This window comes from Solidesulfovibrio alcoholivorans DSM 5433 (assembly GCF_000702665.1).
Classification (GTDB): domain Bacteria; phylum Desulfobacterota; class Desulfovibrionia; order Desulfovibrionales; family Desulfovibrionaceae; genus Solidesulfovibrio; species Solidesulfovibrio alcoholivorans.
The window spans coordinates 1-56,516 of record NZ_JNJA01000006.1; the positions used below are offsets into that span (position 1 = coordinate 1).

At 63.1% G+C, this 56,516-nt stretch carries 53 protein-coding genes and 1 pseudogene (1 of these 54 running past the window's edge); 25 read left to right on the plus strand and 29 right to left on the minus strand.

What is annotated here, in order from left to right; genetic code table 11:
* The 10 genes from Q368_RS0112170 to Q368_RS0112205 all read right to left on the minus strand — a co-directional run.
* A partial coding sequence (locus tag Q368_RS0112170) for an ERCC4 domain-containing protein (RefSeq protein ID WP_029459346.1) occupies positions 1–347 on the minus strand: 347 nt, incomplete at its 3' end.
* Positions 348–844: 497 nt separating this feature from the next.
* The gene (locus Q368_RS0112175; RefSeq protein WP_052360138.1) at positions 845–3,649 is read right to left on the minus strand and encodes a hypothetical protein; all 2,805 of its coding nucleotides are present in this window, start codon (positions 3,647–3,649) and stop codon (positions 845–847) included.
* Complete coding sequence (locus Q368_RS25635; RefSeq protein ID WP_156955695.1) at positions 3,646–3,900, minus strand: hypothetical protein; 255 nt, start codon at positions 3,898–3,900, stop codon at positions 3,646–3,648. Before Q368_RS25635 ends, Q368_RS0112175 begins: the two co-directional genes overlap by 4 nt.
* Before the next feature lie 428 nt (positions 3,901–4,328).
* Entirely contained in the window at positions 4,329–4,589 is a 261-nt protein-coding gene (locus Q368_RS0112180) for a hypothetical protein (protein WP_029459348.1), read from the minus strand.
* A gap of 133 nt (positions 4,590–4,722) precedes the next feature.
* Complete coding sequence (locus tag Q368_RS25640; protein ID WP_156955696.1) at positions 4,723–5,508, minus strand: hypothetical protein; 786 nt, start codon at positions 5,506–5,508, stop codon at positions 4,723–4,725.
* A gap of 105 nt (positions 5,509–5,613) precedes the next feature.
* Entirely contained in the window at positions 5,614–5,754 is a 141-nt protein-coding gene (locus Q368_RS26615) for a hypothetical protein (protein WP_169740595.1), read from the minus strand.
* A gap of 19 nt (positions 5,755–5,773) precedes the next feature.
* Positions 5,774–6,019 carry a helix-turn-helix domain-containing protein gene (locus Q368_RS0112190; protein ID WP_084158755.1) on the minus strand — a complete coding sequence of 82 codons (246 nt, stop codon included), beginning with the start codon at positions 6,017–6,019 and terminating at the stop codon, positions 5,774–5,776.
* Positions 6,020–6,022: 3 nt separating this feature from the next.
* On the minus strand, positions 6,023–6,304 hold the full coding sequence (locus Q368_RS0112195; RefSeq protein ID WP_043785840.1) for a BrnA antitoxin family protein: 282 nt from the start codon (positions 6,302–6,304) through the stop codon (positions 6,023–6,025).
* Positions 6,267–6,557 (minus strand): BrnT family toxin, encoded by a 291-nt coding sequence (locus Q368_RS0112200; RefSeq protein ID WP_029459351.1) that lies wholly within the window; start codon positions 6,555–6,557, stop codon positions 6,267–6,269. The genes Q368_RS0112195 and Q368_RS0112200 overlap by 38 nt, the downstream gene beginning before the upstream one ends.
* Positions 6,558–6,862: 305 nt before the next feature.
* Entirely contained in the window at positions 6,863–8,188 is a 1,326-nt protein-coding gene (locus Q368_RS0112205) for a tyrosine-type recombinase/integrase (protein WP_029459352.1), read from the minus strand.
* A gap of 673 nt (positions 8,189–8,861) precedes the next feature.
* On the opposite strand from Q368_RS0112205, the gene Q368_RS0112210 reads away from it, so the two are divergent.
* From Q368_RS0112210 to Q368_RS0112225, 4 genes are all read left to right on the plus strand, one after another.
* A complete protein-coding gene (locus tag Q368_RS0112210) occupies positions 8,862–10,106 on the plus strand; it encodes an MFS transporter (protein ID WP_084158756.1) in 1,245 nt (414 codons plus the stop codon).
* Positions 10,107–10,236: 130 nt separating this feature from the next.
* Complete coding sequence (locus tag Q368_RS0112215; RefSeq protein WP_052360140.1) at positions 10,237–10,905, plus strand: MotA/TolQ/ExbB proton channel family protein; 669 nt, start codon at positions 10,237–10,239, stop codon at positions 10,903–10,905.
* Entirely contained in the window at positions 10,892–11,344 is a 453-nt protein-coding gene (locus Q368_RS0112220) for an ExbD/TolR family protein (protein ID WP_043785843.1), read from the plus strand. The genes Q368_RS0112215 and Q368_RS0112220 overlap by 14 nt, the downstream gene beginning before the upstream one ends.
* A complete protein-coding gene (locus tag Q368_RS0112225; RefSeq protein ID WP_029459356.1) occupies positions 11,341–12,192 on the plus strand; it encodes an energy transducer TonB in 852 nt (283 codons plus the stop codon). Before Q368_RS0112220 ends, Q368_RS0112225 begins: the two co-directional genes overlap by 4 nt.
* A gap of 107 nt (positions 12,193–12,299) precedes the next feature.
* Here the strand turns inward: Q368_RS0112225 and Q368_RS0112230 are convergent, their stop codons facing one another.
* The 10 genes and pseudogenes from Q368_RS0112230 to Q368_RS27405 all read right to left on the minus strand — a co-directional run.
* Complete coding sequence (locus Q368_RS0112230; RefSeq protein WP_029459357.1) at positions 12,300–12,608, minus strand: hypothetical protein; 309 nt, start codon at positions 12,606–12,608, stop codon at positions 12,300–12,302.
* Positions 12,609–12,862: 254 nt separating this feature from the next.
* Positions 12,863–13,291 carry a helix-turn-helix domain-containing protein gene (locus tag Q368_RS23120; protein WP_029459358.1) on the minus strand — a complete coding sequence of 143 codons (429 nt, stop codon included), beginning with the start codon at positions 13,289–13,291 and terminating at the stop codon, positions 12,863–12,865.
* Positions 13,292–13,363: 72 nt separating this feature from the next.
* Positions 13,364–15,103, minus strand: coding sequence for an ABC transporter ATP-binding protein (locus Q368_RS0112240; RefSeq protein WP_043785846.1), 1,740 nt, complete (start codon positions 15,101–15,103; stop codon positions 13,364–13,366).
* On the minus strand, positions 15,087–16,850 hold the full coding sequence (locus Q368_RS0112245; protein WP_043785848.1) for an ABC transporter ATP-binding protein: 1,764 nt from the start codon (positions 16,848–16,850) through the stop codon (positions 15,087–15,089). Before Q368_RS0112245 ends, Q368_RS0112240 begins: the two co-directional genes overlap by 17 nt.
* 32 nt (positions 16,851–16,882) lie before the next feature.
* On the minus strand, positions 16,883–18,229 hold the full coding sequence (locus Q368_RS0112250) for a hypothetical protein (protein ID WP_029459360.1): 1,347 nt from the start codon (positions 18,227–18,229) through the stop codon (positions 16,883–16,885).
* Between the two features lie 14 nt (positions 18,230–18,243).
* On the minus strand, positions 18,244–19,011 hold the full coding sequence (locus tag Q368_RS0112255; RefSeq protein WP_052360141.1) for an outer membrane lipoprotein-sorting protein: 768 nt from the start codon (positions 19,009–19,011) through the stop codon (positions 18,244–18,246).
* Positions 19,012–19,096: 85 nt separating this feature from the next.
* On the minus strand, positions 19,097–20,020 hold the full coding sequence (locus tag Q368_RS23865; RefSeq protein ID WP_052360142.1) for a helix-turn-helix transcriptional regulator: 924 nt from the start codon (positions 20,018–20,020) through the stop codon (positions 19,097–19,099).
* Positions 20,021–20,169: 149 nt separating this feature from the next.
* The gene (locus tag Q368_RS0112265) at positions 20,170–22,503 is read right to left on the minus strand and encodes an efflux RND transporter permease subunit (protein ID WP_162179640.1); all 2,334 of its coding nucleotides are present in this window, start codon (positions 22,501–22,503) and stop codon (positions 20,170–20,172) included.
* Positions 22,504–22,768: 265 nt separating this feature from the next.
* Entirely contained in the window at positions 22,769–24,784 is a 2,016-nt protein-coding gene (locus Q368_RS0112270; protein WP_029459364.1) for a TonB-dependent receptor, read from the minus strand.
* Between the two features lie 95 nt (positions 24,785–24,879).
* Positions 24,880–25,122, minus strand: a pseudogene (locus Q368_RS27405) (holo-ACP synthase); the annotation flags it as partial.
* Between the two features lie 13 nt (positions 25,123–25,135).
* Here Q368_RS27405 and Q368_RS27000 point away from each other — a divergent pair.
* The 3 genes from Q368_RS27000 (at position 25,136) to Q368_RS0112280 (ending at position 28,036) form a co-directional block, all read left to right on the plus strand.
* Positions 25,136–25,315: a hypothetical protein gene (locus Q368_RS27000; RefSeq protein WP_245611334.1), complete on the plus strand. Its 180-nt coding sequence runs from the start codon at positions 25,136–25,138 to the stop codon at positions 25,313–25,315.
* Between the two features lie 157 nt (positions 25,316–25,472).
* The gene (locus Q368_RS23870; protein WP_052360143.1) at positions 25,473–26,048 is read left to right on the plus strand and encodes a hypothetical protein; all 576 of its coding nucleotides are present in this window, start codon (positions 25,473–25,475) and stop codon (positions 26,046–26,048) included.
* A 293-nt stretch (positions 26,049–26,341) separates the two neighbouring features.
* Positions 26,342–28,036, plus strand: a complete 1,695-nt coding sequence (locus tag Q368_RS0112280; RefSeq protein WP_029459365.1) for an FAD-dependent oxidoreductase — start codon at positions 26,342–26,344, stop codon at positions 28,034–28,036.
* 230 nt (positions 28,037–28,266) lie between these two features.
* On the opposite strand, the gene Q368_RS0112285 is transcribed toward Q368_RS0112280, so the two are convergent.
* Complete coding sequence (locus Q368_RS0112285) at positions 28,267–28,965, minus strand: Crp/Fnr family transcriptional regulator (protein WP_029459366.1); 699 nt, start codon at positions 28,963–28,965, stop codon at positions 28,267–28,269.
* Positions 28,966–29,050: 85 nt separating this feature from the next.
* Between Q368_RS0112285 and Q368_RS24535 the strand changes: the two genes are divergently transcribed.
* From Q368_RS24535 to Q368_RS0112300, 3 genes are all read left to right on the plus strand, one after another.
* On the plus strand, positions 29,051–29,269 hold the full coding sequence (locus Q368_RS24535) for a hypothetical protein (protein WP_084158760.1): 219 nt from the start codon (positions 29,051–29,053) through the stop codon (positions 29,267–29,269).
* A gap of 128 nt (positions 29,270–29,397) precedes the next feature.
* Positions 29,398–30,381 (plus strand): arsenic resistance protein, encoded by a 984-nt coding sequence (locus Q368_RS0112295; protein ID WP_029459368.1) that lies wholly within the window; start codon positions 29,398–29,400, stop codon positions 30,379–30,381.
* 25 nt (positions 30,382–30,406) lie between these two features.
* Positions 30,407–30,913, plus strand: coding sequence for a universal stress protein (locus tag Q368_RS0112300; protein WP_029459369.1), 507 nt, complete (start codon positions 30,407–30,409; stop codon positions 30,911–30,913).
* 674 nt (positions 30,914–31,587) lie between these two features.
* Here Q368_RS0112300 and Q368_RS0112310 read toward each other — a convergent pair.
* From Q368_RS0112310 to Q368_RS0112350, 8 genes are read right to left on the minus strand one after another with little or no spacing between them, the layout of a single operon-like run.
* Positions 31,588–32,316: a FeoA domain-containing protein gene (locus Q368_RS0112310; RefSeq protein WP_029459370.1), complete on the minus strand. Its 729-nt coding sequence runs from the start codon at positions 32,314–32,316 to the stop codon at positions 31,588–31,590.
* Entirely contained in the window at positions 32,310–34,466 is a 2,157-nt protein-coding gene (locus Q368_RS0112315) for a heavy metal translocating P-type ATPase (protein ID WP_029459371.1), read from the minus strand. Before Q368_RS0112315 ends, Q368_RS0112310 begins: the two co-directional genes overlap by 7 nt.
* Positions 34,463–34,696 (minus strand): hypothetical protein, encoded by a 234-nt coding sequence (locus tag Q368_RS0112320; protein ID WP_029459372.1) that lies wholly within the window; start codon positions 34,694–34,696, stop codon positions 34,463–34,465. The genes Q368_RS0112315 and Q368_RS0112320 overlap by 4 nt, the downstream gene beginning before the upstream one ends.
* Positions 34,680–35,024, minus strand: a complete 345-nt coding sequence (locus tag Q368_RS0112325; protein WP_029459373.1) for a YtxH domain-containing protein — start codon at positions 35,022–35,024, stop codon at positions 34,680–34,682. The genes Q368_RS0112320 and Q368_RS0112325 overlap by 17 nt, the downstream gene beginning before the upstream one ends.
* A 13-nt stretch (positions 35,025–35,037) precedes the next feature.
* A complete protein-coding gene (locus tag Q368_RS23875) occupies positions 35,038–35,427 on the minus strand; it encodes a magnetosome protein MamC family protein (RefSeq protein ID WP_052360144.1) in 390 nt (129 codons plus the stop codon).
* Positions 35,428–35,454: 27 nt separating this feature from the next.
* Positions 35,455–36,777, minus strand: coding sequence for a hypothetical protein (locus Q368_RS26760; RefSeq protein ID WP_156955699.1), 1,323 nt, complete (start codon positions 36,775–36,777; stop codon positions 35,455–35,457).
* 13 nt (positions 36,778–36,790) lie between these two features.
* Complete coding sequence (locus Q368_RS0112345; protein WP_029459377.1) at positions 36,791–37,108, minus strand: hypothetical protein; 318 nt, start codon at positions 37,106–37,108, stop codon at positions 36,791–36,793.
* Between the two features lie 3 nt (positions 37,109–37,111).
* The gene (locus Q368_RS0112350) at positions 37,112–39,358 is read right to left on the minus strand and encodes a heavy metal translocating P-type ATPase (RefSeq protein ID WP_211249776.1); all 2,247 of its coding nucleotides are present in this window, start codon (positions 39,356–39,358) and stop codon (positions 37,112–37,114) included.
* Between the two features lie 445 nt (positions 39,359–39,803).
* Between Q368_RS0112350 and Q368_RS24540 the strand changes: the two genes are divergently transcribed.
* The 15 genes from Q368_RS24540 to Q368_RS0112425 all read left to right on the plus strand — a co-directional run.
* A complete protein-coding gene (locus Q368_RS24540; protein ID WP_245611335.1) occupies positions 39,804–40,004 on the plus strand; it encodes a helix-turn-helix domain-containing protein in 201 nt (66 codons plus the stop codon).
* A 213-nt stretch (positions 40,005–40,217) separates the two neighbouring features.
* Positions 40,218–41,939 (plus strand): ABC transporter ATP-binding protein, encoded by a 1,722-nt coding sequence (locus Q368_RS0112360; RefSeq protein ID WP_029459380.1) that lies wholly within the window; start codon positions 40,218–40,220, stop codon positions 41,937–41,939.
* Positions 41,936–43,702: an ABC transporter ATP-binding protein gene (locus tag Q368_RS0112365; protein WP_029459381.1), complete on the plus strand. Its 1,767-nt coding sequence runs from the start codon at positions 41,936–41,938 to the stop codon at positions 43,700–43,702. The genes Q368_RS0112360 and Q368_RS0112365 overlap by 4 nt, the downstream gene beginning before the upstream one ends.
* Positions 43,703–43,977: 275 nt before the next feature.
* Positions 43,978–46,068, plus strand: a complete 2,091-nt coding sequence (locus Q368_RS27005; RefSeq protein ID WP_029459382.1) for a TonB-dependent receptor — start codon at positions 43,978–43,980, stop codon at positions 46,066–46,068.
* Positions 46,069–46,157: 89 nt separating this feature from the next.
* Positions 46,158–47,129 (plus strand): methyltransferase family protein, encoded by a 972-nt coding sequence (locus Q368_RS0112375; protein ID WP_245611344.1) that lies wholly within the window; start codon positions 46,158–46,160, stop codon positions 47,127–47,129.
* Entirely contained in the window at positions 47,126–48,100 is a 975-nt protein-coding gene (locus tag Q368_RS0112380; protein ID WP_029459384.1) for an ABC transporter substrate-binding protein, read from the plus strand. The genes Q368_RS0112375 and Q368_RS0112380 overlap by 4 nt, the downstream gene beginning before the upstream one ends.
* Complete coding sequence (locus Q368_RS0112385; protein ID WP_029459385.1) at positions 48,097–48,846, plus strand: ABC transporter permease; 750 nt, start codon at positions 48,097–48,099, stop codon at positions 48,844–48,846. Before Q368_RS0112380 ends, Q368_RS0112385 begins: the two co-directional genes overlap by 4 nt.
* Positions 48,843–49,505: an ABC transporter ATP-binding protein gene (locus tag Q368_RS0112390; protein ID WP_052360145.1), complete on the plus strand. Its 663-nt coding sequence runs from the start codon at positions 48,843–48,845 to the stop codon at positions 49,503–49,505. The genes Q368_RS0112385 and Q368_RS0112390 overlap by 4 nt, the downstream gene beginning before the upstream one ends.
* Positions 49,506–49,609: 104 nt before the next feature.
* Positions 49,610–50,317, plus strand: coding sequence for a MotA/TolQ/ExbB proton channel family protein (locus Q368_RS0112395; protein WP_043785853.1), 708 nt, complete (start codon positions 49,610–49,612; stop codon positions 50,315–50,317).
* Entirely contained in the window at positions 50,314–50,730 is a 417-nt protein-coding gene (locus Q368_RS0112400) for an ExbD/TolR family protein (protein WP_029459388.1), read from the plus strand. Before Q368_RS0112395 ends, Q368_RS0112400 begins: the two co-directional genes overlap by 4 nt.
* A gap of 410 nt (positions 50,731–51,140) precedes the next feature.
* Positions 51,141–51,479, plus strand: a complete 339-nt coding sequence (locus tag Q368_RS26460) for an energy transducer TonB (RefSeq protein ID WP_052360146.1) — start codon at positions 51,141–51,143, stop codon at positions 51,477–51,479.
* A 164-nt stretch (positions 51,480–51,643) separates the two neighbouring features.
* Complete coding sequence (locus tag Q368_RS0112410; RefSeq protein WP_029459390.1) at positions 51,644–52,108, plus strand: MarR family winged helix-turn-helix transcriptional regulator; 465 nt, start codon at positions 51,644–51,646, stop codon at positions 52,106–52,108.
* A 60-nt stretch (positions 52,109–52,168) separates the two neighbouring features.
* A complete protein-coding gene (locus tag Q368_RS0112415) occupies positions 52,169–54,634 on the plus strand; it encodes an efflux RND transporter permease subunit (protein WP_029459391.1) in 2,466 nt (821 codons plus the stop codon).
* Positions 54,635–54,712: 78 nt separating this feature from the next.
* Positions 54,713–55,546, plus strand: coding sequence for an outer membrane lipoprotein-sorting protein (locus Q368_RS0112420; RefSeq protein WP_029459392.1), 834 nt, complete (start codon positions 54,713–54,715; stop codon positions 55,544–55,546).
* A protein-coding gene (locus tag Q368_RS0112425) for a hypothetical protein (RefSeq protein ID WP_029459393.1) crosses the window boundary here: on the plus strand, positions 55,546–56,516 show its 5' portion. It continues 319 nt past the right edge of the window; the window shows 971 of its 1,290 coding nt (coding positions 1–971); its start codon is at positions 55,546–55,548; the stop codon falls past the right edge of the window. The genes Q368_RS0112420 and Q368_RS0112425 overlap by 1 nt, the downstream gene beginning before the upstream one ends.

Below are 56,516 nucleotides of genomic sequence, written 5' to 3' on the forward strand. Positions count from 1 at the left end.
ATAAATGGCGTACCATAACGAATCTGCCACGCAATCACGCTCTGACAGGCTGCATGTGGCTTCATTGCGCTACGGTACATACCTTTGGCCAAATCCTCGAAGGACGCCTCTACAACGACACAGAACCGATCCAACGACCGGGCGCGGGCAAGTTCTCGCTCGAAGCGTTCGCGGCCGGAAGTGAGACAGCCCAACAGGTCATCAATACTCTTGCGCTCGACGGCAATCTTGTCCTCGAAGCCGATGATGGAGTAATCGCCGACGTTGAGCGTTGCGGCTTCCGTAGTGCAGTCGTATGCCTGGAAGCTGTAGGCAAGCTGTTCTCGGTTATCGATTGCAACGATCATATCCACCTCGGCGCTTCGGCTTGTAGCCGCTTTTCTTGGCGTTCCTGGCCCGCTCCATGCGCTCAAGCTCCGTGATGGCCTCGGCCTCAAGTTCGGCGTCGGATTTGGGCGGCATATGGATGGGGCGAGCCTCTTGTGTCGGCATCGTATTCATTGGATGACCCTCTTGTTCTCAGCGGCATCGTCAGCGCGGCCGCACGGCGTTTGACATTTCGAGTCGCACCATGAGCGCTCCACCCACCACCAGGGATGGGGACGGGTCGCGGGACAGCAGACCAAGTGCCCATGGCTTTCTCGGAATCGGGAAAGGGTGTCGGCGTCGTATGGGCAGGGGCCGGCCATGATCTCGGCCACGATTCCTTCACGGCATGTCCTGGCCAATTCGAGGAGGGGACCGGCGACCTCCGGGGGCAAACGGTCCAGGCCTGTAGCTATGGGCTCGCCGTCGCCGTTCAAACGCACCTCGACACGGGCAGCGCGGAGACGAGACAGGGCGCTCACAGCCTGACCTCGCGGGGAAAGGTCGCTTCAGCGGAAGGGGGGTTAAAGAGGGTTTCGGGGGTTATTTCTGGCCCATCTGTATTTTTTTTCTCCGATTCTTCACGCGTAGGGGGAACGGAAACCCTCAAAACCCCCTGAAACCCCCCTCTGACTTGCCAGATCAGGACGCCGTGCCTTTTCCCGCCCCGCTCGAAGCGCATTCCGTCCACGATGCGGCCGGCGTTGCGCTCGACCCACCGTCCCAGGCGTCGGGGGTTGATGTCGCGCCCATCCCAAGCAATTTCCTCAAGAACAGACTTCAAGTTCTCGTCGGTGTCGGTGTCGGCGCGGACCTCGGCTATGGTCATGGGCGTCCGTCCATAGCGACCATTCCAAACTGTCAACAGCGCCCGTAACTTCCCGGTCTCTGGATCGTCTGCATACGCGGCGTCGATGCTCTCCACAGGGTCGGCCACGTCCATGAGTCCATCCCGAGCAACCCCGGCTACGGCACGGCGGATCGTGTCGGACCACTCCTCAAAAGATGCCGTCCGATCCTTGAGGGGGTTGGGCTGGCGCATGTAGTAGCGAAGCACAGTCAGGCCGGCCGCCACCAATTCAAGCCGATGGTCCCGGCAGTATTGCACCGGGTCGAGGTCGAACGAGCGTTTCCAGGGCGTTTCTGTCTCGGCCTCTATGCGGCAAGTGACAACGCGTCGGCAGAGGTCGCCCTTCGGGGTGACATTGTTGCCCGTGGCTATTAGGACCCCGCCTGTTCGCACCATCACATCCTCAGAGACTCCCAAGATGCGATCAGCGAGGCATTCCGAGGTCAGCCAGGCGCACAACGCGTCGCTGTCGAGGTAGCCGGTCAGATTGTCGAGGACGATCACGGCGGCCCCGCGCCGACCAACGGCGATGAGACGCTTCCTCATTTCGGCGTCGTCCTCGGCCCCGGTCATCACGGAGGGGACTTCCTCCCCGGCGATGACCGAAAGGCATTTCGCCAACAGCGTTTTGCCGCTCCCGGCCGTGCTGGCGACGATAAGGAAGCCCGGAGCGGTCGCATAGGCAGGCCGCCCCATGGCCGTCAGGATGGCCGCCAGGAACACGCCACGGTCAAGCGCTCCGGTAAATGGGAACTCACGGAAAGGCTGCCACAGGCGTTCCAGCGCGTCCTTGACGTGCTCCATGGTCGGGCACATGGGGACGCCGGGCCAGCGGTCAAGGTCGGGGCAGACAACCAGGATGCCGCTACCGGCGTCGTAGCCGTCGCGGTCCACAACCCGGTCGTCACGGGGGAGATACAAGGGGGCGGTCGTCACGGCGGTCAGTTTAGGCAGACCCCACTTGCCGACCATGGCCACCACGCCCTCGGCTACCGGCCTGGGGCAGTCGCACGGGGTGATGTCGCCCGTCTTGGTGAACTTTTGCCAGCGCACCAGTCGATCCAATTCCAGCAGAATACCGGCCTGGGCGAGCGGTACAATCGTCCCTTGGTCGGTAACGCGGACAATCTCGCCGTTCCGCTCATAGAGCGTTCCGTCGCCACGCATGGCCCCCAAGGCGGCCTCGACGGCGGCAAGGCGTTCCCCGGCCCGGACGACGTGCGCCCGGCGCTCGCGGCGCAAGCTGTAGCGGATGCCTCCATGGGCGTGGCTGAAGACGTAGGGCTTGCCGGCCGCCCGGAGGTTCAAGACCGCAATGCGTTTGTCGTTACCGTAGCTCGGTTCCAGCGGATCGGCGCAGCGCTTACCGTGGAAACGGTCGGGGTCGGCAAGGACGTCGGCCACGGTGACGGTCTTCCCATCCGCCATGACAAGCTCGAACTCGCCGTAGAGGTCGCGGTGATCGGTCGCGTTCCGGTAGACCGCGCGCAACTTGTCCGCGTCCTGGGGATGGGAAACCGACGTTTTGCCGATCCGGGCCAGGATGCGGCCAACTTGTTCGTCAGCCCATGCCTCACGGCGCTTGGCGGCCTCGGGCCGGACGGCGTCCTTAAGGGCGGCCACGATCTCCCGGCGCCTTGCCTCTTCGGCTGGAGTGAGGTCAGGCAGGGCGGCCCGGGTGTCCAAGGGATGGGCCTCGGCGTTGTAGAGCACAGGCAAAGGCCGGCGCTGCACAAGCGGAGCCTCACAAGCGGCCCCACCGCAGAAGTCCAGGCGTTCGGGCTGGTACACGGCAGCGTCGGCCAAGCCTCGCTCCAGGAGTTGGCCAGCCTTCCCGATCTCGATGTGCCCAAGGCCGGCGAGTTGCAGGCGCTTGAACAGGACCGCCCCTGCCCTCGGGATGTCCCGGCCGTCCGCGACCGTCACATAGATTCGCCGTCCGCGCTGCCCGATCAGTTCCCGGTGCCCTTCGTAGATAAAGCTCGACGCCGACTGAGCCAGGATATGCGCCACCCGTTCCAGCAAGGGGCAGACGCCGTAGAGGGCCGACAACAACGCTTCGTTGGAAAGCGGTGCGCCTCCCTTGATCGTATCGTGGTCGATCATCATAATGGCTGGCCCGGCAGGATAGCGGAAATGATCGCGCGTCCGGGCGACCATGGGCAGGCCTTCAGCCGTGGCCTTTGTAAGTTGGTCCTGAGCCAACACCCGCGCTCGGTCATGACCGCAGATCCCGTAGACCATGGCATTGGTCGGGGTCAGGCTGCCAAGCGCGTCGGCAAAGACCGCCAGCGTTGGGAACCGCATCGTTTCAGCCAAGCCATCGACCAACTGCCCACCGGGAGCCTTGACCAGCGTGCCGTCATCACCCAGGTGGAAACATTTGGACAGGCGGGCGGGGACGGTCGCTGTGATGAGGGTGGCGGGAATCATATTGCCACCCCCACTACCCGCAGCATCGCTCGCATGGCGTCGAGTAGGGGCAGCCACAGGACAAGGCATCCCGACCAGAAGGGAGAGGTCAGCAAACCATTGAGGGAAAGGAGACGAAAATAAATACCAGGGCGCTTGACTAGAGAAGTGGGGATTGCTAAAAGATTTTCACCACTGCATTTTTCAAATCCAAACGACGCACCACGCCCAAGGAAGCCGGTCTTGCCCACCGGCTTTTTTGTGTATTGCATGGTTCGCCCCCATTACGCCTTGTTCCGACGAGAGACGCATGGGCGACCTTGGAGCCATTCCAGGAAGCTGTCACGCTCCAGAATAACACGTCCGTTGACCTTGCGATGCACAGGGCCGACGCCTGCACTCAGGGCGTTGTGAACTGTGCCCGGAGCAATAACGTCGGGCAACAGTCGAGGGATAGCCGTAATTCCGAAATGCGAGGGGAGAGACTCCCGGGCGGTCGCCCAAAAGTCGGGAGATGGAAACGAAGTACCCATTGCACACTTCCTTGTGCTCAGCCCTGCCATCCTGGCGGGGAAATGTTGTTTCGTCACCGCGTCCTGCTGTGACAGGTGAAAGATACGACAGGTTTTAACGGGGGTCAACCCATTTACCTCAATATTTTTTCTGCATCCTGCTTTGCAGGCACTTTTGAAGAGCCCCATTATCCGCGCTCCTCACTGTTACGCTTGCCGATGCGAGGGCGGTTCGCCAACCACAACAGGAAGGAATCGCGTTCAAGCACAATGCGGCCGTTAATTTTCTGGTGAACAGGTCCGACGCCCGCGCTTATGGCGTTGTGGACTGTCCCCGTGGCAACGACATCGGGGAACAACTTTGGAATAGCCGTGACACCGAAATGCGTTGGACACTCGCGGCGGGCAGTTTCAAAGAAATCAATGGTGGGGTTTTGGTCTTGCTGCATACGTTCTCCCTTTCTCCGGTTCACCCGTGAACCTTGATGAGGGAAGCGTATGGGAAGGCCCAAAAAGAAACGTCCTGGGTCAAGGCCTTCCTTAAGAGTTAAGGATTTCCTTGACGGTTTGAGCAATAGACAGCTAGCCCATTGGTAGAACTTTTACTTCTTCAATGCACTGGCGCGTCCTTTCGAGAAGCTCTCCTAGCTGCGAATCTGTATTATACTTTTCTATAAAGCGCGATGGCTGTCGTGGGTTTTGGAACTTCTGACGAAAAGCTGGCCACGCCCGTGCTTTATTTTCCCATCTTATTTTTTTAAGTGCAACATAATCCCATAGCCATACCCCCACCGCACGAGGAAGGTCACGGTCGACGCTTGGAAGTCTTGAGAACTCTCCCTCTTCTTTAATTGAACTCATTGGCAGATTGCTAAATATTCTACTATCAAAAACACTCTCGACATATTCCAGCCTATTGTGTAACTTTCTAATATCATCAACTATATCATTAAATGGCCTCGCAAAATCTATTAGACAAAGATATCCCAATTTTCTTATTTTCCTATCCGTCAAATCAGCCATGCCAGGCATTGCTTTTATCGCCTCAAGCGTATCAGCGTTTTCATGGACATATTTCATTTTTATCTCAGACGGCAACGGAGTCGGATATTTATAAGCAAGCCTTCCCGACATTGTATCATTGAGTATGTCATCACTAGACTTATGTATTGCCCCATTTTGCAGAGAGATATGATTGCATAAAAAGTCTCCAGCGCTATAAACCATTTCTCCTTGACATTGTTGTAACTCTTCAGCCATTTCAATTGAAAGATTTATCGTATCCCTAAAACGTTCATTTCTTTTAGTATATTCCCATTTCCAAAAGAAATAAAAATCGTTTATAAGTTTTTCATCTGCACGCGGCATTGTTCAAGCTCCTGCACTTGTTCCTGATTAAACCCCCGGCCGGCGTCCAGGAAAACGCTTTTCGCCCTGGTTCATGAGGCCAGGGCTAGGCCGGGGAAAAGTCGGTCAATCCTTCTTGCGTTTCCCGCTCTTAAACAACCGCCAGTCAAACTTCCGGTGATTCAGCCCCGGCCACCAGCGCATGGCGATGACGACCGCCAGGAGCAAAGCCAGATAGATGACGCGCAGAAGGTCGGACTGGTCCATGATTTCTTGTCCTGCCGAGCTACACCGCCAGCAACCGCCTTGGATCAACCTTCAGGGCCTCGGCCAGAAGCCGGGCGTTCTTTTTCCCGATGGGCCGGCGTCCGTTTTCCATTTCCGAAATGTGCCGGCGAGGGATGCCGGTTGCCTCGGCAAGGGCGGCCTGGGTCATGCCTCCCCGATACCGCGCCCCGGCCAGAAACACGCCGGGTAATTCCTCGTCCTTGAAGGGCAGCACTTCCCGCCAGGGGATGGAATCCGTACCCATACCCTACCTGCCAGCCCGCTTTTCCTGATAGGCGACATAGGCTTCTAGGACCTGATTGATGCGGGTTTGATACCCGGGGCCGCGCTGCTTGAAGAATTTCAGGATGTCGGGGCGGACCCGGATGCAGACCGGAACTTTCTTGGGTTCAGGGTCCACAAGTTCAGCCTCGCCCCAAAAAGCCGCGTCGGTGGGCGGGTTGTCGGGATCGTCCGAAGCGTTCTGGAAGGCTTCGGCGTCGGCCATGGCCTTAAGCCGGGCCAAGTCGCTTGAATCGTGCTTGTTCATAAATCGTTCGCTCCTCGGGCGTAGCTTTCCGAAGGGAAATGGCCCGGATGTCCTCGTCTCGTTCCGTGTAGACCAGGACCACCACCTTGCCGTGGACCATGCCGAGGGCAATCCATCGGTCTTCGCCGTAGTCCCGGCGCGTATCAAGGCGTTCCAGACGGTAGTCCTCAAACAGCTTTTCGGCTGCCGCGAAGTCCAGCCCATGCTTGGCGAGATTCGCCCGCCGCTTCTCCTCGTCCCAGGTGACGTTCAACGCTATTCTCCGTTTGAATATATCGCTGTATATACAGATAGCAAGGGGGGAGTGGCCCGGCAAGGCAGGACGGGTTAAGCCTCCATCCTGGTGGCAAAGACGTGATCCCCGCAACCGTGCCCGTCCTCGACCTGGGGCCAGACGGCCAGAGCCCCGGCTTCACCGTTGAGGAGCCCGCGAACGATGGTAGGGGCGTGGCGGCGACAAGTGCCATTGATGCGCCAGCGGCAGGTGGAGCAGGTGGGAAGGCGCGGGCTGTGATTTCTGTCCGGGGACAATTTTGGTTGAGGCATGAGGAACCCCCCTTACTCACCAGACATGATCCGTTTGCCGGGAAATTCGACAACCTTGCCGCCGGCTTCTTCGCCAAGACAGGAAGCGAGTAGGGCGTCCCACCTGAACATGAGCGCACGCTTTTCCTCGACGTGAGAGGACCGATCATAATGCTTTTCCCCGACGCCCTGGGTCCCGTGGTTGAAATGCAGGTTGAGAAGGTAGCTCGGTTCCCCGGCATCCGCCATCAGGGTTCGGCAAGTGCGCCGTATGTCTCGCGGCGTCCACACCGTCATGCCCACGCGCTGACAGAATCGTGACGCGGCCCGGTTCAATGATGTGGCAAGGATTGGCCCGCCCTGGTCCTTGTCGCTCGGGAAAAGGAACTCGGACTTGCCGGCAAGCGCCTCAGCGCGACGGAAAAGCCCAATGGCCCGGGGCGTCAAGGGGATTGCGTGTTCTCGGTGATTTTTTGTCCTGGCCGCAGGGATGACCCATGTTGCTTGCAACGGGTTGAACTCCACTCTCTTGGCCGACAAGACTTCCTGGACGCGCTGCCCGCCCACGGCAAGGAGAAGCTGCAAGGCGATCCCCAGGCGCTCGGACACGCCTTCGGGGAACTCATGCCAGACGCGGCCCACCTCTTCACTGGAAAGGTTGCGGTCGCCTGCCTGGAACGCGGCGGAATCGCGCGGGACTGAGGCAACCGGATTGTGGGTCAGATCGAAAGTGACGGTCAAGGCGGCTCTGGTGTAGTCGAACTCCCTGCCGATGCCGAAAGCGAAAGCGCCGTGCAGGTAGGCCCGCAGGTGCGCCGCCATGGATGGCCCTCGGTCATGGGTGGCTTTCAGTAGGTGCTGGATGTCGCGAGGGGTAATGTCCTTGGCCTTCGTGTTTTTGCCCAAGACCGTTACGGCAGCACTCGGCGCAGTGAGTAACGCCCGCTGGACCTCGGCCCAGGATTTCCGACCGCGTTGCTGTAGATGCGCCACGTAGGTCTCGAAAAGCTGCTGGACCGAACCCTTTGCCGCCTCTTCGGCCTTGAGTCTTTCCGCTTCCCTCTCGCGCTCCTCGTAAACCGCCCTTGGGTCCAGGCCATCCTGTATCAGCTTGCTGATTTCGCCAAACCGTTGCAAGGCTTCCTTGAGAGTCAAGCCGTTCTTGCCAGCGTTCCCGACTTTAAGCCGGCGGCGTTGCCCCTCCTGGAACCATTGAACGCGCCATTCAGCGGCGACCTCATCGACTCGACTACGGACGACCAGGAGCAACCGGCCTTCGCCTCGGCCTCGCCCATCCGCGACCACCTCGACACTTTTCCCGTCCCTGATGATGCGTTCCACTTCGGTGACAGTCAGCATTGCCAGTTACCTCACCCCATTATTTTGGTGGCAGTATCGTCGGTAACAGTCAGCATTTTCAGCTACCTCACCCCCATTTCTGGTGGCAGTTTTGGGGGCAGTTAGCGACTTACAGGGCCAATTTCACCCCCTTTCACTAGGGTACATACTCGACCTGTTATCCCATGTAAAGACGGAATGTTAAGACACATTTTCGACCCTCTGTGAATCCCCGTGAAAGTGAGTGAAAACAGCTATTTCTGATTCGTAATCAGCAGGTCAGGAGTTCGAGTCTCCTCGCTGGCTCCAGATTTCAAGGGGTTAGGACCGATGGTCCTGGCCCCTTTTTCGTTTTGCAGCGGGCAATGCCTGTTGAGTGGGTTGCTCGGGGGTCTGCCCGCGCTTGGGGATGCCGCCAACCGGGCGGACTGTTCATTTCGAAGAAGACAGGGCAAGGAATGGTTCGTATATGAGACTGAGTTTCATTTCCAAGTGTGGTCCGGGCCGGCCAGTCGCGGAGCGGCGGTGTTCGCCGCCAAAGGGCGGCCGGCAAGGATCGCAGCGGTCAGGTCGCGCTCCGGCAATGTCGGGTGGGGCCGGAAACGTGAAAGAGGACGCAGGACATGCCGCTGATTGAATGGTCTTTGGGATGGTTGTTTTCTCACGCCGCGGGCTCCGTGCAGGGGGCGACGGCATGATGACCCCGTCGCGTTGGTTGCTGCTCGGCAGCCTCTACGTCACGCAGTATCTGGGACAGGGCTTTTTCATGATCGCCCTGGTGGCCATCATGCGCCGTAGCGGCGCGCCCCTGGAACAGATCGGACTCGTCTATCTTATGGGCCTTTGCTGGTTGGCCAAGCCGCTTTGGGCACACTACGTGGACCGTGTCCGCCTTGGCCGGTTGGGGCATTACCGGGGCTGGCTGCTTGCGGCCCAGGCGGGCATGGTGGCCACGCTTGCGGCCATAGGGCAACTGGACGTGGTGCGGGACTTTTACGTCGTATTGGCGCTTTGCCTGGTGCTCGCGTTGCTTTCGGCCACCCAGGACGTGGCGGCCGACGGTCTGGCCTGTCTGCTCCTCGCCCCTGGGCAGCGCGGGCTTGGCAACGGGGTGCAGTCCGCAGGCGGACTCGTCGGCAATATCCTGGGCGGCGGCGCAGTCCTTATGGCCTACCCGCATGTCGGCTGGGCCGGCTGTCTGGCCATCCTGGCCGGCGGCACCTCGCTGTCGCTGCTGCAGCTGCTGTTTTTTCAGGAGCCGGCCGGGCCCGAGCGGGCGACTGGGGATACGGCGCGTTTCCGCCGGATCTGGCTTTTCTGGCAGGAGCCGGGAAGAAAATCCTGGATGCTCGTGTTGCTGCTTGCCCCGTGCGGCTGCGGCATAGGCTACGGATTGATCACCCCTATGCTCACTGATGGCGGCTGGTCCATGGAGCGCATCGGCCTGGTCATGAACGTCGGAGGTTCCCTGGTCGGCGTCCTCGCGGCGGCCCTGGCCGGCTGGGGCGTGCGCCGTCTGCCGCGTCGAACGGTTCTTGTCGCCGTCCTCGCCTATCAGGCGGTCGGTCTCGCCGCCCTGCTTCCGATAGCCGAAGCTGGAATAGGATCGTCGGGGATATTGATCTCCTTGACCCTTTTTTATCTGAGCCCTCCGGCGGTCATGGTCATCGCCACCACCATGATCATGGACCGCGCCTCGCCCCAAAGCCCGGCCACGGACTATACCCTGCAATACAGTCTGTTTCATGCCGCAGGCTACGCCAGCGCCGGCGTGAGCACCGTGCTGGCCCAGTATTGGGGCTATTCCGGGGCGACGGCCGCGGGGGTGCTGGCCGCCCTGGCCGCCCTGCTGGCGGCGTTGCGCCTGGGCCGGGGGCCTGCCCCGGCCTTGTCCCGGGAGGCCGTGGTCGTCCCGGTTCCCGTTTCCGAAAAGGGGTGACGCTCCACCAGCGGGCAAGAGGCGCAGCCGCATGCGTCGCCGATCATGTCGTATCGGTTCGATTTCCAGAAGGCTCCCGGCCAACGCCGAAGCGAGCCCAACCACGCGGACGGATGAAAAGGATCAGGATATGCCGCAGATTGAATTGTCCTTGGGATGGGTCTTTTCCCAGGCCACGGGAGCTGTGCAGGGGGTGCTCGTCATTTTGATCGTCTGCTCCGTGGTGTGCTGGGCGGTCATACTCGAAAAGGCCGTGCTGTTTTATCGCTATCGCCGGCAGGCGGCCTGGTTCGAGCAATGGGTCCGCTCGGGCCGACGGGCCGGGGCGACGCCGGTTGGCGGCGAATTGTCCGATGCCTTGCTGGCCGAGGGCCGCGCGGCCTGGGGGCAGGGCGGGGCGGGCGAAAGCGACGCCGACCGACGCGACCGTATCGAGCGGGCCATGCGCGATGCCATGGCCGGCGTCCTGTTGCGGGCCGAACACCGCCTGCCGTATCTGGCGACCATCGGGTCGGCCGCGCCGTTTATCGGGCTGTTCGGCACGGTCTGGGGCATCATGCATTCCTTCGTGGACATCGCCCAGGCCAATGACACGAGTTTGGCCGTTGTTGCGCCGGGCATCGCCGAATCTCTTTTCACCACGGCGGCGGGGCTGGTGGCGGCCATCCCCGCGTCCATCGCCTACAACAAGATCGCTTCGGATTTCGGCAATCTGGCCCGGCGGATGTCGCTTGCCATCGCCGCTCTCGTGCGCAAGGGGCCGGACGCGATGACGGAGGCCGTCCATGAGGCCGCCTAGCCTCGGACGCGGCGACGAGCAGGGCGCGACGCTCAATGCCGAGATCAACGTCACGCCGTTTATCGACGTGATGCTGGTGCTGCTCATCATCTTCATGGTGACGGCGCCGCTGATGCTGGCCGGGGTGCCGCTTCGGCTGCCGAAGACCTCTGCCGCCGCCCTGCCGCCGCCCAAGGAACCCATCGTCGTCAGCATGGACAAGGGGGGACGGCTGTACCTGGGAGACGAGGCCGTAGCCGACGAAGACATGGCCGCGCGCCTGACGGAGCTGGTGGGCGGCGATCCGGGGCGCATGGTTTTTGTCCGTTGCGACAAGGAGCTCGACTACGGCCGGGTGATGGAACTGCTTGGCCGGGTCGGAGCCTGCGGCGTCACCAGCCTGTCGCTTGTGGCCGAAGGGCGGCAAGAGGGAGGCCGGTCTGCGGGAGCGCGTCCATGAAGACGGCCTCCCCCTTGCCGTCGGACAGGCAATCCTGCACGCCTCGCGCCTGGGGCGCGCTGGCGGTTTCCGCCCTTGCCCATGGTCTGGCCGTGGTTGCCATGGCCGCCATGTGCGGCCCCGCGTCCTGCCCCCCCGTCATGCCGCGCATCGTGCTCACTGCCGCCCTGGCCCCGGCGGGGTACGGCAGCGGCCCGGCCGGGCCCGCGTCGGCGGCCGCCGAACCGGCAGCCGCGCCGGAGCCGGTTCCGGCGCCGCCCGAACCGGAAGAATCGGCCGTGGAGACGATCGCGGCGGCGACGCAGGCGCCCGCCCCCGTTGTCGCGTCCGAGGAGCCGGTCCCGCCCAAGCCCGTCGTCAAGCCCAAGCCGGTTGCCAGGCCCAGGCCGGTCGTGAAGCGGCAAAAGCCCGCCCCCGAGCCGGCGCCTCGCGAGACCGCGGCCGCGGCTGCCGCGCTGGCCGATCCCGGTCAGACCGGAGCGGGCGGCGGATCGGGGGCGGCGTCTGGACCGCCGCTTCCCTCGGGCGGCGGTGCCGGTCCCGGTTCTATCGGTTCGCCGCTGTCGGCCGGCGACCTGGACAATCAACCGGCCCTGGTTTTTTCGCCCAAGCCCGAATACCCCATGCAGGCCAAACGCCGGGGCCTCAAGGGACGGCTTCGCGTGCGCCTGCTCGTGGACAGGGTCGGGAAGGTGGAGCGCGTGGATATCCTGGGCGGGGAAAACGTGGACAGTTTTGCCGAAAGCGTGCGCGCGACCCTGTCCCGTTGGCGTTTCAAGCCGGGCACGCAAAAGGGGACGCCGGTGCATTGGGTGGCCATCCTGCCCATTGCCTTCGAGCAGGAATGACCGAGAGGCAGGAGGGACGGCGTGACGGCCGGCGCTGCGGTGGTGGCGGCGCAGCTGTTTGCGGTTCGGGTCGGGCCGGGGCGTGCTCATCCCGGCCCGCGTTTTTTTCAGAGCCCGGACGCGCCCGGTCCGGCGGCCAGGGTTTCCAGGGAGCAGGACAGGTCGAGTTCGCGCAACACGTCGGCGTAGAATCCCGGCCGCTCCTCCAGCGCACCGTAGCTATTGCGCAGGCTTTCCCCGTCCAGGTCCCCGGAACGGACCTGGTTTGCGAATTCATGGTCCATGGAGCTGGAAACCTTGTTGATCCGAGCCAGGGCGGCCAGCAGCTTGAGCAGCCGGCAGCCGGAAGCCAGAGCGTGGTCGGGCGAAAAGCTCCGGATGGGTTCCCAGGCTGTTTCGCGCCGGGGGAAGTCCATACAGGAAACCGATGCCCCCGGCGAGGGCTTCCTGCTGGCGGATGCGCCGGGCGTCGTTTTCGCTGGGCAGGGTCTGGCCCGTGCCGAAGAGCCGTTCCGGGTTGTAGCCCACGAAGACGGTCCCAATGCCGCGCCTGCCAGTCCCGCTCCACCGGCCGGTCGGTCCGACACAGCGGGCACAGGCCGTCGGCCTCAAGGGTGAGGCCGCAGAGCAGACATTTGCGGCAGCGCCTTTCGGTGTATGGGTACATGCGCTATCCCGGCTCCTTTCCGGAGACGCCGCGTGTCTCCGGGGTCTTTGCCGGCCGGCGCAGGCGGTTGACGAATTCGCGCGGGCAAAGGCCGAAGCGGTCGCTAAACGCCCGGCTAAACGATGGCAGGCTCTGGTAGCCGACGCTGAAGGCCGCGTCGGTCACGCTGGCGTTCCCCTCCGCCAGCAGCCGCCGCGCCTCTTCCAGGCGCAGGATGCGCAGGTAGCCGAAAGCAGTGGTGCCGAAGCACTGGCGGAATCCCCTGTTGAGGCGAGGATGGGACAGCCCCACCCGTCGGGCGAGGTCCAGCAGGCGGGGCGGGGTTTCCATGTCCTGGCGCAAAATGCTGGCGGCCGCGAGGACCGCCGGATCAGCTCCGGGCGAGGCAGCCTTGGCGGCCTCGCCCGGAGGGGTGCCTGTATCGTTCCGCATGGTCTTGCTCCTTCGGATCGTCGCCGGGTGGCGGCGGGCAGCCGCCCGCATCGCGGGAAGCGACGTGCGGCCTCATGCCTGCCCCTGTCGGTTGATCTTCCAGCCTTTGGCGTGTTGCTGCAGATCCCAGAAGCGCCGGAAACGGCCATTTCGGGCAAGGAGCTGGTCGAAACCGCCCTGTTCGACCACGGCTCCGTCATCGAGAAACAGGATCTGGTCGGCGTACCGGATGGTCGAAAGTCTGTGGGCGATGACGAAGACCGTCCTGGAGGCGGCCAGGGCGGTGAAGGCTTCCTGGATGGCCCCCTCGTTTTCCGGGTCCAGGGAGGCCGTGGCCTCGTCGAGGACCACGATGGGGGCGTCCTTGAGAATGGCCCGGGCGATGGCGATGCGCCGTTTTTCCCCTCCGGACAGGGTGGCCCCGCCTTCGCCGAGCACGGTGTCGTAGCCCTCCGGCAGCCGGGTGGCGCACTCGTGGAAGCGGGCGGCCTTGGCCGCGGCCTCCACGGCCTCGTGGGAGGCGTCGGGTTTGCCGAAGCGGATGTTGTTGGCGACGGTGTCGTGGAAGATGTGGCTGTCCTGCATGACCATGGCGATGCGGCCAAGCAGGGTTTCCGGGTCGATGCCGCGCACGTCCTGGCCGCCGACCAGGATGCGGCCGCCGTCGGGGTCCCAGAAGCGGGCCAGGAGGTTGGCCACGGTTGTCTTGCCGGCTCCCGAGGGGCCGACCAGGGCGGTCATGCTGCGGGGCGGAGCCGTGAAACTGATGTCGCGCAGCACCTCGCGGTCGCCGTAGCCGAAGCGGACGTGCTCGAAGCGCACGCCGAGGTCTTTCGTCGGCAGGTTCATGACCCGGCCTTCCTGGGAGGCGACCGCAAGCACGGAGCGGACGTTTTCTCCGGAGTGGCGCAGGTGGCGGACCATGGAGAAGTAGGGGGCGATGCCCATGATGGGCTGGTAGAATTTGAGGCTGGCGATCATGAAGAGCAGCAGCACCGGCAGGGCGACCTGCCCTTCCCGCCACAGGGCGGAGCCGGCGACGATGAGCAGGGCAAAACCCAACGCGGCGATGCAACTGTAGATTTCCGAGGTCGGCCCCATGGCCGCTTCCAGGGCGATGCTTCGGTCGCGCAGACCGGCCAGGGCGGCATCCAGCCGGCCGAAGGCCGAGCCGGCCCGGTTGAGCGATTTGAGGGTGCGGATGCCCCGGACATATTCGAGGATGCGCGAGGAGGCTTCGCGTCTGGCCGCCAGGGTGGCGGCGCTTCGCGCGTCGAGGGCCTTGCGGGAATACCAGAGGAACAGCAGCGCCGGCGGCACGGTGGCGGCCAGCAGCAGGGTCAGGCGGACGTCGATCAGGGCCAGGATGATGCCCACGATGACAGGCAGCGCTGCCGCCGCCACGAGCTTGTTGTACATGGTCGAGGTGGCCAATTCGACGTTGAAGACGTCGAGCAGCAGGGTTTCCACCATGTTTCCCGCGCCGGCGGCCTTGAAATAGCCGAGCGGAAGCCGGCGCAGATGCTCGCCCAGGCGCAGGCGCAGCGACGCGCCCGTGCCGTAGGCGAACAGGCAGGCGGCGACGACGGAGCGCACCGAGCACAGCGCCTGGGCCGCGAAGCACAGCCCGAGCAGGGCCAAGTAGGGGAGCAGCCCGGCAAGCCCGGCCGTACCCGCAAGCAGGGCCGCGATGACGGCGTAGAGCAAAAGCAGGGGCGCTCCGGCGAAAAGAACCTCCAGCACGGCGAAAACGTTGGCCCTGGTAAGTTCCGTCAGCTCTCCGGCGTCCAATTGTTTAAGCAGACTGCGCATCCGAGACCTCCTTTTCGGCCAGGGCCCAGTCCGAGGCCTTGGCCTGGACCGCCCACATGGTTTGATACAGGGGGCAGGTTTCAAGCAGCTCCCGGTGACTGCCGAAGCCGTCCAGGCGGCCTTCCCGGAATACGGCGATGGCGTCGGCCTCGGTGAGGGCGGCCAGGCGGTGACCGATGACGATGACGGTCTTGCCGGCCAGCAGCCGGCTGATGCCGTCCTGAAGGAGCGCTTCATTCTCCGGATCGGCAAAGGCCGTGGCCTCGTCGAGGATGATGATGGGGGCATCGCGCAGGATGGCCCGGGCGATGGAGAGCCGCTGGCGTTCGCCGCCGCTCAAGGGGGTGCCGCCGTCGCCCACAAGCGTGGCGTAGCCCTTGGGCAGACGCATGATGCTGTCGTGGATGCGGGCCTTTCTGGCGGCGGCGACGACCGCGTCGTCGTCGGCCCCGGCCCGGCCGGCCCGGATGTTTTCCATGACGGTGTCGCTAAAAAGGAAGGTGTCCTGGAAGACGAAGGAGACCATGTCCATGAGGCGGGCCACGGGGATGTCCCGGACATCGACGCCGCCGATGCGGATGCTGCCCTCCCGGACGTCCTGGTAGCGCGAGGCGAGCATGGCCGCCGTGGTCTTGCCGGCCCCGGACGGACCGACGAAAGCGGTCAGGGCGCCGGCCGGCAGGCGCATGGACAAGCCGTTGAAAAGCGTCTGTCCGGCGTCGTAGCCGAAAACGACGTTGTCAAAGACGATGTCGTGGTTTTCGGGAAGCCGGGGCCGGGCCGTTTCGGGCAGCGCAGGCTCCTCCAGGATTGCCTTGATGCGGCGCACCGCCTCCTCGATTTCCCGCAGTTTGCTGGTGAAACGCAACAGCCGGTCCAGAGGGGCGGCGTAGCCGGTCACGAGCAGCAACACGAGCACGAGGTCGGCCATGCCCAGGCTGCCGCGTCCAAGCAGCACCAGGCCCGGCGGCAGCACGAACAGCAGCCCCGAACCGAGCAGGGTGCCGAACAGGGCGTAGTATTTGCCGGAGATGCGCGACCATTCCTTGACCACTGACTCGAAGGCACGAACCGATTTGGTGAACCGTGAAAACGAGGCGACGGTCTGATTGAATGCCTTGATGTCCATGATGCCCTGGACATACTCCACGATGGTGCTGTTCATGTCGGTGAGGCTGTCATGGAAGCGCCGCATGCGGGTGGAGCATTCGCGGTACATGGCCACCTGGCACAGCACGGCCAGCAACAGGGGAACCAATGCGGCCAGTCCCAGAGGCCAGCTGATCCAGAACAACAGCACTAGCGTTCCGAGGGGCAGCGTGGCGGCGGCGCACAGGTCCGGCAGATGGTGGCACAACAGGACTTCGATGCTTTCCACGTCCTTGTCCGCCACCTTGAGCAGGGCCCCCGAAGTGGTGCGGGAAAAAAACAGCATGGGCAGCCGGCCCAGGTGGACGGCAATGGCCCGGCGGATGCCGTAGAGGGTGCGGTAGCCGGCCTTGTGGGCCAGTGTGCCGGCCAGCCAGCGGGCCAGGGCCCTGGCGGCGACGGCGACCGATGCGGCCAGTCCCAGGGCCGCCATGCGGCCGGGGGTCGCCTGGCCCTCCAGCAGCGCCATGACCACGCGGTACATGATGTAGAAGGGAACGAGGTCGAGCAGGGCGTCGGCCACGGAGCAGGCCGCGGCCAACCCCAGGGTCTTCCGGTTGTCCCCCGCGAGATGCAGGATGTCGCCGATGGTGCTCATGTCGATGGCTCCTTGCCGCGCGCCGGCCGTGGTTAAAAGGCGTAGCGCAGTTTGAGGTAGGTCATGTCGTTGGCGTCGTACTGGCCGAGGCGGGACCGGGGCGGGCCTTCCCAGAGCTGGACGCCGCAGGTCAGCTTCCAGTGGTCGTCGAGTTCGTATTGGCCGTAGGCCTCCACGGACAGGCCGTCCCCGGAAAAGGAGACCATGCCTTGGATGGCGGCTTCGAGGGCATTGCCCAGGAACTTGTCGCTGACCTTGAAGGTCATGCCATCCGAGAAGGCGCGGTACGCCGCGCCGTTTTCCCCCCGGGGCAGGGCCTCGAAGTAGTACTGGGCGTTGACGTAGAGGTCGGAAAAAAAAGTCCAGTCCATGCCGACGACGCCTTCCAGGAAGTCGGTCCGGGCCAGCCCGTTGCCGTTGGCCGCCGCCGTCTGGACGCCGGGGAACACTGTGTCGGGTTTGAAAACCAGTTCGCCGCGCAGGGTGCCGGCGGAAAGGCCCTTGGCGAAGTTGAAGCCGAAGGCCCGGAAGTGCGGGTAGCGGGCCTGGTAGAGGGTGATGTCGTCGAGGGGGATGGCGGCATAGACGGGCTCGTTGGCGAATCCCTGGAAGGAGAGCAGGGCCAAGTCCCAACCGCGCGCCGTGACGGCCGCCCGCAGCCCGCCTTCGACGCCAACGGGCTTCGTGTCGTCGTCGAAGACGGCTTTGCCGGCCCCTACGGCCCGGCGGATGCTTTTAAGCGCCAGGGATTCCCAGGGACTCTCCGCCGCATCGGGCCCGTTGACCGCGGCAAAGGGCAGGAAAACGCTCTCCAGGGTCAGCCACGGGGTCTGGGCCACGGCCCGGACCATGGGCACGGCCCGCTTTTTGGTGCTGCGGGCGCTGGCCACCGGGTCGCGCTGGTCCACGGGGTTGAACAGGTCCATGGGGTTGATGCCGTCGCCGGCGCCCCAGCGCACGATCATATTGCCGACGGATACGTCCAGATATTCGGTGTCGAGCAACAGGCGGCATTCGTCCAGTTCGGGATGCGCCACGTCCGCCCAGGCCCCGATGGCGGGGTCGTAATCCAGGTTTGCGTTGGCGAATAACGACAGCCGGGACAGGCTGGCGGAAAGCTCCGGGTGCAGCCGTTGCCGGGCGGAATACAATGCGCCCCGGGACGTGCCCAATTGCGTGCGCGATTCCAGGTAGCCGCCCAGGGTCACGGTCACGGGAGCATCCTGGGCCGCGGCCGCGAGGGCGTCCTGGGAGGCGGCCTTTTCGGTCAGGTCGAAGTCGAGACCCGGGGCCGCCCGGGCGGTCGCGGCCAGTGCCAGAAAGGCGAGCAGCGCCAGGGACGGGGTCGGAAACCGGCGCGGCATGGCAAACGGATTCATGTCCGGGGGCCGCGTCAGCGCTTGAGGTTGCTTTGCTCGAAAAAACTGTCGGGCAGGCCTGTGTTGTAAGTGACGTCGGTGATCTGGATCAGGGTCTGGGAGCCCCGTCGGGGCGTGTCGATGCGCATGCGGGTGTAGGCCCAGATGCCGTCGATCTGGGAAAAACCGCCGTAGAGGGCCGTTTTGAGCAACTCGCCGCGCTTGTCGTGGTAGTCGATGCGCACGGGGAGGTGGATGTCCTGGCGAATCCAGGCGATCCGCTTGGCGTAGCCGGAGTTTCCGGGCTTTTCGGGGATATATTCCACCACCCAGCAGGGGGCGTTTTCAACGGTCTCCTCGCGCAGCAGGGTTTGGGCGTCGTCGGCCACGGCGCGTTTCTCGATATCCTCGTTGGCCAGGTCGCTGCGCATGAACGACCCCGTCTTGCCGCCGCCGCTGATGCGGCGCACGAGATTTTCACTGGACAGGAAGACCCACATGTCGTCCTCCCGGCCCGGGTCGTCCCAACTCCAGGTCAGATAGCTGGTGTCGCGGATGTCGGGCGGGGCCTCGAACCGGATGAGCGAGCGTTCGTCGGGCGGGAATTTTTTGGTGAACATCTCCATTTTGCGGGTGAGCTGGGAGCCGTCGCGATTGATGACCATGAGCATGGTCTTCCGGGCGTCGCGGCTGGAATCCGCCTGATCGGCCAGGCGGGCCACCTCGCGGCCGGTCAGGGTCGCGGCCGCGCCCGGGGCGGGGCAGGCCAGCAGGATAAAGGCGAGGAGGAGGAAGCGGGGCATGGGCATTCTCCGGGTCGGTCGTCTCGGGAACATTTCCTCAAGGCGACTGGAGAATACCCCTGCCGGGGCGGGCGGGCTGCCGGGATCAGGCCAGATTTGTGCCTGTTTCGGTCATGGACGCGGGCAGGGCGGAAACAGGCCAGGTTCTGGCCAGGCAGCGCTTGGGCGAGACGCCGAACTGGCGCTTGAAGGCGCGGCTGAAGTGGCTGTGGTTGGAGTAGCCGACGCAAAAGGCCACCTCCGTGACGTTCATCTCGCCCCGGGCCAGCAGCGCCCTGGCCTGCTCCAGGCGGTGGGCCTGGAAAAAGGCGAAAATGGAAATGCCCTGGACGTCTCGAAACGCCCTTTTAAGAGAGCTTTCACTCATGCCCACCTGCCCGGCCAGTTCGGCGATGGTCAACGGATCGGTCAGGTTCTCCAGCAGCAGGGCCTTGGCTTTCTCGACCTTGGCCCGGTTGGAGCAGCACGGGCAGCCGGGCGTTCGCCGGATCAGGGCGTGACGGCAGATTTCGCCAAGCAGCAGGTCCAGGCTCTTGCTTTCCAGGAAAAGCCTTTTGAGCGCCCCTTCGAAGGGGCAGGCCAGCATCTGTTCGATGGTCAGCCGGGTGTTCGCGTCCATGCCGGCCGTGCGGCGGAAGGGGACGGCCGCGGAATTGCGCTTGAGGCTGGACAGGAGTTCCGGGCAGATCTCGTGGATGTTATCTTCGATCACGCCCAGGAATCGTTCGTACGGGATGAACAGGTCCAGCCAGCGGGTGCGTCCGGAAGGGATGACGGCGCTCAGCCGTGCCCCGGGGACGAACCAGATGCCCGAAATGCCCGAGGAGACGTCGGCGTGAAGGTGCGGCTCCCTGATCCGGGTGTGCATGGCGCCTTCCAGGCAAAACGAGCAGCCGACGATGCCCCGCGGCACATCGAAGTCCATGCGCAGGTCGTCGTCCGCGTTGCATTCCTGCAGACGCACGAGGATGCCTTTGCCGAGGGTATGGGAAAAAAGCGTTTGCAACACGACGATGCCATCCCTGAAGAGTTTTCTTCTCTTTGTTGATATTGAGACTCGTTGTCAATGCCTCGGGGCACATTCGCCTGTCCAAAACGCAGAAGGCCCGCGATGCCGGCGACATCGCGGGCCGTGCCCACAAATGGCCGCCGCCGTGGTCAGGGATTGGGGGCGCGCTCGGGGCCGAGGGGCTTAAGCACCAGGAGCAGGGCGGGGCTGAACAGCAGGTCCGCCCAGATTCCCCACGTGAACGCGACGGCGGACAAGGCGCCTATCTTGATCCAGCCGGTCAGGACCGAATTGGTCAGGACGAGCAGGCCGAGGATGAGGACGACGGAACTGAACACCATGTGCCGCCCCACGGCGTGCAGGGCGTTGCCGATGGCCTCGGCGTAGTTGCCGGTACGGTCGAATTCCCGGCGGACGCGAAGGAAGTAATGGATGGTGTCGTCCATGGACACGCCAAGGCCCATGGCGCTGATGGTCATCAGGATGGTGTCCATGTAGATTCCGGTGAAACCCAGCAGGCCAAGCACGATGACGATCGGGAAGACGTTGGGAAGCATGCTGATAAGGCCCATCCGGACGGAACCGAGCGTCACGGTCATGACGACGGCGATGGCGCCGAAGGCCAGGAGAATGCTTTGGACCTGGGCTGTGCCCATATTGTCGTTGAGGGTTTTGGCGATGTCCATGAAGCCGGTGGTGGCGACCGCGACGCCGTCGCCGAACAGGGAACGGGAGAGGACGTCCGTCTTTTCGATGAGCAGGCGGGTTTCCCGGGAGCCAAGAGCCTGGGTTTGCAGGTTGATGCGGGCTTTGGAATTGTCGAAGTTGACGATCCTATCCATCCGGTCGCCGCCGGAGGCCTCGTAGAGGGCGAGATACTCGGGAACGGCGCTTTGCTTGTCCGGCAGGCTGTAATAGGCCGGGTCGTCGCCGTGCATGGCCCGGCGCATTTTGCGCAACACGTCGACGATGCTGAATGTCTTGTGGACGAGGGGATCCGTTTCCAGCGCTTCGCTCAGGCGTTCCATGCCGTCCAGGACTGTGAGGTCTTTGACGCCGTCGGGTCGTTTGGTGTCGATGATGATTTCCAGTCCCGTCGAGCCGCCCATGCGGCTGTCCACGTAGTCGACATCCTGGCGTAGCGGCACGCTTTTGGTCAGGTATTTCGTGAGATTGGATTCGACTTCCACGAGCAGCGTTCCGATGAGGCCAAGGACCATGCATCCCGTGAAGCCGGCGACGATGAGGCGGGGATGGCCGACGATGAGGCGATGGAGCCAGTCGAAGAACCGGTCGGGCAGGAAGGAGCGGGTGCTGCGCCCGGCCATGGGCGTGGGGGGCTTGCGGCCAAAGGAGTAGATCGCGGGGACGAGCACCAGGGTGAGCAGATAGGCGAGCATCACCCCTGCCGGCAGATAGAGGCTCATATTCATGAAGGGTTTGATAGGCGCTCTGCCAAAGGAGAAAAAACCGATGGCCGTCGTCAGGCAGGTCAGAAAGGAGGCGAGTCCGACCTGTCCCATGGCATGGACCAGGGCGTCCTTTCTGGAAAGGCCGGCGGCGGTGAGATGATTGAAATCGATGATGGGATGCACAATGTCGTTGATGCAGATGGTGATCAGCAAGACCGGCAGGCCGACGACCATCAGGTCGAGGTCGAAGCCGATGACATTGATGACGCCAAGCGTCCAGATGAAACTGAGGGTCACAATGGCCAGGGGCAGCAGCACCCCCCGTATCGTCCGGGTGAACAGGTAGAACAACACAGCCTGGACAAGCAGGCACAGGCCGAAGAATTTCGGCGTTTCGCTGTTGGCGACGTCGTTGTAGCGGGTTTCGAAGATCGGATCGCCAACCACATGCAGGCGCATACCGGAAAATTCCGGCATGCCGGTCACGGCGAGGACCGCCCGGGCCACCTGTTCGGACGGCGGCGGCACCATGTGGGCTTCGGGGAAGCGTTCGAGCTCGAGCAGGATGCCGGCGGCCTTGCCGTCCTTGGAGATGTAGCGGTCCACGAAGTCCTTCTCGGACAGGGCCAGCCCCAGGCGACGGTCGAGCTCCTTGCGGTCGGTCGGAATGTCGTCCAGGAGCTTCCGGATGGCGACGGCGTCGTCTTTGGCGGCAATATGTTCGGCGTTGCCCACCCAGTTGAGGTCGCGCAGGAAGGGCACCCGGCTTTCGAGTTCCCGGGCCAGACGTTTGAGCTTGGCGGCCGCGTCGGGGGTGAAGACGCCGTCGGTCTCGGCCAGGATGTAGACGAACTGGTCGTTGCCGAAGGCCTCCTTGAAGGCGCGCAGGCGTTGCATGGCCGGGTCGTCCTCGAAAAACCATATTTCGAAGGAGCCGTTGAATTTGAGGTTTGCGGCCTGGGTTAAGAAAAAGGCCGTGAGGAGGAGCACCCCGGCCAGGGCTGCCCAGCGGAACCGGATGACGGCGGCGGTCAGCCTTTCAAAAAAGGCGATGCTTTGCTGTTGCGACATGTTCATGTCCTTTTCGTTGTCGCCGTCCGGGGGCCGGCCGGCATCGCGCCCGTAAGCCTTCGTATGGAAGCTGCTCCGTTCCCGCCTGCGCGCGTGCCGGTCTTGCTCCCGTTGCGCCCCGGTCGGGGAGCCGGGACGCAACGGGACAAGACGGCCGCTTGGAGGCAATTCATGCTATCGCGGCAAAGCTCGGTTGGTGGTCCGGGGGAAGGGGCCTTTCCAAGCTGTTGCCGACAAAAAGGCCCCTTTGTGCAAATGGACGACGCTAAAAGAAGTGGTAGGTCAGGCTGACGCCGTACGTGCCCGGTTCGCTGGCTACGGTGTAGCCGCCGCCAAAGGCGCCCTTGGCGTCGTAGCGCGTATCGAAAATGTTGGTGCCGAAGAGATAGACGTCGAGTTTGTCAAATTCCCAACCCACCTTGGCGTTGACCGTGGCGTGGGCGGGAATGGAATACTTGTTGCGGCTGTCGAGATAGACCAGGGAGGAGCCCAGAACTTCGGCCCGGGCGAACAGGCCTGACTTGTGCCGGTATTGGGCCCCGACATTGCCCGTGAAGTCGGGAACGTAGGGCAGGCTGTTGCCCTTGTGGTCGCCGTAGTAGTCCGTGAAGTCGCCGTAGCGCATGTGGATGTAGCCGGCGGAGCCGAACAGCTCCAGTCCGTCCAGGGGCAGCCAGGTCAGTTCCAGTTCCGCGCCCAGGGCCTGCGTGTCGCCGGCGTTGCTGATATAGGGCATGGGCGTTCCTGATGAGGCAAGATACTGTTCGACCTGGGCGTTTTGAAAATCGTTGAGGAACAAGGCCAGATTGGCCTTGAGTGTGTTGTCGAAGAAGGTGTTCTTGCTGCCCGCTTCGTAGGCCCAGAGGCTTTCCTCGTCGAAGGTGTATTTGCCGTCGCTCGGGGTGTAGCTGTTAAAGCCTCCCGCACGGTAGCCGCGAGAGACGGTGGCGTAGACCATGTTGTTCTTGGTGATCTCGTATTCCAGGCCGGCCTTGGGGGAGACGCTGGTCCAGGCCTTGCCGTCCTGGTAGGTCTCGTTTTCGAAATCGCTGTTGTAGGCATCGAGGCGCACGCCGCCAAGCAGGCTCAAACCGCCGAACAAGGGGTATTTGAAGTGGCCGAAGGCGGAATAGGTCTTGGTCAGGTCCCAGGCCTTCGAACTCATGCTCAGAGAGGTGTAGGAATACTGGACCTTGCGTTCGTAGCTGTCGAAATAGCCGCCGAGGACAAGGCTCGCTCCCTTGTCATCCTTGTAATTGGCCCGCAGTTCCTGGCTTAGATCGAGATACTTGTCATATTTCCAAGTTTCATAGCCGCTCGTTGTGCTGAAATCGTAATCGATCTTGTAGTCGGCATCGGTCATTCGCCTGGTCGAGATCGAGGTGATCGTCCAATTGTCGTTTATGGTGTACTTTATATGAAGGGATTCGTCGTCGATCCACGAGCGGTTGTATCCTGGACGGTTCGTATCGACATGTCTGTCGTCATAGCCAGGATAGGCGTACATGGAGAATGTTCCTTCGTTGAATTTTATGAAGGAACCGATGAACGTCATTTCGAGATCGTCGCTCGGCGTGAAGCGGATTTTCCCTCGACCGGAGTAATTCTGTTTGTCGTCGACCCACTTGTCGTCATAATCGTTTTTGACCCAGCCGTCGCGGTTGTAGAAGTTGAACGCCCCATCCATGAAAAGCCTGTCCTGGATGACGGGGCCGGACAGATTGGCCTTGCCGTGGAACATCATGGATGTGCCGGCTTCCAGGGTCGCCTTGCCTTCCGGCGTGTTGGTGGGTTTTCGCGTAACGATCTTGATGACGCCGCCTTCCGAACTGCGGCCGTAGAGGGTGCCCTGGGGACCGCGCAGCACCTCGATGCGTTCGATGTCGTAGAGGTCGGACACGAAGCCGAGATTCGAGGTGACGGGGACGTCGTCCACATATAGGGAGACGCCGGAGATGTTGTTGTGCGGATCGGAGCGGACGCCGCGCATCGTCGGAAAGTTGATGACGCTGGTGCCGCCGCTGTAGAAGCTGAGGTTGGGAACGCGCAGTCCCAGGTCCTTGACGAAATTCATCCGGGAATCGTCGATCTGCGTATCCGAAAACGCCGTGATGCTGGTGGGAATCTCCTGGACCTTTTCCTCTTCCTTGGTGGCTGTCACCGTGATGCCTTCAAGCTGCACGCTTTTGGCTGCGGTTTGTTTTTCCTGCTGCGCTTCCGCCGGGAGGGGCGCAGTAAGGAGAAGGCACAACGGGAAGGCGAGGTTACGCCAGATACGCATGGCCGGGGCTCCTTCGCTTGGTGTGAGATTGATTTTCAAATTCTTTCAAAGCCGTTGTGTAAGCCTGTTTTCTTCGGCGCACTATCCTGTTTGGGTCAAAAATGTCCCTGAATGGGGCATGGCCCGGGACCATCGTGCGCCAGGGCCGCGGCACACGACAGGCCCGGCCGGGCGTCGAAGCGCCACAGCGACCAGCCGCCCGGGGCGGACGGCAGGCGACGCGGGACCGGTTCGCCGCGCGGAGAAAGGTCGAAGGCAAACGTATCCAGGGGGCGGGAGAGACCTTGTCCCAGGACCTCGACCACCGCCTCTTTGCAGGTCCAAAGGCGCAGGAAGGATGTGGCTCCCGGCGTGGGACAGGTTGAAGGACACGGCGTGCCGGCCGGCCAGTTCGGGCTTGCCCCAGGGGCCGAAGCGGATACAAAGCTCGCGCGTGGCTGCATGGCCGGACTCGGCTCAGGCAATCCCGGCGCTTGCGCCGTCTGCCCGGTCCGTCAGGCGTTCACCCGCGGCGAGGCTGGCGGCGGCTGACGCCATAGGCGGGAAACGGAGCGAATGGGCCGTTTTGAGGCATGCAGCGTTGGGGGATGAATGTATGGATCTTTTTTACACGAGTCGTCGAATTTGAAATGTTGACTGGCGGTCATGCCGGTCCTGGGCGAAAATGAGTCGGAAAGGGAGTGCTGGCATGGCGCGACACAATACGCAGAGGCCTGCGGGTTGCGTCTCTGGGATCGTTTCTGGGCAGTCGGGTTGGTCACAGGGCGGCCACCGTCCAGGTGTCTGGGGTTCGCCGATCCTGGCCAATGGGTTCATCGACATCGGCATGACGATTATCGTCCACGATTCCGGTCTCGGCCAGCGTCGGTGCGAGCGGGCCATCAGGCAGCTCAGAGAAGCCGGCTTCATGCGGGTGACCCCGCCGAGGGGCCGAAGCGACGAGGGCCAGTATTTCGGCTGCCGGGCCATCCGGGGCCTCACCACGGCCTTCTTTGAATGGCGGGGCCCGGGACCGATGCTGCGGCGGGAACGAGCCCGGGCTTCGGAAGCACTTCGCCGCAAGGCGCAACAAGCCAACCGCAAGCTGGCGGATTTCATGTGCCGGGTGGTGGCCGGCGCACGGCCCATATTCAAGCGTCGCCAGGCGGGAAGTCCAGGGAACAACGGATCACCCTTTAATCCTCTGAGAGGGCTGCGAGCCCTTTTTGTTCCCAACACTGTTCCCAACCGGATGGGAAAAATGTTGGGCCGCCACCGGCCGTGAGCCTCGTGCGGACGCCTCCTCCCTTATTTTCCATTTTTCTTCCCCCGCGTTGATTGGAATCAATGCCCGACAGCTGCGCATGGTGCATATCGAGTGCGGTCAACAAGCAACGAGGTTTTCAGGCATGAGTTACGAAATCCTATGCCCGCATTGTTATGGAAACCAGTTTATTGCCGCACATGTTTGCGCCTTTATTGGCGTGCAGCATGAGCTGTCGCGGAAGTCGACGCAAGCGACACAGGCCGTTGTCGCGGCCTGACAATACAACGCGAAACAACAAGGAGCAGATTCGTATGAGCACCAAACGCATTGTCGTCATTGGTGGCACCGCCGCCGGTCCAAAAGCGGCCTCCCGAGCCAAGCGCCTGGATGAGACTGCGGAAGTCACCCTGTTGCAAAAAGCATCCGCGCTGTCCATGGCCTCCTGCGGCTATCCTTATTACGTGGCAGGTGAGGTCAAGGACCGCGACATGCTGCTCGCCACCCCGGCCGGCGTGGTGCGCGATGCAGCATTTTTCGCCGGGGCTAAGGGCATCATCGCCAAAGTCTCGACGGAGGTCACGGGCATCGACCGGGAGGCCAAGACCGTGGCCTGGAAGCGCGTGGATACCGGCGAGACGGGGCTCCTGCCCTATGACAAGCTGATTTTGTGCACCGGGTCCGTGCCCAAGGTGCCGCCCATCCCGGGCCGCGAACTGGCCGGAGTCACCACCCTGGCCAGCCTCGAGGACGCCGACCGGCTGCGTGAGCTGGCCGCCACCAACAAAGACGAGAAGGCCGTCATCATCGGCGGCGGGCTTATCGGCATGGAGACCTGCGAAGCGCTGGTTGCGGCCGGCATGGACGTGACCGTGGTCGAGGCCCTGCCGCAGACCCTGAGCTTCCTGGATCCGGAACTGGCGCTTTTGGTGCAAAAGCACGCCACATCCAAGGGCGCGAAGATCCTCACCGGCGTGGGGATTTCCGCCATTAACGGCCAGGACGGCAAGGTCGCCGGCGTCACCCTGGCCGACGGCCGGGAACTGCCCTGCACGCTGGTCATCATGGCCATCGGCGTGGCTCCCAACACGGGGCTGGCCAAGGCGGCGGGCCTGGCGCTCGGTCCCACCGGCGGCATCATCACGGACGAGCGCATGCGCACCTCCGATCCGGACGTCTATGCCGCCGGCGACTGCGTGGAAGTGAAAAACCGCCTGACCGGCGAGCCCATGCTCGCCCCCTTCGGCGATCTGGCCAACCTGGAAGGCCGGGTGGCCGGCGAGAACGCGGTCCTTGGCGACACGGCCACCTTCCCCGGCACCATCGGCAGCGGCATCTGCAAGATCTTCGACTTCACCGCCGCCTCCACCGGCCTGTCCGAGTTCCGGGCCAAACAGGCCGGCTTCGACGTGGTGACGGCCATAAACGCCAGCCCGGACAAGCCCGGCTTCATGGGGGCCAAGCCGGTGGTGTCCAAGCTCATCGCCGACGCCAAAACCGGCCGTATCCTGGGGTTTGCCTGCGTGGGCCTGGGCAACGTCAACCGGCAGGCGGCGGAAATGGCCATGGCCATCCTCGGCGGGCTGACAGTGGACGACGTGGCCATGGCCGACCTGCCTTACGCGCCGCCGTTTTCCCTGGCCATCGACCACGCCATCGCCACGGCGCACATCCTGCAAAACAAGATGCGCGGGCTCATGCGGGGCCAGTCGAGCATCGTGGCCAAATCCCGCATCGACAACGGGGAGCGTCCCTACCTGCTCGACGTGCGCGGTCCCAAGGAGTTCGAGGAAATGCGCCTTGGGCGCGGCGAGACGCTCATTCCCCTGGGACAGTTGCGCAAGCGCCTCGGCGAACTCCCGGCGGACAAGCAGGCCCCCGTCATCACCTACTGCAAGGTGTCCATGCGCGGCTACGAGGCCCAGCGAGTGCTCGAAGCCAACGGCTACGAGAACGTGACGGTGCTGGAAGGCGGACTGGTGGCTTGGCCGTTCGGCCTTGAACAATAATAGCCTGTTGAAAAGTGCGTGCGGGAGGGGAGAGCCCTTGAAGGGGTTCTCCCCTCCCGGCCAAGGCGTTGTCGGCCAATGGGGACGTCTGACCTCGGTGCGGCATCGGGTTCCTTGCCGCTCCCCCCGTGACCAGCCCCCAGTTCAGGATGCTTTCCTGGCAAATCGCTCACTGCCACCAGAGGCGGCAGCCAATGGCCATGGGCAGAGCCGGGGGATACGCGTTCTTCTTATTCGCACGTCCCGTCCCGGCATCCTTCGAGAAGCTGTCTATCCAAAATGCGGATTTCGCCCTCACTCTGTTCGATCATCCGCCGTTTCGACATCTTGGTGAGGGTTCGCGAAAGAGTTTCCGGAGTTACGCCTATGATTTTGGCAAATTCACGATGCGTGACTCCGAGGCGGACCGATTCACCCTGCGCGTGTGTGAGAAAATACGCTGCAATGCGTGACGGGATTTGTTTTAGGGATAGCGAGTCGATCATCTCCATGGCTTCTTTGAGGCGTCGCGAAATGACTTTTAATAGAACGAGTAGCAGAGCCGGGTCTTCTTTGGACAGCCGTTCGAACTGCTGCGGTGCCAGGACAAGCACTCTGCTGGATTCCAAAGCCGCCAAATTGGCGGGAAGTTGGCCGTCGGAAAAGATCGAGCACAGGCAAAACGGTTCCCCTGGCCTGAAAATGTAAATGGTCTGCTCCTTGCCGTCCTCTGCAACCTTGAAAAGCTTCACACGGCCTGAAAGGAGGACATGGAGCCCGGTCGAGGCGGTACGTTCGCTGAAATAGATGCCGCCTGCCGCGATGGATTCCACCGAGGCCTCGCGCGCGACGAGTGCCCGTTGGGCGGCGCTCAGCGTTGCGAAAAGCGCAATTTTCTCCAGTTCCTCGGCCGTGATTGTGGTACGGCCATGTCCTCCGTCTTTTCCCATTTTTTTCCTCCGCGTTGATTGCGGTCAATGCCCGCCAGCCGTGCGTGGTGCATAGTGGGGGCAACAAGCAAGGAGGTCCCCGGTTATGAGACACGAAATCCTATGCCCGTATTGCCATGAAAATCAGACTGTTGTCCATCCTGGCGGCTATGCTCCAATCCATGCCGAGTGCATGTCTTGCGGCAAGCTGTTTATCATGGAACCTGAACGGCATGGCGTCGCCGTCTACAAAGTCGAAGATGCGCCGTGCTGCTCCGACCCGGATTGCCTTGAAACCGAGCTTTCCGCCTCGGAGAATGACTAGCGCCACATGGCCGGCAAAAAAGGCACTGTCCGCCTTTGTGTGGACGTCGACGGAAAATCTTCACAGGCCTGGCCGCACGCCACAATGTTCCAGCATTCAACACTGTACAGATTCCATGGGGGTGTCGCATGACGCATATCTTGCAGAAAATTACCAAGAATCTCATTCTGGCCATCCCGGCCACCATGGTGTTGGGTTTTCTTTTCGGCCTGTCCGCCGACGTTCGCTGGCTGCGCGGTCTGATCATCCCGTTCACCTTTCTCATGGTGTACCCCATGATGGTGACGCTCAAGGTGCGACAGGTCTTCCAGGGCGGCGACGTCAAGGCACAGGCTCTCGCCCAGACCGTGAATTTCGCCGTCATCCCCTTCCTTGCCTGGGGCATCGGCCAAGTCTTTTTCGCGCAACGGCCGTTTATGGCGCTTGGCCTGTTGCTGGCCGGGCTTTTGCCCACCAGCGGCATGACCATTTCCTGGACCGGCTTTGCCAAGGGCAACGTCGCCGCCGCCGTGAAGATGACGGTTATCGGCCTTGTCGTGGGTTCGCTGGCCACGCCGCTTTATGTGCGGGCGCTGATGGGAGCGGCCATTGAGGTCGATATGGCGGCGGTGTTCCTGCAGATAGGCATTATCGTGTTTCTGCCCATGGCCTTGGGGTACGCGACCCAGCGCCTGCTCGTGCGCAAGTATGGGCAGGAGACGTTTCAGAAACGGTTCGGACCGCGTTTTCCCCCGCTTTCCACCCTCGGGGTCCTTGGCATCGTGTTCGTGGCCCTGGCGCTCAAGGCCAGGACCATCATGCAGTCCCCGGAAGTGATGCTGGCCATCCTCGCTCCGCTCGTGCTGCTGTACGCCGTCAATTTCACCTTGAGCACCGTGGTGGGCAGGCGCTTTCTGGCTCGCGGCGACGCCATCGCCATGGTGTACGGTTCCGTGATGCGCAACCTTTCCATCGCGCTCGCCGTCGCCATGAACGCTTTCGGGGAGCAGGGGGCTGACGCCGCGCTCGTGGTGGCGGCGGCCTACATCGTTCAGGTGCAGTCCGCAGCGTGGTATGTGCGTTTGACCGACCGGTTTTTCGGCGCGTCCGCCGGGGAGCCCGTGACCGCCTGAAACATCAATCCGAATGGAGGAAGCCATGCTGCCGCGATACCGAAAAATATTGTATGCGACGGATTTGTCCGCAACGGCTCGCCAGGCGCTGCGCCACGTGGCGGCGTTCGAGGAATGTTTCGACGCTGCCGTGACCGTGTTACATGTCCTCCCCGATCCGCTGGAGCTTTTCAGCGAACAGGCGGGCATGGATCTCGAGCAGGCCTTTGGCGAAGACGGCGCGCATTGGATCAACCAAGGCGAGTACACCAACGCAGGCAAGGCGATGCGACAGCGGCTGGAAGCGCTGGCCGCAGAGGACTTTTCTTCCGAGCGCTCAGCGCGCCATTTCGCCGAAGCTGAAGTCAAGATCGTCTGCGGCGACCCGGCTGAGCAAATTCTTCAGGAAGCCCAAAAAGGCGGATACGAGCTTGTCGTCATGGGGACGCACGGCCATGGCCGGCTGCTCGGCATGGTCCTTGGCAGCGTCGCCCAGCAGACGATCAGGAGCAGCAGGATTCCGGTCCTCGTGGTCCCATTGCCGGAGGAATGATCGCGACGAGTGGCTTAAGATGCCTCTCCGGCAGCCCGAAAAGTCAGCAAGCGGGGAGCGTCAGGTCTTGCTTTCGGCAATCTTGACCGGACGCTCCGCCCGGTCCGTGGCAGGACCAGGAGCAACGCGGCCACGCCCAGGGCCAGACGCAACGCTGCGGTCAGCCGTGGTAATCGCCCAGCCGGTGCAGGCCCGGCGGGAATACGATGGCGTAACGCGCGCTAATGGGCATCTGTCACATGCCGGTCAACGCCAGGCCAGGGGCAGCCACAGGATCCGCAAAGGCGTAGCGCCTCCATCGCCTCGCGAGGCAGTGCGATGATCGGTTGCGCTTCGCTGAAGAAGGCCATCAATATCGTTTGTCGTACTGCTGAAGGCTGGGTGATTCGCTCCGGTAATGCCTGCCTGGTAGGGAGGTCGTGACTCCGCGCTTTCACCGGAATTTCTGGTGTTCATTTGCAAGAACAATAAAATATTCCGGTGAAAGTGCGCAGGAGTAAGATGGTCGCCATTTGTGCCCATTCCCGCCAGATCGGGGTGAGGGCTGCACAGCTCTTAAGCTCCTCGTATGGGAACAAGATCAGGACTTGCAGCAGGCGGTGGCCCATGGATATGGTGGGCATAAACCTAGCGGTGGGCCAGCGCCCAGAGTCCCTTTCCTTCCTCTTCTCCGCCTAGGAGACCTCAATATCTGCCTCTACGAAAATTTTCGTGGCGTCCTTGTCCTGGAAATAGAGGCGCAATCCATCCCGCGTCGTGCAGACGATGGGTGTTTTTTGCGAGAACGTCACCACCGGTCCTGCCGCCACTTGCGTCAGTTCAAGCCGGACGCCCGGCTTGATGCCCAACGATTCAAGGCTTTCACTGGCATGCGCGCCGGCAAGAATCTGTCGGACAGTAAAAAGCTCGCCGACGCCGACCGAACAGAACTGGGCCGTCCCGCTGGGGGTGTCGCCCAAAATCTTCGCGGCCAGGCCTTCGTTGATCTGAATGCGCTCCTTCCCGTCGACCACGGCCTTGTAGAGCATCGGCGGCAGACGCCGTAGGAACGTGATGCGGTCGTTTTCCCGCACGCCAAGCGTCGCCAGGGTCTCTTCGATATTTGGCTGCCCGGTGATGCCTTCCACATGGCCGCTGTCGCCAGGAACGCACTCCAGAAGGGGCAGCCGACTGTCGTCGTCAAGATGGACGACTATCTTGGCCGCAAGCCAACCGCTCAACGTGATCTCGCCCCCAGAACCTTTGATCTTGGCCGGCCCGATGGCGACGCTGTCATCCAGGCGCGTCAGGGACACCCCTTCGTGCAGTCCCAGCCGGGACATGCGCGCCGCGAATTCCTGGCCTGCGATCCTGTCAATGATAAGGGGCACTCCGACAGGAGCTGCTGCGAGCGTCGTCAACATAATTCCTCCCTGGGTGAAGCGTGGGACACAACGGACGCGGTACGCGTCAGCGGACGCGATGCCGCCATGGCTGCGTAACCGAGTATCCCGACCGTCGTGGCATTGTGCAGCAGCGCCGCGAGCACCGGGGACATCCCGGCGGTGGCCAGCAGCATGATCAAGGAATTACAGCCGATGGTGGCCCCGAACGTCTGCCGGATGATGGTATTGGTGCGAATGGCGGCCTGCCTGGCCACGACGAGGGTGTGCAGGTCCTCATGCAAGAGCAGGACCTGTGCCGCTTCCCGGGCCAGGTCGGCCCCCTTGGGCATGCAGATGCCCACATGGGCGGTCACCAGGGCCGGCGCGTCGTTGACGCCGTCGCCTACGAACGCCAGCGTGTGCCCTTCCCGTTTGAGCCCCTCCACGATGGAAGCCTTGTCTTCGGGCTTGAGTTCGTAATGCAAATCGTCGATCTGGGGGAGCTGGCGAACTAGGGCCTGAGCCGTATCCTTGTGGTCGCCGGTAAGCACCACGATCTTCCTGATGCCGGTAGCCTTCAGTGATTCCAATACGGCCGCGGCCTCCGGCCTGGCATCGTCCCGAAGCGCGATGAGCCCGGCCAGCTTGCCCTCCCGGGCGACGTAGAGCAGGGATTTGCCCTGGCGGCGGAGTTGCCTGGCGACGTCCTCCACATGGGCGCAGGCGACGCCTTCGTCCTCGGCGACGAAATGGTGGCTGCCGACCAGGATGTGCTTCCCGTCGACGGACGCGGCCACGCCGTGGGCCACGATAAAATCGACCCGGCTGATCGGCGGCAAGGCAATGGCGCGCTGTTTGGCCTCACGCACAACGGCCCGAGCCACCGGATGGTCGTAATGCTCCTCCGCGCCGGCGGCCAGGGCAAGCACCTCCGCTTCCGTGAGTCCGTCTTCGGGGAGAATGTCCGTAACCGTGATCTGGCCTGTGGTCAGCGTCCCTGTCTTGTCGAAAACGATGGTGTCCACATCCTGCAAGGCGTCCAGGGCCGCCGCGCCCTTGAGCAGTACCCCGGCCTGCCCGGCCGCATACATGCCCGAACGCACGGCCACGGGACTGGCCAGTTTCACGGCGCAGGAGAAGTCCACGGTCAGAACCGAAGTCGCCCGGTTCACGTCGCGGGTGGCCAGGAGCATGAGACCGCTTAAGCCCAGCGTGACGGGGACGAGCTTGTCGGCCAGGGCGGCGCTTGTGGTCTGGGTCTTGGACTTGCCACGCAGGGACTGGTCGATGAAACGGCCGATACGGGCCATGGAGGTTTCCGAGCCCACCCGTTCGACCGTGATCGTCAGCCGGCCTTCCTCGACCACGGAACCGGAGATGACCGCGTCACCGGGCCGGATATGAACCGGCACGGATTCGCCGGAAATGGAGCTTTGGTTGACGGAGGCTTCTCCCTCGGCCACCACGCCGTCGATGGGGATAAGTTCGCCGGCGCCGCACACGACCAGATCGCCGGCAGCGACCTGGGCGACAGGCACCTGCACTTCCACACCGTCGCGGACGACCCAGACGGTTTCCACCTGGGGACGCATCAGTCCCTTGAGCAGGGCCGTGGAGCGCTGTTCGCTCTGTCCTTCCAGATACTGGCCCAGGGCGAGCAGCGTCGTGATGGAGCCGGCGGTGAAATAGTTGCCGCGAACAAGGGCCAGGGTGATGGCCGTGGCGTCCAGGGTTTCCACCTTGATGCCGCGCGTGAAAAAGGTTTCCGCGCCTTTGACGATGACGCCCATGGCCAGGCTCCACCCGAGCAATGCCTTGGCCGGCCATGGAAGGGCTTGAGAAAAGATGGTGATCAAGGCCTTGACGGCCACATCGGAGCCGGTGACCGCAGATTCGGTGTCAGCCGTCAACACAAAGGCCTCGTCCGGCATCTCGACGAGACTTTGGACAATCTTCCGCCACGTTTCAAGTCTGCCGTCATATCCCAGGACGAGACAAGCCCCCCGGACATTGATCCGTACTTCGAAAACGCCAGGCAACGCTTCCAGCAGGGCCTGAAAATACACGGCATCGAAAGCGGAATCGCCAAGCAGGGGGGATTTCAGCCGCACACGCCGGGAAAGGGCGTGGGCCACCCGAAAGTGGCCCACGCGCATCCCGGGCGTTGGAAACGCCTGGGCAGAGGTCATGCAAAACGTCCTTTGGGAAGCGCGGTTTGCGGATAAAGCGTCCAATGCCAATACGAGAAACCCACCAGCGCCACGCCCGCGCACAAATGCAGATTGCGCGTGCCCTGGGTCCCGGAGCCGGCCATGCGGGAGAGAAACCCCGTGGCCACCAGCGTCCCGAGGGAGACGCTCATGCCGATCTTGGCCAGTTCGCGCTGACGGGCAATGTCGCTGCTATTTCTTGTCCGCATCGGTCTTCATGCTCATTTCGGCCTTGATGTCCTGGATCTGTTCCTTAACCTCCTCCACGCTGCCCTGGACCGAGGTCCAAAGCGTCACCACGCCCTTGACCATGGCGCGCTGCACCTTGGGATTGGTCAGCAGGTAGGTGGCGGCCGCGCCGAGCAGCAGTCCCTTGATGTAGCCGGGATCGGTCACGGCGAACCAACCCTGGGTCCACGAGGTCTGCGCCGGAGCGTAGTAGCCGGACTGGGCGGCATATCCCGAGGGATCGACCTGGGCGTACTGCCCGGTCCCGGCGGCATACGGGTACTGCGGATATTGTGGATATTGTGACATGGCGGTTTCCTGGCTAAGCCTTCTTGTTGGTGGCCTTCACCGGGGCTTCGGCGGTCTTTTTCGCATCGCGGGCGGCGCTCACCACCCCGTCGTACAGGTACTTGGTGCCGATGCCGACAACGGCCATGGTGGCCAGGGCCAGGGCCCCGTTGCGGAAGACCATGCCGCCGGCGGCCGTGCCCACGGCCGTGGCCAGGCCCGTGCCCAGGGACTCCTTGACCACGTCGCCGACCATCTCGCCGCGCTCCATGGTCCCGGCCCGCACGTCCCGCATGTCGCGGGCGGCCGTCACCACGCCGCCGAGCAGGGCGCCGACGAGGCCCATGGTGGCGATGGCGCCGGCAGGAAGGTTGCTCAGCCGCTGGGGGGTGGGGTACTGCTGGTTGTTCTGGTAGAGGTACATGGGAATTCCTTCTGGTTTGGTTGGCGGTTACGCGGTCGGTTCTGCGGACTTGGCTCCGCCGAAAATCGCGGAGAAGCTGTCGCCCAGAGCGGATTTGACGGAGCTGTTGGTGAGGACGAAGGTGACGAGCGCGCCGACAATGGCCCCTTTCCAGAAGTGGGTGCCGTTTGCCGTCAGAAACGAGGCGATTTTGACCGGATCGGCCTTGCCCTGCATGATATCGTTGCACATGGCCAGCATCTGGCCGTAGCGGTTCTGCAGGTGCTGGGGGTCCTCACCCCCAAAACCGGGCATGCCGGCCATGGCCGCAAAGGCCGGCGCGCCGAACCCGGCCTGCCCGGCGAAACCGGCCTGCCCGGCGAAACCGGGGAAGGCGCCGAAGCCGGCCGGACCGCCGGAACTGCCCTTTTTCCCGCCGCATCCTTCATGTTCGGCCTCCGGCGCCGGACCAGCGGCCATCCCCGGCTGCGGACCGTAGGCCGGCTGCGGGCCTTGGGGAGCGAACGGCATGCCGGGTTGCGGACCGTATCCGGGCTGGTACCCGTACGGCATGCCGGGCTGGGGACCGGCCGTCATGCCCGGATGGGGAGGGAATCCCGGCTGCGGACCAGCCATCGCGCCGGGATGGGGACCAGCGGCCATCCCCGGCTGCGGGCCGTAGGCCGGCTGGGGGCCTTGGGGAGCGAACGGCATGCCGGGTTGCGGGCCGTAGCCGGGCTGAAAACCGTACGGCATGCCGGGCTGGGGACCAAAGGGCATCCCCGCCTGAGGACCGTAAGGGCTTTCAGGGGCGGCTTCGTGTTTGCCGCAATTGCATACATGCCCCGGCTGCTCATGCGCGGATTGTTCGGCCGGCTTGCCCTGGGGGCCTCCCTTGGGGCCTCCATTGTCCTGCGGCCCGGCATAGCCCTGCGGCCCGGCATAGCCCTGCGGGGCAGCGTAGCCCTGCGGGGCGGCATGGCCCTGCGGGGCGGCGTAGCCCTGCGGGGCGGCATGGCCCTGCGGGGCGGCGTAGCCCTGCGGCGCGGCATAGCCCTGAGGAGCAGCGGCCTGGCCCTGGGGCGCGGCATACGCCTGAGGCCCGGCCTGCGTCTGCCCGGCCATTGACGGACCGACAGGGCCCTGGGCTTCCATGGTGCTATGGGGTGCGGCGACGGCTTCGGCGCAACCTGAAGCGTTGGCTCCGGCCTGGACTTGGGCCTGGTGCTGCGGTTCGCCCTGTTGCGAAGCGGCTGCCTGCCCGGGCGCGTAACCGGACGGTCCAGCCTCGGACGACCCGGCGTAGGCCGCCTGCTGGCCTGCCGCCGGCGAGCCCATGGCGCATCCTTCCTGATACGTCGCGTTTTCCATTCCGTGTTCTCCTCTAGGCTTGGGGTGTTACGCCAAAAAAATTGGCGAGTGTTTCGGCCAACGCCTGGGCACGCGTGTCATCAGCACTGGCCAAAAATTCTTCCAATACCGCAGGATCGATCCGTTTCGGGTCATAGCTGACGACGAGGGACCGGGCCATGGGATTGAGCCGCGTGGCGAGGATGGCGGAACCGTTGGCACTCCAGTTCCCGAGGTCCCGGGCCGCCGGGTGCTCGCGCAGGCGCGGGTCCAGCCGCAGCCGCAGCCGGCCAGGGACGTGATGCACGACGTCGACCAAGGTGCGCATTTCCAACAGTTCCTGCATGTTCATGGACTATGCTTGCTCCGGTTCGGGGTTGCGTTGCGGTATCGCCGGGAGCCGGCGGGATTCCGTCGCCGCCGCCCCCGGCAGGGGCAAAAGCAGCCGCGAGGAATTGGCCAGCACGCCGAGCGTATGCACGATGTGTAACAATCCGGCTGCCACGGGCGAGAGAATGCCAAAAGCTCCGGCAATCGCTCCGCCGATGTTCGTGGACGTGGCGATCCAGAAGTTCTGCCGCGCCACCTCCACGGTGCGGCGGCTCAATGCGTGGACATAGACGATGTCGGCCAAATCGTCGCGAACGAGGGCGATGTCCGCCGCCTCGATGGCCACGTCGGCCCCGCCGGCGCTCATGGCGATGCCGATGTCCGCCTCGGCCAGGGCCAGGGCGTCATTGATGCCGTCACCGACCATGATCACAGTGTGCCCTCCCTGCCGGAGCTGGTTGACGATAGCACCTTTTTGCTCAGGCAATATGGAATGGTAACACCAATTTATGTTTAATTGGCTGCACAGGTCAAGAGCCGTTTTCTCCGTATCCCCTGTCACCAGGGCAACGGTGGACACGCCCGCGCGGGTCAGGGATGCCAGCGTGGATTTGGCCTCTGGCCTCAATTCGTTCGCAAAGGCCAAGGCAGCGAGAATCTCGGCATTCTTTGCCAAAAAAATGACCGTCAGCCCACGATCCATAAGTGGTCCGACATCCCCCATGCGGCCGCTTGTTTCTATACCATTTTCATCAAGATATTTCCGATTTCCAAGACGGATGACGTCTTCGCCGATGACCGCGCGGACGCCCTTGCCCAGAGTGAACTCGCACACCACGTGGGAGATGGGGTCGATCTCCCGGGCTACGGCCTCGTTGCGTATGGCCATGGCCAGGGGATGGTGGTTGTGCATCTCGGCCGAATAGGCCCAGCGCAGCAGTTCGTTCTCGTCGAGATCGGAAAAATTGAGAATGCATTCGATGCGCGGCTGGTTGCTGGTGAGCGTGCCGGTCTTGTCGAAGCAGACCGTATCCGCCTTGCCCACCTCTTCCAGATACCGGCCGCCCTTGATGAGAATGCCGCGTTTGGCGGCGGCGGAAATGGCGGCGGAAACGGCCGTCTGGGCCGAAAGCACCGTGGCGCAGGGGCAGGCCATGACCATCATGACCGTGAACGCCCGCCAGAGGCTTCCCGTGGCGAGCAAGGTCAGGCCGGTGGCCGCGATTCCCAGCCGCACCATGGACCGGGCCAGGTTGTCGGCCACGGACTCGATGGGGGCCTTGTTTTCCAGGGAGTCCTCGACCTGCCGCATGATGCGGGCCAGGTAGGTCCGGTCCCCCACGCATTCGGCCCGGACCTGGAGGATGCCCTGACGCACGTAGGCTCCGGCGAAGACCTGGTCGCCCGGGCCGACATGGGCCGGCTCGGCCCGGCCGGTGATGGGCGAATCGTCCACCAGGGCCTCGCCCACGAGAACACGGCCGTCGACAGAAATCTTCTCGCCCGTGTGCAGCACCACGATGTCGCGCGGTTTGACGGCGGAAACCGGCACCTCCACCTCGACGTCGCCGGCCAGGATGAAGGTGTTTTTGGCCGTGAGATCCAAAATGGCCGAAATGGATTTGCGGGACCGTTCCGACACCCAGGCCTTGAGGGTTTCCGCACCGCTTTGGATCCAGAGGATTTCCAGGGCGGTAAGGGCCTGTCCGGAAAAGGTGGCGGCCACGCAGCCGGCGGCCAGGAAGCCTTCCAGGGTGAAGCGCTTCTCCCGGGCGTGACGCAACGACTCCCGAACCACGGGCACGGCGGCGGCCAGGGCGATCAGGCCCAGCGGCGACAGGGCCGCCTCGGAGAGCACCGCCCCGAACACGACCTTGCGCACGAAGACGTAGGCCATGACGCCGGAGAGCGAGAGGAAGCGGACAAATTGCCGGCCCACGCTCGACCGTGACGGGGCGGGCCCGCCGCAGGCGCAGGCGACGTGGGCGCCCGACTGCGGCAACGCGGCCGCGGCAGTGCCTCCCGAGGCTTCCCGTATGGCTCGCACAAGGCATTCCGCCCCGGTCTGGTCGGCATCGTAGGCAAGGACAATGGCCGCACAGGCCGGGTTCACGCGCACGGACCGCACGCCGGGCAGGGACTGGCAGAGCGCGGCCAGGCCGGGCGCAAAGCTTCCCGGACGGACCCGCACCCGGAGACGGCCCGGAATGCTGTGCCGGATCGAGACCGAGGGGGGGAGGGTGGGACGCAAGGTCTGTTGGGACTGTTCCAAGAAGCAGTTCCTTTTTGCCGTCGCCGCCGCACCGCCACGCCCGTCTGAAAAAACGATAGGCCTCTCGTTGTGGTGATGGTGACGGCGTCGTCGGTGTGTTGGGTTGCGAATAGGGTCCTCGATCAGGGGCGGGCCGATCCGGCAGGCACACGCCGTCGCGAGAAAGGCGCAGCACGGCCCTCCGACCACCTAAAAGGCCGCCCATTTTCTGCGCGACTCCCGGACGAGGGCCACCACAGCGGCCATGCAGGGCGTGTCGACGTGACCACAATTTCCTTCCTTTCACTCTGCCGTCTTTGGCATGATGGCGTCAGGCGCGGGCATGTTTTCTTAAGCGGGCTCAGATATAAATGAAAGTCATTTTCATTGTCAACATATCCCGCTTCTCCAGTTCCTGGTTGCCAGTGCGATCCCGGTTGAAGCCAAAAGGGGCCTGCAGGATCGAGTGCCGCGCTACGCCACGGTTTTGGAGTATTTTCGCGAACAGCGCTTGGAACTCGCCCGGGAACTGCTTGTTTCCGGCGATGTGACCGTAAGCGAAGCCGCGTATCAAATCGGGCATCAGAGCCTGGGCCATTTCACCGGGCCTTTCGGGAGCGCCACGGCTTTAATCCCAAGGACTATGGGCGTGTCCGGGGAATTCTAAAAACCGCGACTGCGGGCGGTGATGGCGGCCGTGCCGCCCCTTCGTTTTCAAACGCACCGCAGCTTCTCAGGCGTCGGCCGGTCGCAATTCCCCTCGCGGATCAAGAATCGTCCCTCTGCGGGTTAGCGCGGGTCGACGCCCCCCTGTATGGATGGTGTGTCTGACTGCCAGTCATGTTGCTGCGGTCAAAAGATCCAACAGGGAGCCGCGTCGATGTACGGATCTATCGTAAGGCTTGTTGGCCCCATCGCCGACAAATTCGCCCTGAGCGTCTTGCTCGGTTTGCTGATCACGGCCTGCTATGCGGCACAGGGTATTTTCCTGGCCTTGGCCCTGGCGCGCCTCATCCTGGGGGCGGGAGGCGGTGAGGCGACGCCATGGATTGCCGCCTTTGCCGTTGCCGCCTTGCTGCGGGCCGGTTTGATCTGGGCTTCGGAAATCGCCTCCACCGCCACGGCCCAGGCCGTCAAAACCCAGTTACGCGGAAAATTGTTGTCGCATCTGCTCACCCTCGGGCCGGGCATCACTCTCAAGCAGCAGACCGGCGATCTGCAAACCACCCTCGTCGCCGGGGTCGAGGCGCTGGAGACCTATTTCAGCCGCTACCTGCCGGCGATCGTCATTGCCCTTTTCGGCTGCGGCGGGGTGTTGGCCGCGCTTTTTTATGTGGACTGGCGCTCTGCCCTGTTGCTCGGTCTTTTCGTCATCGCCTATCCCGCCGCCGACTGGTTCTGGTTGCGCTGGCGGATGCCCAAACACGCCGGCATGTTCGAAGCCATGGGCGCCTTTGGCGCGTATCTGCTCGACAGCATCCAGGGCATCGTCACCTTGAAGGCCTTTGCCGCCACCCAGGCGCGCCGCCAGGCGCTGGCACTCCGGGCGCAGGCGCTTCGACGCCAATGCATGGCGACGCTTGGCGTCACGCTCGTGCGACACGGCCTCACCGGCCTTTTGACCCTTTCCGGCATTGCCGTGGTGCTCGCCTACGACAGTTGGCGCATCGCGGCCGGCGATCTCGCGCCCTTGCCGCTTTTCATGACGCTCTTTCTTGCCCGGGAGGCCTTCCGCCCCCTCGAACGGCTGGAAAAGGAATTCCACACGGCGTGGTCCGCCGGGGGGGCCGTGGAGCCGATGCTGACGCTTCTGGCCGAGCAGCCGCCGGTCGGCGAACCGGACCATCCCGCGCCGGTGCCCCGGTGCCATGACATCACGTTCGAGCAGGTCACCTTTGCCTATGAAACCGGCACGACGGCGGCCCTGTCGCATCTGTCGTTCGCCGTGGCCGAAAACGAATTCGTCGCCTTGGTCGGTCCTTCGGGAGCCGGGAAATCGACACTGGTCTCGCTGCTTATGCGGTTTTCCGATCCCCAGGAGGGAACGATCCGGATCGGCGGCACGAACATCCGGCAATTGCCGCTTCGCCGCCTGCGGGAACTCTTCGGCGTCGTCTCCCAGGACACGGTGCTCTTTCACGGTTCGATCGAGGACAATTTGCGGATAGCCAAGCCGGACGCCAGCTCCGACGAAATCCGCGCGGCGGCCAAGGCCGCCCACATCCATGGCTTCATTGCGAGCCTGCCAGACGGCTATGCGAGTCAAATCGGCGAGCGCGGTGCGAAACTCTCCGGCGGCCAGCGTCAGCGGCTTTCCATCGCCCGGGCGCTGCTCAAAAATGCGCCCATCCTCATTCTCGACGAAGCCACCTCCAGCGTCGACAGCCTCACCGAACGGGCCATCCGCGAAGCCATCGAAGCGCCGGCCTCGCGCCGCACGACGCTTGTCATCGCCCATCGCCTGTCCACCGTGGCCAAGGCCGACCGTATTCTCGTCCTTGAGGCGGGAAACGTGGTCGAGGAAGGCGCGCCCGAACAGCTTGCCCACGCCCGCGGCGTCTACGCGAAACTCATGGCCGCCCAGGAAGGAGCCGCAGCATGACCACCATCGCATCCGCATTGTCCGCTGCCGACGGGGACGCAAGCCGGGCCGGACTGCTCGGCCTCATTCCCCTTGTGAAAAGCCGCTGGGGACTGCTCGGCTGGACCATTTTTTCCGGCATTCTCAGCCAGGGGGGGGCGCTTGCCACCTTCGCCGTCGGCGCCTGGCTGGTCGGCCGGGCGGCAACCGGGACGCCGCCGGCGGAGCTTGTGTCCGGATTCGGGATTCTCGGCATCGCCGTGGCCATCGCCGTCGGCGCGCGCCAGTGGCAGGCCTACGTCTCCCACGAGCTGGCCTTTTCCCTCATCGAAACCCTGCAAGTCGGGATTTACGACGGTCTGGAACGCTCGGCCCCGCGCTATGTGCTGGGCCGGCGCACCGGGGAGTTGGCCTCGGTGGCCACGGCGGACGCGGAGCTGATGGAGCATTTTTATGCCCATACGCTCGCCGATTACGTCGGCGCCATCATCGTCCCGCTGGGCGCGCTTGTCGTTCTTGCCTTTTTGCATCCCCTGGCCGCGCTGACGCTGCTGCCATTCATGCTCCTCGTTGCCTCGGTGCCGTATTGGCTGGCCAGCCGGGCCGGAGCCCAGGGCCGCGTCGTCATGGAACACCTGGGCCGGCTCAACGCCGATACCGTGGAAACCATCCAATCCCTGCGAGAACTGGCCATTTTCGGCCGGGAAAAGGACTTTCTCGACCGTCTTCGCGAACGGTCGCAAACGCTTGCCGCGGCGCAACGCCGCTACGGCATACGCGCCGGGCTCGAACACGCGGCCATCGATCTGTCCGTGGCCGGCGCGACCCTGGCCGCGGCGATCGTCGGGCTTTGGCTGCTGCATGCCGGGAGCCTGCCGCTGGCCTCGTATCCGCTCATGCTGGTGCTGTCCGGCGCGGCGCTTGCCCCCATCGTCGAGGTGACCCAAACCGCGCGCAAGCTCGGCGAATTGCGGGCCGGCGCCCGGCGCATCCTGACCATCTTCACCCAGAAGGGCTGCATCCGCGACGACGGCCAGGCCCCGATCCCGAACGACACGACCTTGTCCTTTGAAACCGTGCGGTTTCGCTATGACGCCACCGGCGGGAAGCCGATTCTCGACGGGATCAGCCTGACGCTGCCTCCCGGAGAAATGGTGGCGCTGGTCGGCGCTTCGGGCGCGGGGAAAAGCACCTGCGCCGCGCTGGCCCTGCGCTTTTGGGACGTGACGGGCGGGGCTGTCCGGCTCGGCGGCCGGGACATCCGCGAGCTTCCCCTGACGGCCTTGCGCCGGGAAATCGCCTGGGTGCCCCAGGAGGTGCATCTTTTCAACGAAAGCATTGCCGACAATATCCGTCTCGGGAAGCCCGAGGCTTCGCTGGCGGAAGTGGAACGCGCGGCGCGGCTGGCCCAGGCCCATGCGTTCATCACGGCGCTTCCGGAAGGCTACGGCACGCGCTGCGGCGAACAGGGGGCGCGGCTTTCCGGCGGGCAGCGGCAGCGCATCGCCATTGCCCGGGCGCTGCTCGTCGAAGCGCCCATTCTCCTCCTTGACGAGGCCTCTTCCAACCTTGACAGCGAAAACGAAGCCGCGTTTCAGGCCGCCTTGGCCTCCATTCGCGGCAAGCGGGCCCTGTTGGTGATCGCCCATCGGCTTTCCACCATCAAAAAAGCCGATCGGATTTTGGTTTTGGAGCACGGGCGCATTTTCGAACAAGGGACCCATGCCCAGCTCCTCGCCAAAGGCGGAGCCTATGCCGCCCTGGCCGAAGCGTCGGAAGACTGAGCCGGGTGCCCGCGCCGGCTTGCGCGTGCGCTCCCTGGGCGGGGCCCACGCGCAAGCCGCTCCGTGTTTGCCCCCGCGTACTTGGGCCTGCCTGTAAAATTTCCCCGCTCGGATCAATAATTGACCCGTCTCGGGTTAGCGCGAACGCATGTCCCGGTATATTGATCCTGAAAATCAATTTCGTCTCAATGCCTTGCCACACTTCCAAGGGCGTTCGATCCCGGTCGCTGGCACAGGTTTTGGGGCGAAGCGTAAGCACAGGGGGGCCTTCGGTCATGTTGGTGTTGCGACTTCTCATCGTCTTCATGTTGCTGCTTTTGCCTGCCGCCGCCTTCGCCGAAGACAACGCGGATAAGGAGAAAGGCGCGTCCGAAAAACTCAAAACCCTCGTCCTCGAGCCGGTGACCGTCACCGCCACCAAGCGCGAGGAAAGTTTGGAAAAAGTTCCTGCCAGCATTTCCACGGTGCCCGATACGCAGATCGAGGAAATGGGCGCCTGGAAACTTGGCGAGGTGCTGGACACGCTGCCGAACGTCTGGATGAAAAACGCGACGTCCGGGGATGGCATCGTGATTCGCGGCCTGTCGTCCTTCGACACATCCATCTATTCGCCGGTGGGGCTCTATGTGGACGACGTGCCCTACCCGGTGACCTACATGCAAAACCTGCTTTTTCTTGATGTGGAGCGCATTGAGGTGCTGCGCGGCCCCCAGGGGACGCTGTACGGCCGCAACAGCGAGGCCGGTGTGGTCAATGTAGTGCTCAAAAAACCGGACAACCAGGTGCGGGCCAGCGTGTTTTCGGATTACGGCAGTTACAACACCCTGCGCGCCGGTGCCAACGTCAGCACGCCCCTGGTCAAGGACAAGCTGTTTCTGGCAGGCAATTTCGTACGCTACCAGACAGACGGGTACATGCACAACGAGTACAAGGATGACGACAAGGCCGCCAAGGACGAATCCATGCGGGGCAGGGGTGTCTTGCGCTGGACGCCGACCGACGTCTTTGATCTGCGTCTGACCATGGATGCCAGCCACACCGACAAGGGGATCGGCAGGCTCCGCTATGAAACGGGCTCGAATGCGACAAAACGCTTCAACGTCATGTCGGACGCCTCCGATGACGCCGAGGAAAATGTCATCAATCCATCCGTCACCGCCAAGTATTCCGGCTCGGCGGTGGAGGTGACCTCCATCACCAGCTACATGGATTACCGCTACCAGTTTCAGTCCGATCTCGACCGGACCTCCACGTTCAAGAGTTATTCCGATCAGGATCTCAAACAGCACGGCATCACGCAGGAGTTGCGGTTCGCCTCGCCGGGCAAGCAGCGACTCAACTGGCTTTTCGGCCTGTTCGGCAGTTCCACGCAATCCGACATCCAGATGAACCGCATCCGCTCCGTCTCCACGGCCTCGACGTATGCCGACACGGACGCCACGGAATCGAGCTGGGCCGCTTTCGGCCAGGCGACGTATTCCATTTTCGACAACCTGCGCCTCACGGCCGGCTTGCGCGGCGAATACGCCCTTGCCCACGGCGGGCAGACCTACCGCACCGGCACGACGAGCCTGGTCGGCTACAGCAAGGAGCTCGATTCCTGCGAGGTCCTGCCCATGGCCTCCCTGGCCTACGACGTGACGCCCAATGTCACGGCCTATGCCACCTGGTCCAACGGCTTCCTGGCCGGCGGGTTCAATTATTACACGGCCGACAGCCTTTCGACCTTTTATTATCAGCCCGAGCACACCACGAACTACGAAGTGGGGCTCAAGACCAACTGGTTCGACAATAAGCTCACGGCCAATCTCGCCCTTTTTTATATGGACATCCGCGACAAGCAGGTGCGCGAGGATGACCCCGATGGTGGTATTGGCGTGTGGAAGTTCACCAATGCCGGTCGGGCCCATTCCCAGGGCGTGGAAGTCGAGCTGACGGGAAAACCGCTTGCCGGCCTCGAACTCCAAGGTGGATTCGGCTACACCTACTCGGTTGTCGACGACTGGACCGTCAACCAGGACGGTGTGCCCTACAGCTACAAGGGCAAACGCCTCCCCTGGGCCCCGGATCTCACCTACCACCTCGGCGCGGGCTACACCCATCCCTGCGGCCTCTTCGCCCGGGCCGACCTCTACGGCGCGGGCACCCAGTATTTCGATGCCGAAAACAGCCTCGGCCAGGACGGCTTCGCCCTGGTCAACGCCCGTGTCGGCTATGCCTTCAAGCAGTGGGAACTCGCCCTGTGGGGCAAGAACATTTTCGATGTCGACCATGCCACCAAAAAGGTTCGCGACAGTTCGGGCGACGTGCTGGTCGAGGACGGCGAACCGCAAACATTCGGCGCTTCACTCACCTGGAGGTTTTAGACATGTGGGAAAAAAAGGTTTTGGACTCGGGCCCGGAAGATCGCCCGTCTTTTGCGCCGTTCTTCGATTGGCTGCTCGGACCGGTGCGCATGGCCCTGCTTGATGCGGCGATCCGCCTCGGCATCGCCGACATCCTGGCCGAAACGGATGATCCGGACGCGATAGCCGCCCGTCTTGAGGCGCATCCCGGCAACACGCGCTTGTTTCTCGACGCCCTGGTCGCTTTGGGACTGGCCGAAAAAAAACAAGGTCGTTACGCCAACACGCCGCTTGCAACCTGGTACCTGCGCCGGGGCAATGAAACCTATCTGGGGGGGCTGGTGGGGAATCTCAAAAGGTTAGAGCACAGCAATCTGCCGCATTTGACGGAATTGCTCAAATCCGGACCGCCCCCCGTGACCCGGGAAAACCGGCTGGACGAAGCCCACTGGAAGCGTTCCGCCAGGAACCTGGCCTGTTATCAGAAGGCCGGCTTGGCCGATCTGGCCGCCGATATCGTCGATACACTGCCCGAAAGACCGAAGCTGCGGCGGCTGCTCGACCTCGGAGGCGGGCCAGGCGTGGTCGGGTTGACGATTCTGGCCCGCCATCCGGCCATGCAGGGCGCGCTCGCCGATTTGCCCCCCATCATCGAAGTGGCGCGGGAGGAAATCGAAAAGTCCGGTATGGGCGGGCGGATGGCGCTTTATCCCGGCGACTACAACTCCGCCGGCTTCGGCTCGGGCTACGACCTCGTCTGGGCCAGTCACAACCTGTATTTCGTCAAGGATCTTCACGGGTTTTTTAGCCGTATTCTGGAAGCCCTGAACCCCGGCGGCGTCTTTATCAGTTTCCATGAGGGCCTGACGGAAGAGCGCACCAAGCCCCCCTTTTATATTCTTTCCCGGATATCCCTGGCCCTTGAAGGGCAGGATGTGTCTTTCGAGGCGGGGGAGATCGCCCGGGCCGGCTTGGCCGCCGGGTTCCTCTCCATTGAAACGAGAACCTGCGACACCCCCATGGGCGAGGTCCGTGTAGACATTTTGCGCAAGGCCGGTGGTCTCGGGGAGGCTGTGGCATGACGCGCCGCCAATTCCTGCAGACACTGGCGGCCTTGTCGCTGGCGGCACCGGCTTTTGCCGAGCAGGCGTCCACGGTTCGGGTGTCCGGTCCGGCCGTGGCCGAAACATTGCCTTTGCTGGCGATGGGGCGGGCGGGCCCGTTGCCGGGGATTGCCCGCACGGTGGTCTTCACCCCCTGGAATTCACCGGACCAGTTGCGCGCCATGATCGCTACGGACGGCGTGGATGCGGCCCTCATGACCACGGCCTCGGCCTGTACCCTGGCCAACAAGGGGGTGCCCGCGACTGTCGTGGCCCTCACGTCGAGCCCGGTTTGGCTGGTGTCCTCGGATGCCGCGTTGTCACGCCTGTCCGGTCTCGACGGCCGGGACGTCCTGCTGCCGTTCGGCCCGGGGGAAATGCCGGATTTGCTTTTGCGGGCTTTGGCCGGGCAGGCGGGCCTTGCGTTTATCCCCCGGCATGTGGGCAACGCCCTGGAAGCCGTCAACCTCCTTTCGCTCGGGCAGGGACATTGCGCGCTTTTAAGCGAGCCGGCGGCGAGCCTGGCCGTGTCGCGGGCGAAGGTCCGGGCCCGGCCAGACGCTCCGGTCCTGGGCAAACGGTTGGACCTTCGGGATGCCTGGCGGGAAGTCTTCCCCGAACATCCGCAACTGACCCAGAGCGCATTTGCCGTGACCGGCTCCCTGGCCCGGGATGCTGTGGCCTGCAAGGCGTTGCAAACGGCCTATGTCCAGGCGGCCGGGTGGATGGCCGCCCACCCCCGGGAAACCACGGCGCTTGCCGAAAAGGACTTTCCCGCCCTTGCTTCCCAGGCCGTGGACGGCGTCTTGCCGGGTCAGGACATCCGGCTCGTCATGGGGCCGCAGGGGGCACAAGACGCCCGTTTTTTCCTTGGCCTGCTCCACGGGATGTCGCCGGCAAGTATTGGCGGCCGGCCCCCAGAAAGCTCTTTTTTCGAGGTCGACGCATGAAATGGGACGGTCTTGTCGGACGGGCCTGCGGTCTGGCCGCGCTTATGGGCGCTTGGGAAGTGGCGGCCGGGCGGGGCCACGGCATCGCCGTAGCCTCGCCCGGGGAAACCTTTGCGGCTTTGGCCGGGCTTTTGGGGCAGTCGTCCTTTTGGCTGGGCGATCTGGCCGTGAGCGTGCGGCGTGTGGCGTGCGGTTTTTCCCTGGGCTTTGCCGCCGGGGGCGGGCTGGGGTTGCTGGCCGGCCGCTTCCCGGCGGCACGGACTTTCCTCGCGCCGTCGCGCTGGATACTGACCAGCGTTCCCGGGGTGGTGGCCGTCATGCTCGGCATGCTCTGGTTCGGCCTGGGCGCGGGCATGGTCGTGGCCATCGTGGCGCTGATGGTCGCGCCGGCCATCCATGTGGCCGTCATCGAAGGCCTGTCCACCGTGGATGCGACGCTTGCGGAGATGGCCAGGGCCTACCGGTTCACGCCGGTCATGCGCTTTTGGCATATTTACGCGCCGGCCATGGCCGCGCCGCTTTTTTCCGGCGGCGTGGTGGCGCTCGGCGGGGCCATGCGGGTGGCGGTGTTGGCCGAGGCCTTGGGCGCCAATACGGGCATCGGCCATGCCCTCTCCGTGGCCAGGACCAATTTGGACACGCCGCAGCTCTACGCCTTGGCCCTTTGCAGCATGCTCCTCGTTGGCGTGGCCGAAATGGCGCTTTTGGGGCTGGCCCGACGTGCTGTCGGCCGGAGGCCGTCATGAATCCGGTGGTCGTTTTTTCGGGGGTCGGCAAACGCTACCGGGGCAGGGCGGTGCTTTCCGGCCTTGATCTGACCCTGGAAGCGGGGGAAATCCTGGCCATTTTGGGCCCGAGCGGCATCGGCAAATCCACCCTGCTCCGGCTGGCGGCACGGCTGGAGCGCCCCAGCCAAGGAGCGGTGACCCTGGCCGCGCGGCGCCTCGGGTTCGTATTTCAGGAACCGCGTCTTTTGCCCTGGCGTACGGCGCTGGAAAACGTGGCCTTGCCGCTTTTGGCCCAGGGTATCCCGCCACGAGCGGCTCGGGAGAGAGCCGCCGCCATGCTCGCCCGCCTGGAGCTGGCCGCTTTCGCGCAAGCCTCTCCGGACACGCTCTCCGGCGGCATGCGCCAGCGCGTCTCCCTGGCCCGGGCCTTTGTGGTCGAGCCTGAGCTGCTACTGCTCGATGAACCGTTTACGGGGCTTGATCCCGAACTGCGCCGCGCCATACGCTGCACCCTGAATGCCCTGCTTGCCGCCTCCGGGGCGGCGGCCCTCCATGTCACCCACGACATCGAGGACATTCCGGCCGCTACGAACCGGCTCCTGCGCCTGACGGCGCTGGGGGCGCATTTCGAGCTCCCGAGGATGGAGCCGGCTTCCGGTGTTGTGTCGCACGGCTGATCCACAGGCGGGTTGGCCGAAGCGCCATGCCCTCGCACGGCCGATTCGCCGCCTCACGGAACAGGAATGTTTTCCTGTTGTCCAGGGAAGAAAGGAGGAATGATATGGACAGTACTTTGCTGCAAGCGCTTTCCCAGGCCACAGGGGTGGCCAAGGTCGTGCTGGCCCTGCTGGTTGTGATGTCGGTCGTCAGTTGGGCCGTCATCTATTGGAAGTGGCGAAGCCTCACCGTGGCCAAGCGGGGCGTATCGCGTCTGACCGGACAGATCCTTGAGGCGGATTCCCTGGCCGATGCGGCGGGGGCCATCGACGCCTTGGCCGGGCCGTCAATCAGAAGCATGGCTTCGTTGGGGTTTAAGGAGTTTACAAAGCTTTCCCTGTCCGGGGACGCCGAAAAACTCGTCTCCGACAATGTCCGCCGCATCCTGCACCACGGCATTGCCGAGGAGATGCGCGGATTATCCCGGGCCCTGCCCTTGTTGGCCATCGCGGCCAACGCGGCGCCCTTCATCGGCCTGTTCGGCACGGTCTGGGGCATCATGCATTCCTTCCACGCCATCGGGCGGATGCAGTCCGCTTCTCTGGCCACGGTCGCGCCGGGAATCTCCGAGGCGCTTATCGCCACTGCCGTCGGCCTCGCCGTGGCCATCCCGGCCAGCGTCGCCTACAACATGTTTTTGGGTATGATCGAATCGCTGGAAAGCCAGTACATCAGTTTTGCCGGCCTGCTGCTCAACCGGCTGCGCCACGACGCCTGCACGTACCCGCAGGGCATGGAACTCGCCGCTCCTCGAACGCAGGTGTGTTCATGAGCGCCGGCGGCAGGGGGAGACGCTACTCTTCCGACATCAATGTCACGCCGTTTGTCGATGTCATGCTGGTCCTGCTCATCATCTTCATGGTCACCGCACCCATGATGACCGAGGGGCTGGATGTCGATCTGCCTCGGACCAAGACCGTGGAGGCTTTGCCCGTCGACGATGAGCATCTCGTTGTCGGGGTCGACCCGACGGGGATGATTTTTCTCGACGAGCAGAGCGTCTCTTTGGATGATTTGACGGCCAGGCTGCGCAATCGGGCCGCCCTGAGGCATAAGGCCGTTTTTTTGCGCGCCGACAGGGGGGTGTCCTATGGACGTATTGTCGACATCATGGGCCACATCCGCGAAGCGGGCATCGACCATTTCGGCGTGGTGGCCGAACGGCCGGAAGAAGGGGCACGGTAACCGTGCGAAGCGTCGACCTCCTCATTTCCGTAAGTGCTCATGCACTGTGCCTTGCCCTTCTGTTCCTGTGGCCGGCTGCGCAACCGGTTCCCGTCTCGAAGACGTTCACGGTGGGGATGGTGGAACTTGTCAGGCCGAGGGCCATTGAACCACCCCCCGGCACTCCGGCTGAGGCCGGACCGGTTGCGGAGGCCCCGGCTTCCGAAGTGCCCCCCCCGCCGGTGCCGGCTTCGCTCCCAAAACCGGTCGTGGCGGCCGAGCCCGCATCTGTTGCGGTCAAGAAGATCAGTCCGAAAAAAAGGCCGACGCCTTCCACGGTAAAACCATCTCCTTCTCCCGTGCGGCAACCGGCGGCTTTGCCGCCGCAGCAAGCGGCCGAGGCCCAGGAGCCTTCCGGCACGGGAGGAGGCATGGGCAAGACCGCTGGGCCTTCGCATATGGTTGGAGGAATGGGGGTCTACGACGCCGCGGTCGTGGATATCCCGCCCAAAATCATCAATCGGGAATTGCCGCAGTATCCTCCGAGCGCCAGACGATTGCACTTGGAAGGGACCGTCCTTGTGAGCATGATCATCGACAGCCAGGGGAAACCGACCCATTGCGCCATCCGGAAAGCGGAGCCGAAAGGCGTTTTCGAGGAGTCGGCCCTCGCCGCTGCGAACAGCTACCGGTTCGTTCCGGGCAAGGTCGGCGGACAAAATGTCGCCACTCTTGTTGTCGTGCCTTTTCATTTCAAGATGGCCAACTGATTTTGGGGAAGCGCCGAGGTCCGGGCTGGCAGTTGTCCGGGATGATGATCCCGGGCCCCCCTGCGCTGAGGGTTGACAGCATGGTTTAGTAGGTTTACCTTTCTCTGCAGCAAAATGTCGCCCGGGAAACGGGCACGGGATAATTGGCGGAGTTGCGGGGAGACATGGAAACAAAGGACGATCTTATCATGGGCACGGTGCGCCAATTCCAGCGCGTGGCCGCCAAATACGCCCGCATCGAGGAGCTGCCGATCCCGGTCGAGGACGGCATCGAGGTCACGACCCGGGAGGCCCACACCATCGAGGCCGTGGGAAGCCACAAGCAGATGAGCGTCACCGACGTGGCCAACGCCTTCGGCATCACCAAGAGCGCGGCCTCCCAGATGGTGTCCAAGCTGTGCGACAAGGGTTTTCTCGAAAAAAAGCAGTCCCCGCACAGCAACAAGGAATTCCAACTGACGCTCACGCCCCTTGGCCGAAAGGCCTTTGACGCCCATGCGCGTTTCCATGGAGAGGACAAGAAGGCCTTAATGGAACGGCTTCGTGGCTATTCCCTGTCCCAGATCGCTACGATTTCCGTGTTGCTCGAGGCTATCGGGGAAGTCATGGACAACCGGCTGTCCCGGTAGGAGGGGATTTTTTTTCACTCCAAGGTTAAGTGGCTTAACTAAAAGGCGCAGGAGTATCTCATGAAAAGATTTCGGGCCGCGCTCGTGAACTTCGCGGTCGAGCATTCCAAACTGGTCGCTTTGGGGCTGTTGGCGATCATGGTCTTTTTCACCGCGTTCTTTCCGAACATGACCATGGATACGGATCCGGAAAACATGCTCATGCCCACGGAACCCGCGCGGGTCTTTCACAATGCCACCAAAAAGCGCTTTGCCTTAAGCGACACCATCGTCGTCGGTGTCATCAAGGAAAACGACCCCAACGGGGTGTTCAATCCCGAGACCCTGGCCCATGTCCATGCGCTGACCCGGTTCGCCAAGACCCTCCGCTTTGATGATCCCAGCCTCCCAGGCAAAACCACGGGGGTTATCGAGGTGGACATGGTCGCCCCCTCGGTGGTGGACCATATGCGCCAGGCCGGGCCGGGAACCATCGCTTTTGACTGGCTCATGCAACGCCCGCCGGCCACGGAAGCCGAAGCCCTGGCCGTGCGCGACAAGGCCCTGTCCAATCCGCTGCTCGTGGGGCAGATGGTTTCGGCCGACGGCAAGGCGCTTTGCCTGTACCTGCCGCTCACGGACAAGCTTTTAAGCTACGACGTCTACACGGCGCTCCAAGAAAAAATAAAGGAGTTCGGCGGCACCGAGGACTGGCACATCGCCGGCCTGCCCGTGGCCGAGGGGGCCATCGGCGTCGAGATGTTCAGCGAGATGGTCATCGCCTCGCCGCTGACCATGGCGCTTATTTTCGGCATGCTCTACGCGATGTTTCGCAAATGGAGCCTGGTCATCCTGCCCATGCTCATCGCCACGGTGACGGTGGTGGCCACCCTGGGGGCCATGATCGCCCTGGGCTTTCCGGTGCACATCCTCAGTTCCATGCTGCCCATTTTCCTGATGTCCATCTCCATCTGCGACGCCATCCATGTCCTCTCGGAATTTAACGATGTCTACACCGTGGAGAAAGGGCGCAAGGAAAGCATCAAGGCGGTCATGAACACGCTTTTCATGCCCATGCTCTACACCTCGCTGACAACGGCCGCCGGTTTTTTTTCCTTTGTCACCACGGACATTCCGCCAGCCAGGGTTTTTGGCGCGTTCGTCGGCGTCGGCGTCATGTTCGCCTGGATCATCACGATTCTGTTCGTGCCCGCCTACATCATGCTGTTGCCGGAGCGCATGCTGCGCAATTTCGGTCTGGCGGCGCACCAGGGGGATCGGGATTCGTGGCTGACGCGAAGGCTGCATCAACTGGGGGAAATCGCCTGCCGACGGTCCAAGACGGTTCTGGCGGTCTTTGTGGCCTGCACCGCCCTTTCCGTCTGGGGCATGTCGCAAATCAACATCAATGACAACTATGCCAAGCGCTTTGCCGTGGGCCATCCCATCCGCGAGGCGGACACGGCGCTCAACCGGCATTTCGGCGGCACGTACACGGCGTCCCTGGTGTTGGAGGGCAAAACCGGGGAAGAGGTCTTCAAGCGGCCTGACGTCCTCAATTACATGGCGGCCATGCAGGCCTGGCTGGTCAAAAACGGCTCCATCGGCAAAAGTACGTCGTTGGCCGACATTGTGCGCAAGGCGCATCAGGAGCTTGTTGACGGCCGGCCCGAGAACTTCCGGATACCGGCAAGCGCTCCGGCTGTCGCCGAATGCGTCATGCAGTACCAGCAAAGCCACAAGCCGCACGACATCTGGCACTTCGTAACGCCGGGGTTCGATGCGGCCAACATCTTCATGCAGTTTCAAAGCGGCGACAGCACGCGCACCGAAGCGGCCGTCCAGGCTGTCGAAAAGTATATCGAAGCGCACAAGCCGCCTGTCGACCTCTCGTACAACTTCGCCGGGCTGCATTACATCAACTATATCTTTCAGTGGAAAATGTTCTGGGGGATGCTCGGTTCGCTGGCCGGAAGCTATCTCATCGTGCTGGCCATGATGGTCGTGCTCTTTCGCTCCCTCGTCTGGGGATTGCTCTGCATGATCCCCCTGACGCTCACCATCATGTTCATTTACGGCGCGCTCGGGTTCCTCGGCCTGGACTTTGACATGCCCGTGGCCGTGCTCGGGGCCATCTCCCTTGGCATCGCCGTGGATTTCGCCATCCATTTCCTGGAGCGCAGCCGGCAGATCACTGCGGAAACCGGTTCCTGGGAGAAAACCGCCCCCCGGATGTTCGGCGAACCGGCCCGGGCCATCAGCCGCAACGTCATCATTATCGCCATCGGGTTTTTGCCCATGCTGGTCGCTTCGCTCGTGCCCTACAAGACGACAGGGCTCCTGCTGTTTTCCATCCTGACCATTTCCGGGATCGTTACCCTGCTCGTGCTGCCGGCCATTCTCACCGTGGCGCAGGAATGGCTCTTTCGGGCCAGGCGTTTCCGTGTCCAGGGCGAAGCCGGGACGCCGCAGGCTGTCCCGGCGCCGGCCTTGGCCAAAACAGGCGATCCGAATCACGATCCGGCAAACGACCTTGGGAGACAATAGGCTCGGCCGCCAGGATAAAAAACAAGGGTGCGCAATAACGCAACGAGACCATCCACAGCAGTGGAAGGGAGATTGGCCATGAAGACCGTATTTGGACTGTTGTTGCTATCGATCACACTGCTTGCAATTTCAGACAGCAGTATCGCAAGCAGCGATGCCCCGTCCATCGAAACCATTGTCGCCAAATCAAACCATGCCTCCTTGTATCAGGGAGCGGATTGCCAGGGGACGACGGCCATGACGATCACAGACAGTCAGGGCCGGGTGCGTAAGCGCCAGTTCAACATGCTGCGCAAAAATGGCGATACTGTAGACAAAGAGCAGAAGTACTTCGTCTATTTCATAGAACCGTCCGATGTGCGCAAGATGGTCTTTATGGTGCACAAGCATGTCGGGGAGGGAAAAGGCGACGATCGCTGGCTCTATATGCCGAGCCTTGACCTGGTCAAACGCATCGCGGCCAGCGACAAGCGCACCAGCTTCGTCGGTTCGGATTTCCTCTACGAAGACATCTCAGGCCGCAGCCCCGAGGAGGATACCCATTCTCTGGTTGAAACAACGGACAAATTCTACGTCGTGAAAAATATCCCCAAAAAGCCGAACGCCGTGGAGTTCGCCTTCTACGTCGCCCATATCGATAAGGCGACCTTCATTCCCATGAAGATCGAATACTTCAAGGCAGAGGGCAAACCGTACCGGGTCATCGAGGTTTCCGAAGTGCAGCCCGTCGGGGCCACGGAAAACGGCAAGCCGGCCACCTATCCGACGGTTATGCGCTCCGTGGCCAAGGACCTGGAAAGCGGCAGCCGGACGGAAATGGTGTTTGCCAACCCGCGTTACAATGCCGGGCTGGAGGACGATCTTTTCACCGAACGCTACCTGCGGCGCGCGCCCAAAGAGGTCTTGCAATAATGGAAGCATCCGCTTGGGCCGGGATCAGGCAGGGAGCGCTTTCCTGCCTGGCCCTGGCGGCCTTTTGCCAGGCTTTTGCCGGCGACTGCCTGGCCGCGTCCTTTTGGGACCGGTTCAGCACGCCCGAGGCGCATGGGTTTCTGGAAGTCCGGGCCGGCTGCCGCACCCAGCCAGACCCCTACGAAAAGGAGGCCTCCATCCTGGAGACGCGGCTGCAGGGAGAAGTGTCCACCCAGACGGACGTTGCGCAGTTTAAGTACAAGGGGGACCTCTGGTACGACGGCATCCTGGAGCAGGCGCGCTACGAGACGCGCGAAGCCTGGATGTTCCTGCGCCCGACCGATTTCCTCGACATCAAGCTCGGACGCCAAGTGCTGACCTGGGGCACAGGCGATCTGGTTTTCCTCAACGACCTGTTCCCCAAAGACTGGCAGTCCTTTTTCATCGGCCGGGACGCCGAGTACCTCAAGGCGCCAAGCGACGGCGTCAAGGTCAGCCTGTTTTCCGACCTGCTCAACGCGGATTTCGTGTTCACGCCGCTTTTCGCCAGCGACCGGTTCATCACCGGGCAATACATCTCGTATTGGAACGGCGCGCTGGGACGCCTGGCCGGCAACGAATCGGAACTGGACTACGACAAGCCGGACCAGTGGTTCACGGACGCCGAATACGCGGCGCGCCTGTACCGGACCGTCGGCGCCTACGAGCTCGCTCTCTACGGCTACTTCGGGTTCTGGAAGAATCCCGGCGGTATTGCCGCCTGCGGCGAATACATCTTTCCGCGCCTAAACGTCTACGGTGCCAGTGCCCGGGGACCGGTGGCCGGGGGCATCGGCAATATCGAGGTGGCCTACTACGATTCCACCGAGGACCCAGGCGGGCGCGATCCGAACCTCAACAATTCCGAGATGCGCTACCTTGTCGGCTTTGCCCGGGAGATCAGCCGGGATTTCAACGGAAGCGTCCAATA

What these genes read in the sequence shown, in the direction of transcription:
- Q368_RS24535 (WP_084158760.1), top strand. Translation starts at nt 29,051, where the DNA reads ATGAGACACGAAATCCTATGCCCGTATTGCCATGAAAATCAGACTGTT.
- Q368_RS0112410 (WP_029459390.1), top strand. Translation starts at nt 51,644, where the DNA reads ATGGAAACAAAGGACGATCTTATCATGGGCACGGTGCGCCAATTCCAG.
- Q368_RS0112295 (WP_029459368.1), top strand. Translation starts at nt 29,398, where the DNA reads ATGACGCATATCTTGCAGAAAATTACCAAGAATCTCATTCTGGCCATC.
- Q368_RS0112220 (WP_043785843.1), top strand. Translation starts at nt 10,892, where the DNA reads ATGAGGCCGCCTAGCCTCGGACGCGGCGACGAGCAGGGCGCGACGCTC.
- Q368_RS0112175 (WP_052360138.1), bottom strand. Translation starts at nt 3,649, where the DNA reads ATGATTCCCGCCACCCTCATCACAGCGACCGTCCCCGCCCGCCTGTCC.
- Q368_RS0112180 (WP_029459348.1), bottom strand. Translation starts at nt 4,589, where the DNA reads ATGCAGCAAGACCAAAACCCCACCATTGATTTCTTTGAAACTGCCCGC.
- Q368_RS0112225 (WP_029459356.1), top strand. Translation starts at nt 11,341, where the DNA reads ATGAAGACGGCCTCCCCCTTGCCGTCGGACAGGCAATCCTGCACGCCT.
- Q368_RS0112230 (WP_029459357.1), bottom strand. Translation starts at nt 12,608, where the DNA reads ATGGACTTCCCCCGGCGCGAAACAGCCTGGGAACCCATCCGGAGCTTT.
- Q368_RS0112270 (WP_029459364.1), bottom strand. Translation starts at nt 24,784, where the DNA reads ATGCGTATCTGGCGTAACCTCGCCTTCCCGTTGTGCCTTCTCCTTACT.
- Q368_RS26760 (WP_156955699.1), bottom strand. Translation starts at nt 36,777, where the DNA reads ATGGAAAACGCGACGTATCAGGAAGGATGCGCCATGGGCTCGCCGGCG.
- Q368_RS0112255 (WP_052360141.1), bottom strand. Translation starts at nt 19,011, where the DNA reads ATGCCCCGCTTCCTCCTCCTCGCCTTTATCCTGCTGGCCTGCCCCGCC.
- Q368_RS23120 (WP_029459358.1), bottom strand. Translation starts at nt 13,291, where the DNA reads ATGCGGAACGATACAGGCACCCCTCCGGGCGAGGCCGCCAAGGCTGCC.
- Q368_RS0112265 (WP_162179640.1), bottom strand. Translation starts at nt 22,503, where the DNA reads ATGTCGCAACAGCAAAGCATCGCCTTTTTTGAAAGGCTGACCGCCGCC.
- Q368_RS0112360 (WP_029459380.1), top strand. Translation starts at nt 40,218, where the DNA reads ATGTACGGATCTATCGTAAGGCTTGTTGGCCCCATCGCCGACAAATTC.
- Q368_RS0112245 (WP_043785848.1), bottom strand. Translation starts at nt 16,850, where the DNA reads ATGAGCACCATCGGCGACATCCTGCATCTCGCGGGGGACAACCGGAAG.
- Q368_RS25640 (WP_156955696.1), bottom strand. Translation starts at nt 5,508, where the DNA reads ATGCCGCGTGCAGATGAAAAACTTATAAACGATTTTTATTTCTTTTGG.
- Q368_RS0112315 (WP_029459371.1), bottom strand. Translation starts at nt 34,466, where the DNA reads ATGACCTCTGCCCAGGCGTTTCCAACGCCCGGGATGCGCGTGGGCCAC.
- Q368_RS0112380 (WP_029459384.1), top strand. Translation starts at nt 47,126, where the DNA reads ATGACGCGCCGCCAATTCCTGCAGACACTGGCGGCCTTGTCGCTGGCG.
- Q368_RS0112195 (WP_043785840.1), bottom strand. Translation starts at nt 6,304, where the DNA reads ATGAACAAGCACGATTCAAGCGACTTGGCCCGGCTTAAGGCCATGGCC.
- Q368_RS0112280 (WP_029459365.1), top strand. Translation starts at nt 26,342, where the DNA reads ATGAGCACCAAACGCATTGTCGTCATTGGTGGCACCGCCGCCGGTCCA.
- Q368_RS0112365 (WP_029459381.1), top strand. Translation starts at nt 41,936, where the DNA reads ATGACCACCATCGCATCCGCATTGTCCGCTGCCGACGGGGACGCAAGC.
- Q368_RS27005 (WP_029459382.1), top strand. Translation starts at nt 43,978, where the DNA reads ATGTTGGTGTTGCGACTTCTCATCGTCTTCATGTTGCTGCTTTTGCCT.
- Q368_RS0112190 (WP_084158755.1), bottom strand. Translation starts at nt 6,019, where the DNA reads ATGGGTACGGATTCCATCCCCTGGCGGGAAGTGCTGCCCTTCAAGGAC.
- Q368_RS0112250 (WP_029459360.1), bottom strand. Translation starts at nt 18,229, where the DNA reads ATGAATCCGTTTGCCATGCCGCGCCGGTTTCCGACCCCGTCCCTGGCG.
- Q368_RS0112310 (WP_029459370.1), bottom strand. Translation starts at nt 32,316, where the DNA reads ATGTTGACGACGCTCGCAGCAGCTCCTGTCGGAGTGCCCCTTATCATT.
- Q368_RS0112240 (WP_043785846.1), bottom strand. Translation starts at nt 15,103, where the DNA reads ATGCGCAGTCTGCTTAAACAATTGGACGCCGGAGAGCTGACGGAACTT.
- Q368_RS0112420 (WP_029459392.1), top strand. Translation starts at nt 54,713, where the DNA reads ATGAAGACCGTATTTGGACTGTTGTTGCTATCGATCACACTGCTTGCA.
- Q368_RS26615 (WP_169740595.1), bottom strand. Translation starts at nt 5,754, where the DNA reads ATGGACCAGTCCGACCTTCTGCGCGTCATCTATCTGGCTTTGCTCCTG.
- Q368_RS0112300 (WP_029459369.1), top strand. Translation starts at nt 30,407, where the DNA reads ATGCTGCCGCGATACCGAAAAATATTGTATGCGACGGATTTGTCCGCA.
- Q368_RS23875 (WP_052360144.1), bottom strand. Translation starts at nt 35,427, where the DNA reads ATGTACCTCTACCAGAACAACCAGCAGTACCCCACCCCCCAGCGGCTG.
- Q368_RS0112415 (WP_029459391.1), top strand. Translation starts at nt 52,169, where the DNA reads ATGAAAAGATTTCGGGCCGCGCTCGTGAACTTCGCGGTCGAGCATTCC.
- Q368_RS0112395 (WP_043785853.1), top strand. Translation starts at nt 49,610, where the DNA reads ATGGACAGTACTTTGCTGCAAGCGCTTTCCCAGGCCACAGGGGTGGCC.
- Q368_RS0112205 (WP_029459352.1), bottom strand. Translation starts at nt 8,188, where the DNA reads ATGCTGACTGTCACCGAAGTGGAACGCATCATCAGGGACGGGAAAAGT.
- Q368_RS26460 (WP_052360146.1), top strand. Translation starts at nt 51,141, where the DNA reads ATGGGCAAGACCGCTGGGCCTTCGCATATGGTTGGAGGAATGGGGGTC.
- Q368_RS0112215 (WP_052360140.1), top strand. Translation starts at nt 10,237, where the DNA reads ATGCCGCAGATTGAATTGTCCTTGGGATGGGTCTTTTCCCAGGCCACG.
- Q368_RS0112375 (WP_245611344.1), top strand. Translation starts at nt 46,158, where the DNA reads ATGGCCCTGCTTGATGCGGCGATCCGCCTCGGCATCGCCGACATCCTG.
- Q368_RS0112285 (WP_029459366.1), bottom strand. Translation starts at nt 28,965, where the DNA reads ATGGGAAAAGACGGAGGACATGGCCGTACCACAATCACGGCCGAGGAA.
- Q368_RS0112210 (WP_084158756.1), top strand. Translation starts at nt 8,862, where the DNA reads ATGATGACCCCGTCGCGTTGGTTGCTGCTCGGCAGCCTCTACGTCACG.
- Q368_RS0112345 (WP_029459377.1), bottom strand. Translation starts at nt 37,108, where the DNA reads ATGAACATGCAGGAACTGTTGGAAATGCGCACCTTGGTCGACGTCGTG.
- Q368_RS0112320 (WP_029459372.1), bottom strand. Translation starts at nt 34,696, where the DNA reads ATGCGGACAAGAAATAGCAGCGACATTGCCCGTCAGCGCGAACTGGCC.
- Q368_RS0112385 (WP_029459385.1), top strand. Translation starts at nt 48,097, where the DNA reads ATGAAATGGGACGGTCTTGTCGGACGGGCCTGCGGTCTGGCCGCGCTT.
- Q368_RS0112390 (WP_052360145.1), top strand. Translation starts at nt 48,843, where the DNA reads ATGAATCCGGTGGTCGTTTTTTCGGGGGTCGGCAAACGCTACCGGGGC.
- Q368_RS23870 (WP_052360143.1), top strand. Translation starts at nt 25,473, where the DNA reads ATGGCGCGACACAATACGCAGAGGCCTGCGGGTTGCGTCTCTGGGATC.
- Q368_RS0112325 (WP_029459373.1), bottom strand. Translation starts at nt 35,024, where the DNA reads ATGTCACAATATCCACAATATCCGCAGTACCCGTATGCCGCCGGGACC.
- Q368_RS0112400 (WP_029459388.1), top strand. Translation starts at nt 50,314, where the DNA reads ATGAGCGCCGGCGGCAGGGGGAGACGCTACTCTTCCGACATCAATGTC.
- Q368_RS25635 (WP_156955695.1), bottom strand. Translation starts at nt 3,900, where the DNA reads ATGCAATACACAAAAAAGCCGGTGGGCAAGACCGGCTTCCTTGGGCGT.